General features: G+C 69.2%; 48 protein-coding genes and 4 pseudogenes. 18 read left to right on the top strand and 34 right to left on the bottom strand.

Annotation, left to right across the window (positions count from 1 at the left end; all coding sequences use genetic code 11):
* Nucleotides 1-391 precede the first annotated feature (391 nt).
* Nucleotides 392-1,045 carry a Crp/Fnr family transcriptional regulator gene (locus E6G06_12440; GenBank protein TML90587.1) on the top strand — a complete coding sequence of 218 codons (654 nt, stop codon included), beginning with the start codon at nt 392-394 and terminating at the stop codon, nt 1,043-1,045.
* 3 nt (nt 1,046-1,048) lie between these two features.
* On the opposite strand, the gene E6G06_12435 is transcribed toward E6G06_12440, so the two are convergent.
* From E6G06_12435 to E6G06_12410, 6 genes and pseudogenes are all read right to left on the bottom strand, one after another.
* The gene (locus E6G06_12435) at nt 1,049-1,522 is read right to left on the bottom strand and encodes a cyclic nucleotide-binding domain-containing protein (GenBank protein ID TML90586.1); all 474 of its coding nucleotides are present in this window, start codon (nt 1,520-1,522) and stop codon (nt 1,049-1,051) included.
* A 127-nt stretch (nt 1,523-1,649) separates the two neighbouring features.
* Nucleotides 1,650-2,252: a hypothetical protein gene (locus tag E6G06_12430; protein TML90585.1), complete on the bottom strand. Its 603-nt coding sequence runs from the start codon at nt 2,250-2,252 to the stop codon at nt 1,650-1,652.
* Nucleotides 2,249-3,244 (bottom strand): ATP-binding cassette domain-containing protein, encoded by a 996-nt coding sequence (locus tag E6G06_12425; GenBank protein TML90605.1) that lies wholly within the window; start codon nt 3,242-3,244, stop codon nt 2,249-2,251. Before E6G06_12425 ends, E6G06_12430 begins: the two co-directional genes overlap by 4 nt.
* Nucleotides 3,244-4,290, bottom strand: a complete 1,047-nt coding sequence (locus tag E6G06_12420) for an FtsX-like permease family protein (protein TML90584.1) — start codon at nt 4,288-4,290, stop codon at nt 3,244-3,246. The genes E6G06_12425 and E6G06_12420 overlap by 1 nt, the downstream gene beginning before the upstream one ends.
* A gap of 30 nt (nt 4,291-4,320) precedes the next feature.
* Nucleotides 4,321-4,602, bottom strand: coding sequence for a helix-turn-helix transcriptional regulator (locus tag E6G06_12415; GenBank protein ID TML90583.1), 282 nt, complete (start codon nt 4,600-4,602; stop codon nt 4,321-4,323).
* Nucleotides 4,603-7,174: 2,572 nt separating this feature from the next.
* Nucleotides 7,175-8,875, bottom strand: a pseudogene (locus E6G06_12410) (hypothetical protein).
* A 1,332-nt stretch (nt 8,876-10,207) separates the two neighbouring features.
* Here E6G06_12410 and E6G06_12405 point away from each other — a divergent pair.
* Complete coding sequence (locus tag E6G06_12405; protein TML90582.1) at nt 10,208-12,190, top strand: cyclic nucleotide-binding domain-containing protein; 1,983 nt, start codon at nt 10,208-10,210, stop codon at nt 12,188-12,190.
* On the opposite strand, the gene E6G06_12400 is transcribed toward E6G06_12405, so the two are convergent.
* From E6G06_12400 to E6G06_12385, 4 genes are all read right to left on the bottom strand, one after another.
* Nucleotides 12,157-12,924, bottom strand: coding sequence for an ABC transporter permease (locus tag E6G06_12400; protein TML90581.1), 768 nt, complete (start codon nt 12,922-12,924; stop codon nt 12,157-12,159). The genes E6G06_12405 and E6G06_12400 overlap by 34 nt on opposite strands.
* On the bottom strand, nt 12,911-13,876 hold the full coding sequence (locus E6G06_12395; GenBank protein TML90580.1) for an ABC transporter ATP-binding protein: 966 nt from the start codon (nt 13,874-13,876) through the stop codon (nt 12,911-12,913). The genes E6G06_12400 and E6G06_12395 overlap by 14 nt, the downstream gene beginning before the upstream one ends.
* A gap of 77 nt (nt 13,877-13,953) precedes the next feature.
* Nucleotides 13,954-15,234 carry a CDP-alcohol phosphatidyltransferase family protein gene (locus tag E6G06_12390; protein ID TML90579.1) on the bottom strand — a complete coding sequence of 427 codons (1,281 nt, stop codon included), beginning with the start codon at nt 15,232-15,234 and terminating at the stop codon, nt 13,954-13,956.
* Nucleotides 15,231-15,938 carry a phosphocholine cytidylyltransferase family protein gene (locus E6G06_12385; protein ID TML90578.1) on the bottom strand — a complete coding sequence of 236 codons (708 nt, stop codon included), beginning with the start codon at nt 15,936-15,938 and terminating at the stop codon, nt 15,231-15,233. Before E6G06_12385 ends, E6G06_12390 begins: the two co-directional genes overlap by 4 nt.
* A gap of 155 nt (nt 15,939-16,093) precedes the next feature.
* Between E6G06_12385 and E6G06_12380 the strand changes: the two genes are divergently transcribed.
* Both E6G06_12380 and E6G06_12375 read left to right on the top strand, forming a co-directional pair.
* Nucleotides 16,094-16,285 (top strand): hypothetical protein, encoded by a 192-nt coding sequence (locus E6G06_12380; protein ID TML90577.1) that lies wholly within the window; start codon nt 16,094-16,096, stop codon nt 16,283-16,285.
* Between the two features lie 10 nt (nt 16,286-16,295).
* Nucleotides 16,296-16,745: pseudogene (locus E6G06_12375) on the top strand (FAD:protein FMN transferase).
* Between the two features lie 72 nt (nt 16,746-16,817).
* Here E6G06_12375 and E6G06_12370 read toward each other — a convergent pair.
* Nucleotides 16,818-18,695, bottom strand: a complete 1,878-nt coding sequence (locus E6G06_12370; protein ID TML90576.1) for a hypothetical protein — start codon at nt 18,693-18,695, stop codon at nt 16,818-16,820.
* A 156-nt stretch (nt 18,696-18,851) separates the two neighbouring features.
* Entirely contained in the window at nt 18,852-19,217 is a 366-nt protein-coding gene (locus tag E6G06_12365; protein ID TML90604.1) for a VOC family protein, read from the bottom strand.
* A gap of 94 nt (nt 19,218-19,311) precedes the next feature.
* On the opposite strand from E6G06_12365, the gene E6G06_12360 reads away from it, so the two are divergent.
* Nucleotides 19,312-19,929 carry a class I SAM-dependent methyltransferase gene (locus E6G06_12360; protein TML90575.1) on the top strand — a complete coding sequence of 206 codons (618 nt, stop codon included), beginning with the start codon at nt 19,312-19,314 and terminating at the stop codon, nt 19,927-19,929.
* A gap of 4 nt (nt 19,930-19,933) precedes the next feature.
* Here E6G06_12360 and E6G06_12355 read toward each other — a convergent pair whose 3' ends face one another.
* The 5 genes and pseudogenes from E6G06_12355 to E6G06_12335 form a co-directional block, all read right to left on the bottom strand.
* The gene (locus tag E6G06_12355) at nt 19,934-20,776 is read right to left on the bottom strand and encodes a carboxymuconolactone decarboxylase family protein (protein ID TML90574.1); all 843 of its coding nucleotides are present in this window, start codon (nt 20,774-20,776) and stop codon (nt 19,934-19,936) included.
* Nucleotides 20,446-21,558: a Gfo/Idh/MocA family oxidoreductase gene (locus E6G06_12350; protein ID TML90573.1), complete on the bottom strand. Its 1,113-nt coding sequence runs from the start codon at nt 21,556-21,558 to the stop codon at nt 20,446-20,448. Before E6G06_12350 ends, E6G06_12355 begins: the two co-directional genes overlap by 331 nt.
* A 51-nt stretch (nt 21,559-21,609) precedes the next feature.
* Nucleotides 21,610-22,692, bottom strand: a complete 1,083-nt coding sequence (locus tag E6G06_12345) for a Gfo/Idh/MocA family oxidoreductase (protein TML90572.1) — start codon at nt 22,690-22,692, stop codon at nt 21,610-21,612.
* A gap of 115 nt (nt 22,693-22,807) precedes the next feature.
* Nucleotides 22,808-23,912, bottom strand: a pseudogene (locus E6G06_12340) (nitronate monooxygenase).
* A gap of 100 nt (nt 23,913-24,012) precedes the next feature.
* Nucleotides 24,013-24,720 carry a hemolysin III family protein gene (locus E6G06_12335; GenBank protein ID TML90571.1) on the bottom strand — a complete coding sequence of 236 codons (708 nt, stop codon included), beginning with the start codon at nt 24,718-24,720 and terminating at the stop codon, nt 24,013-24,015.
* Between E6G06_12335 and E6G06_12330 the strand changes: the two genes are divergently transcribed.
* From E6G06_12330 to E6G06_12315, 4 genes and pseudogenes are all read left to right on the top strand, one after another.
* Nucleotides 24,652-25,671: a TIGR03621 family F420-dependent LLM class oxidoreductase gene (locus tag E6G06_12330; protein ID TML90570.1), complete on the top strand. Its 1,020-nt coding sequence runs from the start codon at nt 24,652-24,654 to the stop codon at nt 25,669-25,671. The genes E6G06_12335 and E6G06_12330 overlap by 69 nt on opposite strands.
* Nucleotides 25,672-25,762: 91 nt before the next feature.
* Nucleotides 25,763-27,243, top strand: a pseudogene (locus tag E6G06_12325) (DNA-3-methyladenine glycosylase 2 family protein).
* Between the two features lie 134 nt (nt 27,244-27,377).
* Complete coding sequence (locus E6G06_12320; GenBank protein ID TML90603.1) at nt 27,378-27,566, top strand: hypothetical protein; 189 nt, start codon at nt 27,378-27,380, stop codon at nt 27,564-27,566.
* Between the two features lie 21 nt (nt 27,567-27,587).
* Nucleotides 27,588-28,871, top strand: coding sequence for a flotillin (locus E6G06_12315; protein TML90569.1), 1,284 nt, complete (start codon nt 27,588-27,590; stop codon nt 28,869-28,871).
* A gap of 349 nt (nt 28,872-29,220) precedes the next feature.
* Here E6G06_12315 and E6G06_12310 read toward each other — a convergent pair whose 3' ends face one another.
* Nucleotides 29,221-30,054 (bottom strand): class I SAM-dependent methyltransferase, encoded by an 834-nt coding sequence (locus E6G06_12310; protein TML90602.1) that lies wholly within the window; start codon nt 30,052-30,054, stop codon nt 29,221-29,223.
* 80 nt (nt 30,055-30,134) lie between these two features.
* Here E6G06_12310 and E6G06_12305 point away from each other — a divergent pair, with 80 nt between their 5' ends.
* Both E6G06_12305 and E6G06_12300 read left to right on the top strand, forming a co-directional pair.
* Entirely contained in the window at nt 30,135-31,538 is a 1,404-nt protein-coding gene (locus tag E6G06_12305; protein TML90568.1) for an alkaline phosphatase family protein, read from the top strand.
* A 383-nt stretch (nt 31,539-31,921) separates the two neighbouring features.
* Nucleotides 31,922-32,236 (top strand): hypothetical protein, encoded by a 315-nt coding sequence (locus tag E6G06_12300; protein ID TML90567.1) that lies wholly within the window; start codon nt 31,922-31,924, stop codon nt 32,234-32,236.
* A 36-nt stretch (nt 32,237-32,272) separates the two neighbouring features.
* Here E6G06_12300 and E6G06_12295 read toward each other — a convergent pair whose 3' ends face one another.
* The 3 genes from E6G06_12295 to E6G06_12285 all read right to left on the bottom strand — a co-directional run bounded on the left by E6G06_12295 (nt 32,273) and on the right by E6G06_12285 (nt 34,741).
* Nucleotides 32,273-33,451: a sigma-70 family RNA polymerase sigma factor gene (locus E6G06_12295; protein ID TML90566.1), complete on the bottom strand. Its 1,179-nt coding sequence runs from the start codon at nt 33,449-33,451 to the stop codon at nt 32,273-32,275.
* A complete protein-coding gene (locus E6G06_12290; protein TML90565.1) occupies nt 33,445-33,801 on the bottom strand; it encodes a hypothetical protein in 357 nt (118 codons plus the stop codon). Before E6G06_12290 ends, E6G06_12295 begins: the two co-directional genes overlap by 7 nt.
* Before the next feature lie 61 nt (nt 33,802-33,862).
* Nucleotides 33,863-34,741 carry a class I SAM-dependent methyltransferase gene (locus tag E6G06_12285; GenBank protein ID TML90564.1) on the bottom strand — a complete coding sequence of 293 codons (879 nt, stop codon included), beginning with the start codon at nt 34,739-34,741 and terminating at the stop codon, nt 33,863-33,865.
* Nucleotides 34,742-34,869: 128 nt separating this feature from the next.
* Between E6G06_12285 and E6G06_12280 the strand changes: the two genes are divergently transcribed.
* Complete coding sequence (locus E6G06_12280; protein TML90563.1) at nt 34,870-36,150, top strand: acyl-CoA dehydrogenase; 1,281 nt, start codon at nt 34,870-34,872, stop codon at nt 36,148-36,150.
* A gap of 57 nt (nt 36,151-36,207) precedes the next feature.
* Nucleotides 36,208-36,942 carry a hypothetical protein gene (locus E6G06_12275; protein TML90562.1) on the top strand — a complete coding sequence of 245 codons (735 nt, stop codon included), beginning with the start codon at nt 36,208-36,210 and terminating at the stop codon, nt 36,940-36,942.
* Here E6G06_12275 and E6G06_12270 read toward each other — a convergent pair.
* The 3 genes from E6G06_12270 to E6G06_12260 all read right to left on the bottom strand — a co-directional run bounded on the left by E6G06_12270 (nt 36,939) and on the right by E6G06_12260 (nt 38,344).
* On the bottom strand, nt 36,939-37,349 hold the full coding sequence (locus E6G06_12270) for a VOC family protein (protein ID TML90561.1): 411 nt from the start codon (nt 37,347-37,349) through the stop codon (nt 36,939-36,941). The two genes, E6G06_12275 and E6G06_12270, sit on opposite strands and share 4 nt — an antisense overlap.
* A 67-nt stretch (nt 37,350-37,416) precedes the next feature.
* A complete protein-coding gene (locus tag E6G06_12265; GenBank protein TML90560.1) occupies nt 37,417-37,836 on the bottom strand; it encodes a hypothetical protein in 420 nt (139 codons plus the stop codon).
* Nucleotides 37,837-37,921: 85 nt separating this feature from the next.
* On the bottom strand, nt 37,922-38,344 hold the full coding sequence (locus E6G06_12260; GenBank protein TML90601.1) for a VOC family protein: 423 nt from the start codon (nt 38,342-38,344) through the stop codon (nt 37,922-37,924).
* Between the two features lie 93 nt (nt 38,345-38,437).
* On the opposite strand from E6G06_12260, the gene E6G06_12255 reads away from it, so the two are divergent.
* Nucleotides 38,438-39,430 carry a Gfo/Idh/MocA family oxidoreductase gene (locus E6G06_12255; GenBank protein TML90559.1) on the top strand — a complete coding sequence of 331 codons (993 nt, stop codon included), beginning with the start codon at nt 38,438-38,440 and terminating at the stop codon, nt 39,428-39,430.
* Nucleotides 39,431-39,467: 37 nt separating this feature from the next.
* Here E6G06_12255 and E6G06_12250 read toward each other — a convergent pair whose 3' ends face one another.
* From E6G06_12250 to E6G06_12230, 5 genes are all read right to left on the bottom strand, one after another.
* The gene (locus E6G06_12250; GenBank protein TML90558.1) at nt 39,468-40,343 is read right to left on the bottom strand and encodes an LLM class F420-dependent oxidoreductase; all 876 of its coding nucleotides are present in this window, start codon (nt 40,341-40,343) and stop codon (nt 39,468-39,470) included.
* Nucleotides 40,344-40,441: 98 nt separating this feature from the next.
* Nucleotides 40,442-40,909: an ATPase gene (locus E6G06_12245; protein ID TML90557.1), complete on the bottom strand. Its 468-nt coding sequence runs from the start codon at nt 40,907-40,909 to the stop codon at nt 40,442-40,444.
* The gene (locus E6G06_12240) at nt 40,906-41,253 is read right to left on the bottom strand and encodes a winged helix-turn-helix transcriptional regulator (GenBank protein TML90556.1); all 348 of its coding nucleotides are present in this window, start codon (nt 41,251-41,253) and stop codon (nt 40,906-40,908) included. Before E6G06_12240 ends, E6G06_12245 begins: the two co-directional genes overlap by 4 nt.
* A gap of 76 nt (nt 41,254-41,329) precedes the next feature.
* Nucleotides 41,330-42,352 (bottom strand): phosphotransferase, encoded by a 1,023-nt coding sequence (locus E6G06_12235; GenBank protein TML90555.1) that lies wholly within the window; start codon nt 42,350-42,352, stop codon nt 41,330-41,332.
* On the bottom strand, nt 42,352-42,738 hold the full coding sequence (locus E6G06_12230; GenBank protein ID TML90554.1) for a hypothetical protein: 387 nt from the start codon (nt 42,736-42,738) through the stop codon (nt 42,352-42,354). The genes E6G06_12235 and E6G06_12230 overlap by 1 nt, the downstream gene beginning before the upstream one ends.
* Before the next feature lie 132 nt (nt 42,739-42,870).
* On the opposite strand from E6G06_12230, the gene E6G06_12225 reads away from it, so the two are divergent.
* Entirely contained in the window at nt 42,871-43,812 is a 942-nt protein-coding gene (locus E6G06_12225) for a nitronate monooxygenase (GenBank protein ID TML90600.1), read from the top strand.
* 34 nt (nt 43,813-43,846) lie between these two features.
* Nucleotides 43,847-44,854, top strand: coding sequence for a dehydrogenase (locus E6G06_12220; GenBank protein ID TML90599.1), 1,008 nt, complete (start codon nt 43,847-43,849; stop codon nt 44,852-44,854).
* An 18-nt stretch (nt 44,855-44,872) separates the two neighbouring features.
* Here E6G06_12220 and E6G06_12215 read toward each other — a convergent pair whose 3' ends face one another.
* On the bottom strand, nt 44,873-45,985 hold the full coding sequence (locus E6G06_12215) for a glycoside hydrolase (protein TML90553.1): 1,113 nt from the start codon (nt 45,983-45,985) through the stop codon (nt 44,873-44,875).
* Between the two features lie 99 nt (nt 45,986-46,084).
* Here E6G06_12215 and E6G06_12210 point away from each other — a divergent pair, with 99 nt between their 5' ends.
* Entirely contained in the window at nt 46,085-47,347 is a 1,263-nt protein-coding gene (locus E6G06_12210; GenBank protein ID TML90552.1) for a hypothetical protein, read from the top strand.
* A 20-nt stretch (nt 47,348-47,367) separates the two neighbouring features.
* Nucleotides 47,368-49,467: a hypothetical protein gene (locus E6G06_12205; protein TML90551.1), complete on the top strand. Its 2,100-nt coding sequence runs from the start codon at nt 47,368-47,370 to the stop codon at nt 49,465-49,467.
* Between the two features lie 25 nt (nt 49,468-49,492).
* Here E6G06_12205 and E6G06_12200 read toward each other — a convergent pair whose 3' ends face one another.
* From E6G06_12200 to E6G06_12185, 4 genes are all read right to left on the bottom strand, one after another.
* On the bottom strand, nt 49,493-49,744 hold the full coding sequence (locus E6G06_12200; GenBank protein ID TML90550.1) for a hypothetical protein: 252 nt from the start codon (nt 49,742-49,744) through the stop codon (nt 49,493-49,495).
* Nucleotides 49,745-49,775: 31 nt separating this feature from the next.
* A complete protein-coding gene (locus E6G06_12195; GenBank protein ID TML90549.1) occupies nt 49,776-50,723 on the bottom strand; it encodes a YHYH protein in 948 nt (315 codons plus the stop codon).
* A gap of 42 nt (nt 50,724-50,765) precedes the next feature.
* Entirely contained in the window at nt 50,766-53,435 is a 2,670-nt protein-coding gene (locus E6G06_12190) for an alpha-L-rhamnosidase (GenBank protein TML90548.1), read from the bottom strand.
* A 1,064-nt stretch (nt 53,436-54,499) separates the two neighbouring features.
* Nucleotides 54,500-54,889 carry a glyoxalase/bleomycin resistance/extradiol dioxygenase family protein gene (locus E6G06_12185; GenBank protein TML90547.1) on the bottom strand — a complete coding sequence of 130 codons (390 nt, stop codon included), beginning with the start codon at nt 54,887-54,889 and terminating at the stop codon, nt 54,500-54,502.
* Between the last annotated feature and the right edge of the window lie 374 nt (nt 54,890-55,263).

The raw sequence follows: 55,263 nt of genomic DNA, 5'->3' as shown, positions 1-55,263 counted from the left end.
CGCCGCGGCGCGCTGTGCGCTCGAGCTGCAGGAAGCAGTGCAGACGATCGATCTCGTGACGTGTGGGCTCCCGCCCGACTTGTCGCTGCGCATCGGCGTGCATGCGGGGCCCATCTTGCGTTTGGCAGACCCGTTCTGTGGCGCCGACGGTTGGTGGGGCCGGGAGATGACACGCGCCGCCCGCATCGAGCCGCGGACCCCCGAGGGCGAGGTCTACGGCACCGACGCGCTCGCGGCGCTCATCGCGATCGAACCGAGCTCGGGCATCGCGTGCGACTACGTCGGCCGGGTGACGACCGCCAAGGAGTTCGAGACCATTCCGATGTACCGGCTTCGGCGAGAGTGAGCTCGGGACTGGCTCCGTCCACCGCACGCGTCTAGACCTCGCCGGGTGGAATCACCGCTGCTCGCCGTTCTGTCCGAGCCGGACCGTCGAGACTTCCTGGCCCTGGCTCGACGACGAAGGTTCACCGCCGGCCAGATCATCTTCCACGACGGCGACCCGGGCGACACGATGCACCTGATGACGAAGGGACACGTGGCGGTGCGGATCACGACACCGCTCGGCGACGTGGCCACACTTCGCGTCATCCGTGCCGGCGAGTTCTTCGGCGAGCTCGCTGTCATCGCGCCCGGCCCGCGCAACGCGACGGTCGTCGCACTCGACAGTGTCGAGACCCTCGCCATCCACAAGGAGCAACTCGACGAGCTCCGCGCCCGCCGTCCGGCGGTCGAAGGCGTGATCACGAACGCCCTCGTTGCCGAAGTACGGCGTCTCGCGTCGGCGCTCACGGAAGCTCTCTACCTTCCCTCCGAGCCGCGTTTGATCCGGCGGCTGCTCGAGGTGGCGAGCCTCTTCGGTACCCGCGACGAGCCGGCCGCGGTGGTACCGCTCAGCCAGGAGGCGCTCGCTCAGCTCGCCGGCCTCACCCGCCCGACCGCAAATCGCATCCTGCGCCGCGCCGAAGAGCAGGGACTGGTGCGCATCGGCCGTAACAAGGTCGAGATCCTCGACCATCAGACGCTTTCCCGCCGCGCCAAGTAGCGGTCAGATGCTCGTCATCCGGAAACGGCGAAGGAGAGATCTCTCGGCGGCGCGCGAGGCGATGCGGACGCGCCGCGGCCGGAGCGGCTCTGACGGGTACAACGTGCGCCGCACGCTGGAAGCCAGTTCGACGATTCGCCGAAGCTCGGACGGTGTCGCCGCCAACACCGTCATGCGGGTGGAGGCCACCGTGGTGACATCGGCTCGCGCCTGCCGGTCGAGGGCCTGCTCGCCGATGACCGAACCTCTGCCCACGAATCCCGAATCGCCCGCGGCGTTCGTGGATCGGGCCGTGCCCGCAACGACGACCAGGAACTGACTCGCGAAATCATCCTCTCGGGTCAGCACCGATCCAGGCTGCACGTCGACAGGGCAGAGGAGAGGGGCAACAGCTCGCAGCTCGCGTTGCGTGCACCCCCTGAACAGCTCGATGCCGTCGAGCAGCTGGACCTCCGGATGCGCGTTGCGAGCGAACATGACTCTGTCCTTGTCGCGGTCTCGACGAACAGCGTGCGCCCCCGGCCCCCGATCGGTCCGTCACGGCCACGACAGAGCGACCGTGTCGGTGGCGACACGGGAGCTCAGACGTGGGTTCCGCCTCCGACTAGCGGACTATTGGTGGACGCCGTCGAGAGCCGGGCCTGAATGCCGGCGAGAGCTCGGCGAGGAGCCGCTGCGTCTCGCGGGGGCCACGCAGCCGCACGAGGCGTGCGCCGCCTCCGTAGCGCTTCACCGCCTCGAGCGCGCGCGGTCGTCCCTTGGTGGGATAGGTCCAAACCCAGGCGAGGAACGCACGGTCGAGCCGCTCGTCGCAGCCGGCGGCGCGGTCGTAGCGAGGTTTGCCTCGGTAGTGCTGCCAGCGCCGGACCACCCGCCACAGGCATCGGATCCGGCCGTAGTCGAGCATCACGATCGTGTCGGCGCGGCTCAGGCGTACGTCGAGGGTGGGTTCGTGGTTGCCGTCGATGATCCAGGAGTCGGCTTGGACGAGCTTCTCCTGTGCGGCGCGCCAGTCGGGCTGGGGCGTCTCCACCCATCCGGGCCGCCAGAACAACTTGTCGAGATGGAACACCGGGATGCCGAGCTCGTTGCCCAAGTGACGCGCGAAGGTCGACTTGCCCGACCCGCCGGAGCCGATGATCGCGATCCGCTTACCGAAGACGGGTGCTCCGCCGTCGGATCCGATCCTTGGGGTGACGTCGCTCAACGACCGTCGTCCACCGGTGACGACGTGAGGGGCTGAGTCGCCTCGGGTCGGGAGATCCGCTTGAACTCGCGCGACGTGTGACCGGTGACGATCGCCGCTGTGCGAGCGCGCGCGGACGCCGATCGCGGAAGGCCGAGGAGCGGACCCAGCTCGCCGAAGTAGCCGCCGGGGCCCACCACGCGCACGGTCTCCTTGGTCCCGTCCGCGCGGTCGCGCAGGAGCTCGACCTCGCCTTCGTCGACGAGATAGACGAAGTCGCTCGCAACGCCCTGCGTGAAGAGGAACTGTCCGGCCGCGAGGGGCAGGCGCTGGGGCGGCTGCTCCTCGACCGGTGCCCCCTTCGGCAAGAGCTCGATCGTGCGGTCGGCCAGCGGGATGAGGCGCTCGTCGTGGGTCGCGATCACCACCATCCGTCCGGGCGCGGCCAGGCGCCGGACGATGCGGAGCACTTCCTCGACCTGGACGTAGTCGAGGTGTGCCGTGGGCTCATCGGCGACGACCAGCGAAGGCTCGTGCACCAGCGCCCTGGCGATCGCGACGCGCTGTTGCTGGCCACCGGAGAGTGCCTTGGGACGATGGTCCATGCGCTGCTCGAGCCCGACCATCGTCAACAGCTCTTCGGCGCGGGGCCGGGCCTGCCGAAGCCCGAGGCCCGCCAGACGCATGGGCGCCATCACGTTCTCACGCGCGCTCAGGCTCGGGATCAGGTTGAACGCCTGGAACACGATGCCGACGGTGTGCCGGCGGTAGGCCGCCAGCGCCGAACCGTGCAGCGACGTGATCACTTCGCCGCCGAGCCGGATGGTGCCCGACGTGGGGGTGAGGATGCCGGCCAGGCAGGAGAGGAGCGTCGTCTTCCCACACCCGCTCGGACCGAGGAGGATGACGAGCTCGCCGTCGTCCGCGTCCACGTTCAGCGAGTCGATGGGACGCACCAGGTACTCGCCCTGCGTGTACTCGATGGTGAGGTCGCGGATCTCGAGGTGTGACATCACGCCCCCGCGAACGCTGCGGCGGGATCCGTGTTTACCGCTCGGCGCACGCCTGAGAGGCTGGAGAGCACGCCCACGATCACCGCGACGACGGGTAGGACTGCGTACGCGCTCCCGCTGTAGCTGACCGGTAGCGGGATGATCGGTCGGAGCAGTCGAGCCACGCCGATGGCCAATGCCGCGGAGACCAAGCAGGCAATGACCGCCTCGATCGCAAGGCTTGTCACGAGTACGCGCGAAGAGGCGCCCACCGCCTTGAGAACCGCGAAGTCGCGCACCCGCTCCAACGCCGACATGTACATCACCGCGCCGACGATGATGGCGGCCACCAGCCACAGCAGCAGCCGCACCTTGTTGATCGACTGTTCGGCCTGGCGCACCGGTTTGAGCAGATCCGCCTTGACCGCGGACAACGGCAGCACCTTGAGGCCGGGAACGGTCACGGTCGGACTTCCCTCCATGATGATCGAGGTCGCGAGTGGGCCGCCCCCCAACAGTGCCTGGGCGTCCTCGAGACGCAAGAAGGCAGTCGGTGTCCCCGCGAAGTACGTCCGGCCCTCGACGAGCCCGACGACCCTGAACTTGCGGCCCGACATGGCGAATCGCTCGCCGATTCGCAGGTGGAGCTTCTTGTCGACGACCGCGTCACCCTCGGCGGTTGCGGGTCGCCCGGCAACGAGCGAGGGGTCGCCGAAGCCCCCCTTGCGATGGCCGACCACGTTGACGGTCCTGGCGTGCACACCTTCGCCGACGGTCTGGGGAAAGAGGATGACCGGGTCCGCCTCACGGACTCCCGGGGCCCTGGCGAGGTCGTCTGCAAGACGCGCCACCACCGGTGCGAACCCCGTGAACGGTCCCGAGGCGCCGGCCCGGATGACCCAGTGGTCGCCACCCATGGCGCCGAGCATCCGGTCGGCTTCGGTCTCGAAGCCCTGTCGAATGCCGGTCACGAGAAGGGCCATGCCGAAGACCAGTGCAGTACCCACCACCGCGATCAGGAACTGACGGCGTCGGAACTGGATGTTCCGCAGAGTGATGTTCCACATGGGCGCCTCCCCAGAGGACCGTGATGTTACTCAGACGACTGCTCGGGCCTCGGATGGGTCCCGTGCCGCGATGGCAACGAGGCGAGCAAGCTGGGAGCGGGATCTGATGCCCAGCTTGCGGTAGACGCAAAGGAGATGGGACTCCACCGTCCTGCGACTGAGGAACAGCGATGCTGCGACCTCGTTGTTGGTGGCTCCCTCCGCCACGAGCAATGCGACGCGCAGCTCCCCGGGCGTCAGCACCTCTCCGAGGGCGGGCATGGCCTCGAGGGAGACGTGGCGGCGAGAGCCGTCGATGCTTCGAATGTCCATGGGCCCATCATGGGTACTGCGACGAGCCCGGTCTGTGTCCTCGGCGACACAGCGGATGGAAACGCCGACTACCGGAAACTCGTGATTTCACTGATGCGCGACGTTCAAGCAGTAGGAAGACCGAGATGGCCGAACTGCGTGATAGTCGATGACTCAAGCCGCTGTCACCGAAGCGGAAGGACGACCGCGGCAACGCACGCCAAGACCATGCAGAGCAGCATGACCGCGAAGATCGTCTTGATGGCGCTCTCCTCACTCGGACCGGCGCTCTGTCGAGGAGGCGGATGGCGATGTTCGACCATTCCGACCGGGCTCAGAAGCCGACTAGCAGGACGCCCAAGGCGATCCAGGCGAACGTGATCAGCGTGGCCAGCGCGAACGAGATGCTCGCCAATCTGATCAGCGAGTCCGTCGGACCGTCGTGCGGGAAGGTGTCGATCTCTTCGGTTGTGAACATGGGCTCATCATGCGGACCGGGGCGGGCGGGGTCTGTGTCCACGGCGACAGAACGGATGTAAAGGGCGAGATCTCAATGATGGGCGTGGAGGCTCGCTCCCCTAGAGTCACGAGACCGGCGAGGCGCGTCGCTGCCGGCGCGCTGAGGGGTAGACGATCGCACCGCGAAGAACGCGAGCGCGTCGGACGGTCGGTTTGGTCCTCGTCGTCAATCTGATGATCCTCGCCCCGGTGGCGTCTCCACCGGGCTGATCGAGGGGCCTGCGATCGTGCCCGACTCTCAAACCGCCGGCGTCGACGGCACCTACACCATCACCTTCCCCATGCCGTCGGCCGCCGCGCCGGGCGAGACGTACAAGGTCGTGCCCCACGCCCCCGCGTGCGCGCTGCGCTGCACCAGTGGCACCGCCAACGCGGCGGGCAAGTCTTCCGCCACGCCTGAGGTTCTACGCGGCGAGGTTGTTGCCGCGCGCGGCAGGTGCAACATGCCGAGCTGCGGATTCGGGCGGCACCGTTACGCGTGCCGGAAGAACTTGCCCGCCGCGTTGAACTGGCCGCTCTCGCACGGGAACGTGCACGTCGGCGAGTGGGGCACGATCTTGTAGGTCTCGCCCGGTCCCGCCACCGCGGGCATGGTGAAGGTGATGGTGTAGCCCCCGTTGGGCGAGGCGCTCTGGGAGGTGGGGACGATGGCCGCCCCCTCGATCAACCCGCTCGACACCCGCTTCAACAAGATGGTCTTGTTGGTCCAGGCCCCCGTGCAGGATCCGTCGTAGGCGACGGTGGTGGGGTCGTCGGGGATGATCGTGCGACAGGGGAACTGCACCCCGTTGAGCGTGACCGACGTGCCCGTCGCGATGGAGGCCGGGCACGCCCCGCCGCCACAGGTCATGGTCGGGATGGGCGACTTCAGGAACACCTGTCGGTAGGAGGCCTCCAGCGGTGGTGCCTCGAGGTGGGCGGGGTCGTACTCCGCCGCGTGCACGATGCAGGTCCAGCCCGCGGCGATCTGGGCGGTGGTGGGCGGGCAGACCGCGGCCGGGTTGGTGGCCGCCCCACCCCCGAGCGGCGTGAGCGTGGCGTTGGCCGGCATCTCCAGGTTCACGCTTCCGGGGAGGTTCCCACCCGCATCGAGAGTCAGGGTGCCGCTGTTGGGCACGCCCACGGGTCCCAGGCCCACGCCGTTGCCGTAGTCGCAGCCTCCGAGCACGTCTCCCCCGCCGCCGGAGCCGTCCGCGTTGGGCTCGGCCAGGGCCTGGGCGTTGCACAGCATCACCTCGAACGAGGCGCCGGGGTCACCCGCGAACGCCGGGGCCGACACCGTGGTGGCCGAGCCCGCGGGGTCGGTGCAGGTGGGCCCGTAGTTGGACGAGCAGGGGTCGGGCTTGTTCACCCGCAGGCTCACCGTCTTCGACAGCGTCACCGGGTGCACGACGCCGGGAGCGGCCGGGTTGCCGTTGGAGCACACCCGCCGGCGACAGTCGACGCGCACGCGGAACGACGTGGCCTCGGTGTTGGTGGCGCCCGCGGGGTCGGTGGCCTTCAGCCGCACCGTGTAGGTGCCGGGCGCCCAACCGCTCAGCGGCGGGGCGAGGTCCACGCTGGTGCCGGTGCCGACGACCGCGGGCGAGCCCCCGGGTGCGGTGAGCGACCACTCGAGCGCGCTCCCCGTGAGCTCACCCGTCTCGGGGTCCTTGCCCGAGCCCTTGAGCGCCACCGAGTCGAATTGGGAGACGACATCGGCCGGCCCCGCCGGGGTCTCGGTGGCCGCGGTGGGGGCCTTGGGCCCCGACACCACGGGCGTGTCGTCGATGGGATCGGGTGGGACCCGCGTGAAGCCGTCGGTGATCGCCGCGTTCAGCTTTCCCCCCTCGCACGCCAGCGCGGCGTCGAAGTTGCGCTCGAAGGACGCGGTCGCGCCCGCCAGCGCTTCCGGTCGCACGCCCACGGCCACCGGGTAGACGGTGCCGTCGGGACACGTGTAGAGCAGGTCACCGCGCACGTCGTCGGGGAAGTCGTCGGTGCTCTTCCACGTGATCGGCTGCTGGCCCGCCGCCGGCGGGGCCTGGTCGTGTGCGAAGACGTCGTTGGAGCCGTTGGTATCACTCCCGACGAGGTTGTTGGCCGTGGAGAAGAAGGCCACGAGTCGACCGTCGGCTGTCATGTACGCATTCCCCTGCGTGTCGCTGACGCCCGACGCCTGGTTGCCCGAGCTGTCGACGCTGATGCGGTCGGTCGTACCCACCTGGCGGTCGCGTCGGAAGACGTCGAGCTGGCCGTTGGTGTCGTTCGCGACCATGTTCGTCGCAGTCGAGATGAACGCGACGTAGCGTCCGTCGGCACTGATGGCCGGGAAGTCCGCGTTACCGTCGCCTTGGGTGCCGGCGCCGGCGACGCTGACTCGCTCGGTCGTACCCCCGTTCGCGCCGCCGCGGTCGCGCACGAAGATGTCGTCGCGGGCGTTCGTGTCGCCAGTCACCAGGTTCGACGCGCTCGATCGGAAGGCCACGAAGCGGCCGTCCGCACTGATCGCGGCCTGTTGGCTGACGAGGTTCCCCTGGGCCTCGGTGTCGGAGAGGCTTGCCAGCTCGGTCGCGCCGGTGGTGAGGTCGTGCACGAACACGTCGGGCTGTCCGTTCGTGTCGCCCGGCACCAACGTCGTCGAGTGCGACTGAAACGCGACGAAGCGCCCGTCCGCGCTGATCGCCGGGAAACCCCCCTGTCCCGGCACGCCCGTGCTGCTTACGCTGGCCCGCACCGTGGTGCCGGCCTGGCGGTCGCGAACGAACACGTCGTTCTCGCTGTTCGTGTCGCCGCTCACCAGGTCGGACGCGAGGGAGTGGAAGGCCACGACGTTGCCGTCCGCGCTGATGGACGGGTTCGTCGAGGTGTTGTTCCCGCCCACACCGCCCGTGGAGACGCTCACCCGCTCGGTGGTGCCTGACTGGCGGTCGCGCACATAGACGTCGTCCCAGGTGTTGGTGTCGGCGGCGACCAGGTTTCCCGCACTGGTGAAGGCCACGTAACGGCCGTCGCCACTGATGGCGGGGAAGGCGCTGGCCCGGTTGGACTGCGCGCCCGTGCTGCTCACGCTGACCCGCTCGGTGGTGCCCGACTGGCGGTCGCGTACGAAGATGTCCTGCTGCCCGTTGGTGTCGCCTGTCACCAGGTTGGTGGCCGCGGATCGGAAGGCGACGAAGCGGCCGTCGGCGCTGAACGACGGCTCGTCGCTCCCGGCCGTCGCCTGCGCTCCTGAGCTGTCCACGCTCACCCGCTGGGTGCCGACGGCGCCCGCGATCGGGGCCTGAGCGTCGATCGTCGTCACCTGCGGGGGAACGGTGCGGTTACGGCTGTAGAGCAGCACCGAGGTGGGCGCGTCGGGCTGGCCGTTCCACAGCTCGATGGTGTTGGCCCCGGTGTCGAAGGGAAAGGCGACGGAGAACAAGCCGAAGGTTGAGGCCTGGCCCGCGGGACCGCCGTCGTGGGTGGAGTCGTCGAACGCCACCCCTACCCCGTCGTCCCGCAGGATGTTGGCCCCGTCGCGTTGCACGAGACGGTACGTGCTGAAGGGGTCGATGTCGGTGCGGGCCGTGCCTCGTGCCCAACCGGACTCGACCACGTCGGTACCCGCGGGGGTGCCGTCGGTGCTGCCCGAGATCACGAACGTTGGGTCGGCTCCCACCCCGACCGCGGTGCCAACTGTGCCCGGCACGGTGCACTGGGAGTTGGTGGCGCCCAGCTGGCACTGGATCCAGGCCCAGTCGGCCGGCTCGAACAGCACGTTGGTGTTGTTCCAGGCGCCGGAGGAGAGCTTCATGGCCGAACGATCGTCAGCGAGGAAGGCGCGCTTGGCGACGTTGTAACCGCGGTTGGGCGCGGTGACATCGGCGGCGATGTTCGGCGAATGGTGCTTGTTGAAGTCGTCGTCGCGGTTCTCCGGGACTGCGCCGAGCGTGTGGGCGATCTCCATGGCCATGAGCGCACCGGTCATCGACGGGACAGTCGAGGTGTCGGCGATGACCCGCACCCACGCCTGGTTGGCCGGCACCGTCGAGGGGACGGTCGGAACCGCCGCGTACCCCTCCGCGCAGCTGTCGCTGGAGCCCAGGCTGACTCTCTCAGACACGACGCCTAGCACGCGGTCGGCGGTGGCGGCGGGGTTGGCCGCGTTGGCCGCGTTCCAGGACTGGAGGAACTGGCTCAACAGGGGCTGGAGCGACGACCAGTTGGTCGACTTGCCACAGAACTTGCCCGCCGCGTTCAGGAGGCCCTGCGGAAACGCGGCGGTCGGCTTCGACAGGTCGAGCAGCGTGGGGGTGATGGTGTAGCGCACTCCGCCCGCGAGCGACTTGAGGTCGCCTGTGGTGTCGGACACCGGCAACAGGCGCGCCAGAGTGGTGATGCCCTTCTGGGTGGTGGTCTTGTCCGTGTCGTTGAACTGGCTCGCGTAGGTCTGGCGGGCGTCACCCATGGGCACCACGAGGATGCGCAGGGCGTTGGTCCTCTTCTCCACCGTCACCTTCAGGGGCGCGCCCGAGCTGAGGGTGGTGAAGGTGGCGGTGCCCGCGACGGGGGTGGCCGACGAGGACGTCTTCGCCTGGTAGTTGACCGTGGCCCTGAAGGTCACGTCGAAGCTCGCGGTGGTGTAGCTGGGCGTGAGGTAGCTGCCCGGGAGCACGAACTTGGGATCGGCGGGGGCGTCGAGGGCGGGCGCCTGGGTGTAGCCCACGATGGCCGGCGGTGTGATGGAGGCGGTCGGCGAGAACGGGCTCAGGTTCAGGGTCAGGCCGCTGCCGTTGTCGGCGGTGAGGGTCGCGCCGGTGACGGCGATCGACTCTCCATTCGTCGCGCACGACGGCAGGCTGAGGTAGAGCCGTACCAAGGTCTGCTTGCCCCGGGCCACGGTGGCGTAGGAGCCGACCCCCTGATTGGCGGTGATGTCACGCAGCTGCGGCCTGACGTCACACGCCGCCGCCGCGGGCGGCAGGTCGGGACCGACCAGGCCCGCCACCATCAGCACTACGACCGATACCGCGGCGCGCCGCCGCCGAGACTGGCGCTTCGCCATGATCACCCCTCTTGCACGACGTGAACGCGCCGCTTCCACTCGCACGACGCACGACCCTCAGCATGTGCCCGTCGCCGCCCGATGTCTGTCGGCGAGGACACACTTCAGCGTGTTTCTGGCGGAATGCTTTCGCCAGAGTCTGTCATTCCCGCCGCCCGCGATCGAGGGACGAAATGCCCGGCCCGGGAGGTTCAGCCGATCTGCATCGTCCCTGGCCGGACCACCCGAGCGCGTCGTCGGTGCCGGTCGTATGATCCACGCCGCTGGGGGAGGCATCCGTCCCGCCACGGCAACGGCGCTCCCCGCAACGGAAAGGGTCGCGATGGCTGCGGAGATGCGCTTCGAGCGTCACAGGACGCGCGCGGTGGCCCGGTGAGCAGCGGCGGGCTGGTCCAGCCCGGTCAGCAGCTCGGCCTGCTCGAAGGACTCGCGGATGACGAGCTGAAGGCGCTCGAGCAGGCGGTGCGTGAGGTCCGGCTGCCTGCGGGTGCGACGGTGTTCGAGGAGGGCGATCCCGGTGACGCGCTCTACCTCGTGCGCTCGGGCTTGGTCGACGTGGTGGGCCGGGGCCCGGCGGGCGCCGCCGCCCGGGTCGTCACGATCGGACCGGGCGAAACGATCGGCGAGCAGTCCTTGCTGAGCGGGCGACCGCGCTCCGCCTCGGCGGTGGCGCAGACGGGCGTGACGCTGTGGCGGCTCGATCACGCCGACTTCGTCGAGCTACTGGCGTCCTCGCCGCGCTTGGGATCCAACGTGGGCCGCATCGTCAGCGAGCGCCTCTCGGCCGCCAGCCGGGCGCGCGTCGGCCTCCCGAAGGGTCAGACCGTCGTGCTCTGTGCCGCGACGTCGCGCCCGATCGCCTTGGTCGCCGCCGCGCTCACCCGCGAATGCCGGCAGTTGCTGGGCGAGGCACCGATGGTGATCGCGTGCGGCCCGGCCACGGTGTGGGGGCGCGCGTCGTTGCCACGTTCGACGACGATCCACGAGCCCGACGACATTGCCGGCGTCGCCGTCCAAGCGGTGCGTGACCACGCGCTCGTCCTGCTGCTCTTCTGCACCGCTGTTCCCGACGCGCTGCTCGAAGGCGCCGATCGCGTGATCGCGCTCGGAGAGGTCGCCGGGATCGCGTCCCAGAACGGTCATCGCGCCGACGTCGTCGCCGAGTCGCTCGACGGTGCCCACATCGCTGCTCTGGCGCGCACCATCTGTGGTCGTCGCGTGGGCGTGGCGCTGGGGTCGGGCGGTATCCGCGGTTTCGTACACGGGGGCGTGCTCGAGGTCCTCACCGAAGCGGGCGTGCCGATCGATCTCGTGTCGGGTGCGAGCGCGGGAGCGATTGCCGGCGCCCTCTTCCTGACCGGGATGCCGCCCCGCGAGCTCCCTGACGCGATACGCACCGCGGTGTTGACGTCGATCCCGTCGGTCGCCTTGACCGGCGGCTCGCTCCTGACCGGGCGGCGCATGCTCACCTTCCTCCGCAAGCACGTCGGCCGCGAGACGAAGATCGAGGATCTGCCCGTCCCCTTCGTGATCGCCACCACCGATGTCGTCACGCGAGAGGCCGTGCACATCGACTCGGGGCCGTTGGCCGAGGCCGTGGTGGCCTCGGCGACCGTGCCGGGAGTGTTTCCCCCGGTGCCTCTCGTCGGTCGGCGTCTGGTCGACGGGGGCACCGCTGATCCGGTGCCGGTGAGTGCGCTCCGGGCGCGCGGCGCGGACATCGTCATCGCCGTCAACATCATGATGATGGGTCACGGTGCGCTCGGGGCGTTCATCCAGCTGCCACGGCTGCGCTTTCCGACGCCCGGACTGCTGGAGAACCTCTTCATCGGCCTCGACACGGTCATGGCCCAGCTCTCTGCTCACTCGTGTCGTCAGGCGGACGTCATCGTCGCGCCCACGTGCGACGAGGAGCGCTGGTACGACGTGATGCCACGCCGTTCCTGGTCACAGGCGGGCGAGCGCGCCATGCGTGCCGCGCTGCCCGAGGTCCAGCGGTTGCTCAGCCCGAGCGCGCCCCGAGCTCGTGATCAGCGGACGGACGACTTGCTCTCGCCGAACTGAAACCGCCACAGCGCAACGGCCGCGAAGAGCGCGGTGAAGAGGAGGAGCATCAGCGTCGGCAATACCACCGACCCCGCTCCGTCACCCTTCAGGAAGAGCGATCGGAACCCTCGCATCGCCCAGTAGGGCGGTGTGATCACCGCCGCGGTCCGCACCCATGGCGGCAGTGTCTGAATGGGCACCAGCGCACCGCCGAGACCGGCGAGGCCGAGCCCGAACACGTTGGCGAGCGCGCTCAGTTGCAGATACGACCGGCTTACGGCGACGAGCGCGGCAGCCAGCGCCACCAGGCACAGCGGCAACGTGAGCAGAAGTGGCACCAGACCGAGGGGTGCGCGCGGCCAGACCAGACCGAGCACCAGGAACCCCGTTGCGAAGAGCAGAACGAGCGCGCCGAGCACGAAGGCATACATCGGCGCGAGCTTCCCCAGCACGATCTCCCATGGCTTCAGGGCGCTGGCTCGTAGTCGGTCCCAGGTCGACCAGCGGTGCTCGCGGAAGAACGCCTCGCCGACGAACACCACCATCATGAAGCACAGCAGGATGCTGAGGCCCGGCACGACCTGCTCGGCGCCGTTCGCGCGTCGGTAGCCCGCGTCGCGGAGTGCCCCGCCGAACGACGGCTTCGCGAACGCCATTGCGAGCGGGATCATGACGACCAGGGCGAGCGGCCCGGCGTCGTGGCGTATGACCCGAAGCTCGTTGCCCATCACCGCGGCGCTACGCCGGAGCATTCGCCACCTCCACGAGAGCCACGCGCGCCGCCGCCGGCTTCCCCTCGACCTCCGTTTCGAACCGACGGCCGGTCAAGGTCACGAACACCGTCTCGAGGCTCGGGCGGAGGATCTCGATGGAGCGCAGCCGCGAGGTCTCAGGTCCCAGCGCCCCCAGGACGGCGACAACGGCCGCGGCCACATCCTCGGTCGTGACCCGCAACACATGGCCGAGTTGGGCGGTGGGCCACGGCAGGTCGAGCGCCGGCGGAGGACCATCGAAGTCGAGCTCCACCGCGATCGATCCGTACTGCGTGAGCAGGTCGCGGACCCCACCGCGGGCAATCACGCGGCCGTGATCGAGGATCACCGCCTCGGCTCCGAGGTCCTCCACCTCTTGGAGATAGTGGGTCGAGTAGAGGACGGCGGACCCGCCGGCCGCGAGGATGCGAACGAAGTCGACGAGGTGCTGACGGGCACCGACGTCGATACCCGCGGTTGCCTCGTCGAGCAGGACGAGCGGTGGACGGGTGAGCACCGCGCTCGCCACGTGCACGCGGCGCCGCTCGCCGCCTGAGAGGAGCTCGGTCCGCCGGCCCAGCAGGTCGGCGGCGCCGAGCGCCGCAGCCGCCTCCTCGACCCGCGACGCGAGCAGGCGGCCGCGCAAGCCCCCGAGCCGGCCGAAGAAGCGAAGGTTCTCGGCCACGGTCAGGCTCGGGTAGAGGCCGGTCTCCTGCGAGGCAAAACCGATGCGCTCGCGTATCTCCGGTCGCTCGGCCGGGTCGACGCCGTCGACGCGCACCGTTCCCACATCGGGCCGGCGCAGCCCGACGATCGTCGAGACCAGAGTCGTCTTGCCCGCGCCGTTGGGTCCGAGGAGGCAGACAACCTCACCTCGTTCGACGCGCAGGTGCACGTCGACGAGCGCGTGCACGTCGCCGTAGCGCTTCGAGACACCCTTGATCTCGAGCATGCCCGCTTCCCCGCTGTCGCGCCGACGACATCGGAGGGTACTCGCGTCGCGGCGTGCATGTGCCCATCCGAACACGGCTACGAGAGTTTCGCGCTTGCGGATCGGAGCATGGAGAGTTGGACGGCGCCGAAGCTCACCCAGAAGACGTGCGAGCCGATCCCCGCCAGCCAGGCGAACCACTCCAGATGATTGATGATCGCCAATGCGACGATGAGGACGGTGAAGTCCCTCGACGTCACCTCGTTGATGACCGTGTCCACCATCGTCGCCGTGGTGGCGGGCGCCACCGGGTCATTGAACGAGAGGCGGTTCGTCACCGCGAGTGAGGACGCCTCGCCGGGGCGGAGACGGCCCTGCACCCTCACCATCAGCAGGACGACGAGCACGCACATGGCCACACCGATGACCGAGAGCGCTCCCAGCGTCAGCGCGAGACGCGAGCCGAGGCGGCCGGCCGCGGCTTTGGCGATGGCCGCGAAGACGGCCACATTGATGATGTTGTCGGCCGCCACGTCGAGCTGACTCCCGAACCTGCTCGTCTGGAACTTGAGCCGAGCCACCTCCCCGTCCGAGCAGTCGAGGGCCACCGACAGCTGCAGCAGAACGGCACCGAACAGGCCGCTCACGTACCCGCCCCGCCAGAAGAGACCCGCCGCGCCCAGCCCGAGCGCGAGATGGAACCACGTGATCTGGTTCGGTGTGATGGGCAGGTTGACGATCCGGCGGGTGAACCACCGGGAGACGTGCCGGCTGAACACCCGGTCGACGAACCCGTCCGAGGCGGACGTCATGCCTCTGTACATGTCGCGATCGGCTGCCGCGACCGCCTCCTGGTCGATCAAGTGGCGGTATGAACGCGGATCCACGACCGTCGGGCCGGCGACGCGCACGAGCTGCTCCACCGCGTGAGTCGGAGACTCGCCGGCGGCCGACCGTTCGCGGAGATCATCGGCGTGCACGACTGCTGGTCCGCCCGACGCCGCTCCGCTCGCGACGGCCGCGACCGAGCGCCCCGCCCGGAATTCATCGACGAGGCGGTCCAGGAGCGAAGCCTGCGGCAAAACCTGCGCCGACAGGACGAGCACTCCGTCGCATTCGTCCGGGAGGAGGAGAAGCTCGTTCGGCTCGACGACGGTCACCGGGATCGGTAGCGCCACCTCCGAGGAGCGCCAGCGGCGCGCCGACTCTGGGTCGTGCGCGACGACGGTCGCACTTGCGGCGCCCGCTTCTCGGGCCATGAGGATCATCCGCCGCAGCAAGGTCAGTCCGGCGAGGCGGTCCTCTGCGGAAACATCGGATGCGGGCGCATCCCCAGCGCGGAACGGAGCGTCCGTATCGAAGACGACGGCATGGATCATCGCGCGCTCAGCATTCGCCGCGCCCGTTCCACGTCTTCGGGAAAGTCGATCTCGGTCCACGGCACGCCGTCGGTTGTCACGTAGCCGATCCGGCACTCGCGCATGAGGTCGGGGTAGAGCTCCTCGTGCTCGATGGTGTCTCGGCCCGCTCGCATTGCTCCTTCCATGAGCCGGAGGAGCACCTGAGCGGTCTCCTGGTTGAGCTTCAGGAAGCCGATCGATTCGCCGCACGCGTCATACTCGCCGCGGAGACCACGCGTGATGTCCACGGTGCGTCCTTCACGCGCCATCAGCATCTGCGCCTCACCATCGTTTGCGCCGGACGCGTCCATCAGAAAGCAGTTCTCGTCGCGCGAGTCGACGAGACGCCGGAGCAGTTCCGTCGGGAAGAGGACGTCGGCGTCCATGATGAGCAGGTCGTCGTCGAAGTAGTCCCGCGCGCGCCAGAGCGACACGACCGCGCCCTTTCGGTACTCCGGGTTGAAGATCGTGCGGACACCCTGTCGGCCGGCCACCGCTTCACGGATCTGCTCCCCCAGGTAGCCGATGACGACAACGATGTCGCGTACGCCCACGGCCCCCAGCGCATCGAGCATCCGATCGAGGAGTGTCCGGCCCTCGAGCTCGAGGAGGCACTTCGGGCGCTCCGTGACGCTGTCCCCGAGACGCCGTCCGACCCCCGCAGCCAGGATGATCGCTCTCATCGGCTCGGACCTCTTTCCCCGGCGTGGAGACACGAACGACGAGCACTCACACTAGAAGTGGCTCGTCCTGAGCGAAGGGGTGCGGCGAGACGTTGCCTTGTCGTTGGGGTCCGCTACCATCGAACGCATGTTCGCTTCCCCGTGAGCTGTAGTCCTTGGCGTTGGAGTACGTCATGCGTCTGTGCGACGTGGAAGCGGAATTGCGCGAGGTCGTGGCCGGGCTCGAGCCCGAGACGCTGCCTGCCGAGGCGGCGGCGGGTCTGGTCGACACCTTTGCCACCATCGAGAGGCTGGCCGATGCGGGCCGGGCGCTGGCCGCCCGGCAGGTAGCGGCCTCGGACCCGTAGCGGGGCTCGGGTGAGCGCTCCGCCGCCCACTGGCTGGCGCGCCGGGCGGGCTCGTCGGTGGGTGCGGCGATGGCGGCGCTCGAGACCGCGGCGCGGCTCGGCGAGCTGCCGGCGGTGGACACAGCGATGCGGGCGGGTGAGCTGTCCGCGGTGCAGGCCAACGAGATCGGCGGGCGGTGCCGCGGATCACTGCGTCAACGCGGGAGGCGACGTACGCATGCGAGGCGAGCCGGAACCCGGCCGCATCTGGCAGGTCGGGATCGCCCACCCGCTCGTGCGCGACGCCCGCTGCGCGGTGCTGTCGCTCGGCGATGGCGCGGTCGCCACGTCGGGCACTGCGGAACGCGGCGCCCACGTCTTCGATCCCCACACCGGCAGGGCCGCGCTCGACCTGGCGTCGGTCACGGTCCTGGGCCCGGATCTCGCCACCGCCGACGCATTCGCCACGGGCGCCCTCGCCCGCAGGCACGTCTGGAGCACGCCGGGGCTCGCCGCGGCGTCAGGAGCGATTGAGGGCTGCCGACACTCGGCTTCAGGGCCGGGTCAGGTCGAACGATTCGTGACCGGAAGGTTCGTTGACAGCGGTGTCCGTCGCGCGTCGGCCGTCGATGCGAAAGGTGAGCGTTGCTCCGCGTCCGCATCGGGCGATGGAGTCGGGACCGACGACGGAGAGGGTGTACCCGGAGAAGTTCCCCGTGCGCCGCACGGACGCGACGCCGCATCGCGTCCCGCCCACATATGCCTCGATCCGCGTGCCGGGGGGCAACTGCCGGCCGTTGCGAGCGAAGACCTCGCCTGCGAAGTCCGAGGTCGGTGGAGCCGCGCCTTGCGGGCTCGAGGTCGAGAAGGTGGCGTCGAAGCTCGTCGTGGCGCCGTTTCCCGGCCAACGCACCGCCTCGCGGCTGTAGAGCTGCTTCTTCCGAGCGAACGTCCAGAGCACGACCTCCGCACCGGGCGCGCCGCATCCGCTCCCCTCGCCGTCGGCGAGCACGGTGATCTCGTACCGACCGTTCGTGACCGGCGAGAGCGTGTACTGGCAGGGAGTGACCAACCCGGCCCTGCGCACGACCGCGCCGAGCCACTTGGCGTCGAACGGGGCGCCGTCGAGGGTGAGCTGGCCGCGCACCACGACACGGTCGCCGGCACCCTTGACCGAGCTCGCCTCCGGCGTACCGGGCCGCGGGCTGAGCTCGAAGGTCCGGTCCAACCGTCGCAGGTCCTTGACCAGGACGTTGGTGCCCTTGGGCTTCACGCCGTGCTCCACCCAGGCGACGAGAGCCTCGAGGCCGGCCTCCGCCTCGGTGCTCGTGAACCCGCAGTGGCTCGCGTCGCGCATGACCCGCTGCACGAGCAGGTCGCGTGCGCCGGCCGCGTCGACGCGCCGCTGAAGGATGCGCGCCTGCTCGATCGGCACCTGGCCGTCGCCCGTGGTGTGCAGCGTCAAGAGAGGCATCCGGAGGTGGCCCGTGGTCTCATTGCCCTCCACGAACGAGCGCAGGAGCGGGTCGTTCGTCTGAAGGCGTACGACGGCCCGGTTGAACTCGTCGCTCGAGACGGTGCTGAGCGGTCCGAGCTCGTAGTGGGTGTCGCGGTTCGGTGCCAGGTGGGCGGCAACGAGCAGCTCACCTCGTCTCCAGTTCGTGTCCTCCTCCAGGCTGAAGCCTTCGCGGTCCGACGAGCGCGGCCCGCCCGTCAGGTCGAGCACGATCCGTTCGAATCGCTCGTGCGCGGTCGGGTCTCGAAGCGCGGGAAGGATGCGATCGCGCACGAGGCCGGCGATGTCGGTGCCGGCGTCGAGCTCCGGCTGGGTGACACCCGCGATGAAGGCGCCGGCGACGAAGAAGTCGACGTTGGCCATCACGGCAGGGGTCTGCCCCGCGCTGCCGCACAGGGCGAGCGCGCCGTCGAAGCGGCTGGCGTAGCGCTCGGCCGCGATGTGCGTCGCCATGCCGCCCATCGAGAGGCCGGTCACATAGGTCCGCGTCGGCCTCCCGTACTTCCGGGCGAAGTGGTCCCAGAGCGCGGCCGTCTCGTCGGCCGCCCGGCCCGGGATGAGCGACGTGCTGCTGAAGCTCGAAGCGCCCCACGCGTAGCCGTTGGCGATCAGGTATCTCCGAATGTCGGGCGCGGTGACGTGGGCTTCCGGTCCGAGCTCCTCGTAGCCGTGCATGAACAGCACGAGGCGGCGGTTCCAGTGCTCGGGCAACTCGATCCGGTACACCGCCCCGCCGAGCCGTCCGAAGTCGGCGCGCGCACCGGGCAACGGCACGAACGCAGGATCGCCAAGCGTGACCCCCTCCGGCTCGGGTCGGACCTGGACGGGAGGCGGCAGCGGACGCACCCTCGCGCCGGCGGTCGCCGAAGGCGCCGTCGCCTTCTCGTTGTCACCCGTGCACGCGGGTGCCGTCATCAGCGTCACGATGGTCGCCGCGCACGCCAATCGCCTCACCATGCACATCGCGCGTCACGTCCCTTCCGGCGCCAGGACCAACAGTCATCCCTACACCGGCCGCCTCGCGAAGGGTTCCATCTCCGACGTGGAGGCGATGGGTCGCAGCGGCCCGGTCTACACGGCCGGATTTGCGATCAGGCAGAACTCGTTCCCCTCCGGGTCGGACATGACGGCGATCCGGCCACGCTCGAGCACCTGCACGGCGCCGCGGCGCGCTCCCCCCAGACGCTCCACCAGCTCGATCGATTCCTCTAGATCGTCGACCCAGAGATCGAGGTGGACGCGCGCCTTGCCCGCCTTCTCCTCGGGCACGGGCTGGAAGTTCAGGACGGGACCGCCTCGAACGGCCGGGCCGATGCGGTACCAGCCCGCCCGGTCCGCTCCCGCCGGTCTCGCGGGCACATCGAGCAGCGTCGACCAGAACCCGGCGAGGAGCCGCGCATCGTGACAGTCGATGGTCACACCGGCCCACGCCGTCACGGGTGTGGGGCCATCGGCGTGCGTCTCGCCGACTCGATCCGGGTCGACCGTCATCGTCGCCCATCGTGGCACCACCGCTTGACAGGATGACGGCGTGACGTGGGATCGCGTGGGCTCGTCGTACGACCGCGTCGCGGGGAAGTACGAGACCCGCTTCCTCCACGAGCTACGAGGCAAGCCCCGCGACAGGGAGCTGCTCGCCACGTTCGCGGCGTCAGTCGGCGATCCGGTCGTCGAGGTCGGGTGCGGGCCGGGCCAGATCGGCGACTTCGTGCGGCGGCGCGGGCGGCGCGTCGTCGGGATCGATCTCAGCCTCGAGATGGCGAGGCTCGCCGGCGGTCGGCTCGACGGCGCACTGGCGGGTGACATGCGTGCGCTGCCGCTCGCGACCGAGGGGTGCGGCGGGGTGCTCGCCTTCTACTCGTTGATCCACGTCCGACGTTCGGAGGTGGTTGCTGTTCTGCGGGAGTTCCACCGGGTGCTCCGGCCCGGGGGTCGCGTGCTCTTCTCCGCGCACGAGGGTGAAGGCGAGGTCGAGCTCGAGACACTGCTCGACGAGCCGGTGCCGATGGCCGCGACCTTCTTCGCGCTCGACGAGCTGACCGCATGGAGCCGGGCCGCCGGGCTCGAGGTTGCGCTCGCCGAACGGCGGGCGCCGTATCCATCGGAGTCCGAGACCGGGCGGCTGTACGTCGACGCGCAGCGACCGTGAGCGATCACCCCTTGATCGCGTTCGCCACCATCGAGAGCATCGTGTACTGCCCGACCACGTAGAGCAGCTCGACCAGGGCAGCCCGATCGTGCTGTGCGACAAGGGCGGACCACGTGGCATCGGTGATCGATTGGTCGCGGTGCAGCTCGTCGGCCGCCTGTAACAGCGACCGTTCGCGCTCGCCCCACCCGGCATCGGGGCCGGCTCGCACCCGCTCGATCTCTTCTGCGCTGAGCCCGGCGGCCTCCGCGTAGCGGACGTGCTCTTCCCACTCGAAGTCCGAGTCGCAGAGCCGGGCGGTGCGCAGCGCGAGCAGCTCGTGATCGCGCGTCGACAGCGCGCCCTGCAACGCGAGCGCGGCCGCCCACCCCAGGAACGGGCCGACGAGCGGAGGGTGATGCGCGAGCACTGCGATCGTGAGCAACGGCTCGCCGTCGGAGCCCGAGGCGAGGCGGAGCAGCTCTGCGGTGGCCTGGTCGAGCGCGTCGACCGGCGGCGGGGGGATGCGCTCGCCGCTCACCGCCCAATCGCCTCCACGGTAGACGCGGCCTCGACGTCGACCCAGCGACCTTCGGATGCCGACAGGCGGACGGCGTCCAGCACGGCCATGCCCTCGACGCCGTCGACGAAGGTGGCCGGACGGGGGTCGTCCACGACAGGCCGCCCGAGGATCCGGTCGCGGAACGCTTCGGCCAGCCGCGTGTACGGAGGCAGATCGAGGCCGTGGGCGATCATGTGGTCGTACGCGGTATGCAACACGCCGGCCGGCAGCGGCTCGGGACGCTGCAGCTGCGGAAGGTCGTCGCCGATCGGCAGCCGTCGGGTGCCGGTCGCGTCGCTCACCCACACCGCGGCGCTGATGCCGTCGATCCAAGCCGTGCCCGCGCTCCCGGCGATGCGGGTCTCGATCATGTAGGGACCCCAGTCGGCGGCGCTGCTCTGCAGCACTCCGACGACACCCGATCTCAGCCGGAAGTGCACGACGAACGAGTCTTCAGCCGTCATCGCCGCGCCGCGGACACGGACGAGCGATGCGCTGACGCCGGCGAACTCGCCCAGGGCCACGCGGACCTGGTCGATCACCTGCGAACCGTGCGCCCCGAGCCACCCTCCCCCGCTCGAGACATCGGCCCACCACGGCGGGACCTGCGCGACCGGGTCGGCGAGGGCGGGCACGTGCAGGATGGCCGTCACCAACCGCGGCTCGCCGACGAGCCCCGAGGCGACGGCCCGGGCCAAGGTCGCCTGTCCGGGGTCCCAACGGAACTCGGTCCCGAGCAGGTGGACGATGCCGGCGGCCTCGGCCGCCCCGAGGACCTCGACGGCCTCGGCCCGGTCGCGGGCGAGCGGCTTCTCGCACAGCACGTGCCGACCCGCGGCGACAGCCGTGAGCGTGAGCTCGGCGTGTGTGTGCGGCGGTGTCGCGATCGTGACGGCGTCGACACCGGGCAGCTCGAGCGCGGCCGCGAGCGACGTGCATGCGTTCTCCACACCGAAGCGCGCGGCTCTCTCCGCCGTGCGCGCCGGATCACGTCCGACGACCGCGACGACATCGAAACCGGCCGCCCGAAGCGCCCGCACATGGGTGATGCAGCCGAATCCCGTGCCGACCACGACGGCACCGATCATCCGCGCGTCCCGTCCCGCGCCCGCCGGTCGTCGAGGTCCGTCCGACGCTGCTCACCCATCGACGGGAACCCAGCTCCGTTCGGCAGCCGCCCGGCGGATGGCATCGAGCACCTCCATGACCGCCACGCCGTCGACGAACGTCGCCGGGGCGGGGTCCTCGGCCGGCGCGCGGCCGAGGATGAGGTCGCGGAACGTCTCCGCCAGCCGCGTGTACGGGCCGATGTCGATCCCCGTGGCGTGGAGGAGGTCGTACGCAGTGACGAGGAGGTCGGCGGGCGGTGGTTCGGGCGGTCCGGTCACCAGGTCGTCAGGAACCGGCACGTCCCGGGGGCCGGAGGCGTCGGCGATCTGAACCCGATCGCCTTCCGTCCACACCGTGCCTTTCGTGCCCGCGATGCGTGAGGTGATGAGGAACGGTCCGCGGTCGGCCGCCGACGATTGCATGATCCCGGCACAGCCACCGTGTGTCCGGAAGTGCACGACGTAGGTGTCTTCGGCCGTCCACGCCCGGTCCGACAACGAGGGAAGCGACGCGCTCACGCCGGCGATCTCACCCAGCGTGGATCGCACCTGATCCACGACGTGCGCGGCGTGCGCGCCGAGCCAGCCCCCGCCCTGGCTCTTGTCGGACCACCATTCGGGAACCTCGCTCGCCGGATCGGCGAGGAGCGGGATGTGCAGCAGGAAGGTCGCCAGACGGGGCTCGCCGATGTCGCCGCCGCGTACCACCCGGGCCATCAGCGCGGGCCCGGTACCCCAGCGGAATTCCGTACCGAGGAGGTGGACGACTCCCGCGTCCTGGGCCACTTTGAGCAGTGCGCGCGCTTCCGCCGCGTCCCGCGTGAACGGCTTCTCACACAGGACGTGCTTTCCCGCGCGCATCGCCTCCGACGCGATCGGCGCATGGGTGTGCGGCGGTGTCGCGATCGTGACCGCGTCGACACCAGGGAGCGCGAGCGCCTCGTCCAACGATGTCGTGCCCACCGGCACGTCGAACCGCTTGGCCCGCTCGAGGGTCCGCCCGGGATCGCGTCCCACGAGCGCGCTGACGGTGAAGCCCGCGGCGCGCAAGGCCCGAACGTGCGTGAGACAGCCGAAGCTGGTGCCGACGACGACTGCATTCAGATCACTCATGGCGTGCCTCGCGCCTCGCTTCGCGTCGTAGTTAGCCGTCCTGAAAACGGCTAACTACGACAAGAACGAACATGTGCGGTTACGAGCCGATGGTCACCGGGCAGGGTCCGCACCTTCATCCGTCTTCCTCGCTCACGAGGTTGTCGAGCCGCTCCACCGTGTCGATGAACTCCTCCACCATCTCGAGGACGACTCGGCGGGTAGGCCGGACCGTGTTCATGCTGCCGACGACCTGGCCGACGAAGTACGTGGCGAGATCGTTCGCGCCCGTGCCCTCCTTCGAGGCGACGCGATGGATGCGACGCATCGCGTCGCTGATGAGCATCGGCTGGAGCGGCATGGGGAGGGGACCGGGGCCGTCGGCTCTCTCCCACTCGTCGGTCCACGCCGTCCGCAGCATCCGGGCCGGCTTGCCCGTCATCGAGCGCGACCGCACGGTGTCGCCCAGGCCCGCCTTGAGGAACTTGTCCTTCACCGAGGGCGGCGTCTCGGCCTCGTCGGTCGTGAGCCACACGGAGCCGCACCACACGCCGTCGGCCCCCAGAGCCATGCCCGCCGCGAGCTGGCGACCGCGGGCGATCCCTCCCGCGGCAAGGACGGGCACTGGCGCGACCGCGTCGACGACCTCGGGCACCAGCACCATGGTGGCGATCATCCCGGTGTGACCGCCCGCCTCGGTTCCCTGGGCGACGATGAGGTCGGCGCCGGCACGCACGTGGCGCTCCGCGTGCACCACCGCTCCTGCGAGCGCGGCGACGGGGATGCCGGCGGCGTGGGCCCGCTCGATGAAGTGTGCGGGCGGCGGCCCGAGCGCCGATGCGACGAGGTGTGTGTCGTGTGCGAACAGCACGTCGAGGAGCGGCGCCATGCTCTTCGGGTCGATCCGCGGGCGCAGGTGGCACGTCGTAGCGAGCGAGCAGCTCGTCGACCCAGTGCCGGTGCTCCTCGGGAAGCAGCTTGACGAGCTCGCTGCGATCGAGACCGCCCTCGTCGGCGCCCGCGAACTTCTCGGGCACCAGCAGGTCGACGCCGAACGGCTTTCCCTTCACCTCCTGCTCGATCCAGCGGAGGTCGATGTCGAGCTGCTCGGGGGTGTGCGCGACGGCACCGAGGACGCCGCACCCGCCTGCGTTGGTCACCGCCGCGACGACGTCGCGGCAGTGGCTGAAGCCGAAGATGGGGACGTCGATGCCGATGAGGTCAGTGGCCGCTGTGCGCATCGCACGATCCTCCTTGTGACGGTCCTTCCTCGTGACAGACGGTGGGGCTCATGGGGCACCGTATCGGTCCGCCGGCTCCTCTGGAGTCGACCGCACCGCGTCAGGCGCGGACGAGGAGCAGAACGAGCGCGAAATGACAGACGCCTGCACCGACGACGAACGAGTGCCAGACCTCGTGGTAGCCGAACACCGCCGGGCGTGGGTCCGGACGCCTGCACGCGAGCACGACCGCGCCGACGGTGTACAGCAGGCCGCCGGTGATCAGCAGCGCCAGCTCCACCGGCGAGAGCGTGCGGAGCAGTTGGTGGGTCGCGACGACCGCGAGCCAGCCGAGCGCCAGGTACATCACGAACCCGACGACGTGCCAGCGTTCGAGCCGCAAGACCGTGATGAGGACTCCCACGGCCGCGCCGGTCCAGGCGATCGCGAGGAGCGTGATCCCCCACGCGGGCCGGAGCGCCAGCAGGGTGATCGGTGTGTAGGAGCCGGCGATGAGCACGAAGATCATGGAGTGGTCGAGCTGCCTCAGAACTCGTTGCGTACCGACCGACCAGCGGCCGCGGTGATAGGTGGCGCTCACGCCGTAGAGCCCGGTCAGGCTTGCGGCGAAGATCGCCGCGGCCACCCGGCCCTCAGCGCCCCGGGCGAGCGCCACGAGCGCGACCCCGGCCGGGATCGACACGAAGAACGCGACCTCGTGGAGCCAGCCGCGCAGACGCGGCTTGGGCGAGGACGAAAGATGCACCGGAGCACCATACGCGGCCCGGGAGGTCGATGTCCGCGCCGACGCCGCAACGTGATTCGAAATAGGTTGGGACCGATGTCACATCCGCGTCGGTTTCGCTTCGGCGTCGACCTGCACCAGCCCTTCGAGGGGAGCTCGTGGCTCGACACGGTTCGCGAGGTCGAGGGGCTCGGCTACTCGACCCTCTTCGTTCCCGACCACTTCGACGAGGGCTTCGGGCCGATCACGGCGCTCGCCATGGCAGCGGCAGTGACGACCACGATCAACCTCGGAACGCTGGTGCTCGACTGCGACTTCCGCCATCCGGCGGTGCTCGCCCGCGAGCTGGCGAGCATCGACGTGCTGTCGGAAGGACGACTCGAGGTGGGCATCGGTGCCGGTTGGAAGCGCCTCGACTACGAGCGCTCGGGGATCGCGATGGACCCCCCGAAGGTCCGCGTCGATCGCATGATCGAACACGCCCAGGTGCTCAAGGGCCTCTTCGCGGACGGCCCCTTCACGTTCGCCGGCACCCACTACTCGATCACCGATCTCGACGGCACACCGAAGCCGCACCGCCCGGGCGGTCCCCCGTTCCTGATCGGCGGCGGCGCGCCGCGGGTGCTGCGATTCGCCGGCGCCGTCGCCGACATCGTGGGCGTGAACGCGTCGATCCACTCCGGCGAGGTCGACACCGCGGCCGCGCAGGACTCGCTCCCCGAGCGGATCGACGAGAAGGTGAGATGGCTGCAGGAGGGTGCGGGAGAGCGCTTCGACGATCTCGAGATCAACGCGTGGCTCGCGGTGGCCGAGGTCACCGAGACCAGCGGCGAGCTCGCGGAGGTGCTCGCCACCGTCTTCGCGACCGACCCGGCATCGGTGCTCGCATCGCCGCTCAGCCTGGTCGGAGCGCCGACCGAGATCGGCGAACGGCTCCTCGAACGACGGGAGCGGTGGGGCTACTCCTACACGGTGGTGCCCGGCGACAAGGCCAGTGACTTCGCACCCATCGTCGCGAAGCTCACCGGCGCCTGATCGTCACCAAGCCGGACGCAGCGGACCACCCGTCGACTCGATGTCGCATTTCCGCTAGAGAAGCTCGCCCCCGCGCAGGCACACTGGGGCCGTGTTCCGGGACACCGAGCGGTGCTTGCGAGCCGTGCTCTCGAACGACGGCCGCTTCGACGGACAGTTCGTCAGCGCGGTGGTCACGACGGGCATCTACTGCCGGCCGAGCTGCCCGGTCGCTCCGCCCAAGCCCGAGAACATGCGGTTCCTGCCCACCGCGGCCGCCGCACAGGCAGCCGGGTTCCGTGCGTGCAAGCGCTGCCGTCCCGACGCCGCCCCGGGCTCGCCCGAATGGGACACACGATCTGACCTCGTCGCGCGCGCGCTCCGTCTCATCGCGGACGGAATCGTGGATCGCGAGGGAGTCGACGGCCTCGCCCACCGCCTCGGATACAGCCGCCGGCAGCTTCAGCGTCAGATGACCGCGGTTCTCGGGGCGGGACCGGTCGCGGTCGCGCGCGCGCAACGAGCGCAGGCCGCTCGGGTGCTGCTGGAGACGACGGTCCTCTCGATGAGCGATGTGGCCTTCGCGGCGGGATTCGGCAGCATCCGGCAGTTCAACGACACCGTCCGCGAGGTGTTCGCGACGTCGCCCTCCGCGCTGCGGGCAGCGGCCGAGGTCAGGGCGCCGTCGACGCCCGGGTCCGTGACGGTGCGGCTCGCGTTCTGATCGCCCCTCTGGCCCGACAGCCTCTTCGGCCACCTCGCGGCGACGGCTGTGCCCGGGGTCGAAGAGTGGCGCGACGGTGCCTACCGGCGCACGATGCGCCTGCCGTTCGGGTCGGGGATCGTCGCCCTCTCACCACAGCGCGACCACGTCAGTTGCCGGCTCACCCTCACCGACATGCGGGACTTCTCCACTGCGATCGCGCGCTGCCGACGCTTGTTGGACCTCGATGCCGACCCGGTCGCAGTCGATGCCGCGCTGGCCAAGGATCCTGCTCTGCGACCGCTGATCAAGGCGTCACCCGGTCCACGGGTCCCGCGGACGGTCGACGAGCACGAGCTCGCGCTCCGCGTCGTGCTGGGACAGCAGATCAGCACCGCCGCGGCACGCACACTCGCGGGCGGGCTCGTCGTCGCGTCCGGTGAGCCGATCGACGACCCCAGCGGCGGTCTCACGCATCTCTTCCCCGCGACCACGACCATCGCCGAGGTCGACCCCACCACGCTGGCGATGCCCGGCAGCCGGCGTCGCACGTTCATCGCGCTCGCCCAGGCACTCGCCGACGCAAGGTCGATCTCAGCGTGGGTGGTGAGTGGGGCACCGCGCTCGAACGACTCGCCGACGTTCCGGGAGTCGGACCGTGGACGCGCTCGACCATTGCGATGCGCGCGCTCGGCGATCCCGATGCGTTTCTTCCGACCGATCTGGGTGTCCGGCTCGGGGCGAAGACGCGGCGACTACCGAGCTCGCCTGCTGCCCTGACCGAACGAGCCCGAAGGTGGCGCCCGTGGCGCGCCTACGCGGTCCAGCACCTCTGGGGCGCCGGCCATCACGCGATCAACCAGCTTCCGGCGAGGCCTCGGCGCTCCTGACCCGACGGATCGACCCCGGAATGGGGCTCAGATCATTTCCGTCACCACTCGGTAGAGTGGCCACTGCTAAGGAGTCGAGATGCGGCAGAGGGCAATGACGGCGGTCGGGCGTGCCGGCTGACGCAGAACAGAGCGTGCTCGGCATGGTCGGGTGGGTGACCGTCCCCATCCCGGCCGATGGTCCGGGTGAGGTGCTCCTTCCGGTACGTGGCGGGACGGAGGCATTCGCGGCCTGGTCGGACGAGGAGATCGAGAAGCACACCCGCGTCCTGGTCATCGACTGCACGTCCGCACGTTCGGTCATCGTCACGCCCTTCCCGTAGCCCGTCACCAAAGGAGTCCCCATGTTCTTCTGGCATGTTCCGGCGCCGAACGAGGCCCTGCTGATCTCTGGCTCGAAGCGCCAAGCGCAGGACACGCAGTTCCGCATCGTCACCGGGCACGGAAGCTTCGTCCTCCCGGTCAAGCAGAAGGCTCGAATCCTCGCCTTGGCGTTGCGCGAGGCCGAGATCGTCGAGGACTGCGTCACGAACCAGGGCATCCGCCTCAAGGTTCGGGCCGTCGCCGTGTTCAAGGTCGGCGACGACGCGGTGTCGATCGCCAACGCCGCCCGCCGCTTCCTGTCCGAGCAGAATCGCATGGAGGAGCTCGTCGGTCGGGTCTTCGCGGGCCACCTCCGGTCCATCATCGGCGGCCTCACCGTCGAGCAGATCATCCGGGAGCGCGATCGCGTCGCCCAGGAGATCAAGGACGGCAGTCACGCCGAGATGGAAAAGCTGGGCATCGTCGTCGACGCGCTGCAGATCCAAGAGATCGAAGACGCCTCCGGCTACATCAACAACCTCGCCGCCCCGCATGCCGCCGCAGTGGCCAGCCAGGCGCGCATCGCCCAGGCGAAGGCCGACCAGGAGGCAGCAGAGCGGGAACAGCAGGCCGCGGCCCTGAAGGCCCAGTACGAGCGGGACACCGCCATCAAACGTGCAGGGTTCCAAGCTGAGACCGAGCAAGCCAACGCCCAGGCCGCCCAGGCGGGACTGCTCGCCGAGGCGAAGGCGTCGCAGGACGTCATCGAGCAGCAGACGGCCCTGGCGCAACGCCAAGCCGACCTCGCCGCCCAACGCCTCGAGGCCGACGTCCGCCGGCCCGCCGACGCAGAGGCGTACAAGCAGCGCACCCTGGCCGAGGCTCAGCGCGACCAGGCGAAGTTCGGTGCGGAGGGAGACGCCTACCGCAGGACGACGCTCGCGGAGGCCGAAGCCCAAGCGGTGAAGATCCAAGCGGACGGAACCGCGTACGCCGAGCGGACGACCGCGGACGCGCAAGCCGACGCCAACAAGGCCCGGGCCGGCTCGCTGAGGGACGGCAACCAGGAGCTCATTGCAGCCAACCGCATCATCGAGGCGCTTCCGTCGATCGTGCAGGCCGCGGCCCAGGGGATCGCCGGGTCGAACCTGACCATCCTCAACGGCACCGAGGGGATCAACGAGGTCGTCGCCGGGCTCGTCGGGCAGGGCTTGTCGATTCTCGACACGCTCAAGAAGTCGACGGCTGCCGCGGGGAACAACGCCGCCGGGAACAACGGCATGCTCCCGACTCCACTGGAACGCAGCGGACAAGCCGGCGCTTGATCGTCGTCGCCGAGAGGCGTGGCTGGCGCGCCGTCCCTCGTGTCCGGCAGACTTCCGTGCGCTCGGGGGGACGGGCACTCGGGGGAAGGAATGACGAACCTAGCGAAGGACGGGGCAGGTTGGCCCTCGTCCCGTCCCGCCGCGTGGGCCGCCGCCGTTCGTGCTGCACGGGAGGACCGCCGACGCTCGACCGCGGCGACGCCCCCAGCTCGCGAAGGAGCGATGAGCCCAGAGGAACGACGCGCGTACTGGCGACGGCTGGACGCAGAGATAGAAGAGCGGCAAAGAGAAGCCCGCGCCAAGCGAGCCAGGCGAAGGCCAGGCTTCTGACGGGCGCCCGGCGAGACCCTCACGCAGGCTTGGCGCCCACGACGATCTCCGTGTCACCTGGCCAATCCCAGAACAGCCCGTCGGCCGAATGCTCTTGGAGCAGATCTCGGAGGTCGGCTTCGAACTGATCGCGGCTGCTTCCGAACAGGTGCGGCGCGGATGACGACATCGAGAAGTAACCATCCACGATGCTGTCGGTGTCGCGAATGATGTCGGGTCGACCGGGCGCGAAGACCTGACGCGGTCGACCGAACCGAGTGCGCGCCAACGCATCCTCGTAACGATCCGTCGAGTCCGGCGCGCATCCCTGCCCCGCCCGTCGGTTCGATCCGAGATAGCGCGCCACGAGTTGCTTGATCTCGTCGTGCGGGATCAGTGGGTGATCGAGTCTCGGGGGGAAGGTCCGACCCTCCACGGTGTGCGCGATCAACGCCACCGCGCCGCCAGGCTCGAGGATGTCGAAGACCGCCTCCGCGACCCGCTCACGTTCCGTCCAGTGGAAGGACTGGCCAAAGGTGACGAGGCGAAACGGGCCGAGATCCAGCCCGACGATCTCCTCCGCCCGCGCGCGGATCCATCGCGCGTTGCCAACGCCGAGCTCGCGGGCTCGCCGGGCGCCCTCCGCGAGCATGTCCGGGTCGGGGTCGAGGCCGATGGCTTCTGAGAAGTGCGCGGCCAGCTCGAGCGTCAACACCCCCGGGCCGCACCCCACGTCGAGCAGTCTCCCGCCCAGGCCGAGTGCAAGCTCGCGGCCGAGCACGCCGGCGAGGTCGGCCGAGTAGGGCGGTCGGCCGTTGCAGTAGTGCCGCGCTGCTCCTCGATAGATGGTCGGGTCGTACGCCATCTCGCCCATCTTGTCGCGCCGGCAGATGTGCAAGGCTGCGCTCCGACCCAGCCGCCTGGCGACACCACCGGTCGCTTCTCGTGAGCAGGATGGCGATGGCTTCGATCAGCCGTGTCCTGCAGGGCATGGAAGCACGCCTTGCTCGACGCTTCGAGCGCTCCGGCGACCAGCACCGCTTCCCGCCGCCGAACCCGGACGTGCCCGTTGGCTCGGACACGCTGCCCCAGATTCGTCACATCGTGGTCCTGATGATGGAGAACCATTCCTTCGACAACTACCTGGGTGTGCTCGGTCGCGGTGACGGCTTGCCGGTCGACGCGGACGGCAATCCCGACGCCGTCAATGCGACCGCAGGCGGTCGGCTCCTCGGCTCCAAGCGGTTCGCGACGACGGAGCAGCATGCCCGAGTGCCGTCACAGTCATGGGAGGCGAGCCACGAGCAATGGGCGAACGGGAACAACGATGGCTTCGTTCGCAGCGCCGAACGTCAACGCTCCGACGTCGACCCGAGCGTGGCGATGGGCTGCTGGAACGACGTCGATCTGCCGTTCTACTACGGACTCGCCCGGGCGTTCCCGGTCGCCGACCGATGGTTCTCGTCATGTCTGGGCCCGACGTTCCCGAATCGGCGGTTCCTGGTGGCCGGGACGGCCAACGGTCTGACAACCGACAGCATCGCCCACACCTTCGACCACCCCGCCAACGGGACGGTGTTCGACTTGCTCACGACCCATCGAATCAGTTGGGCGAACTATCACTCGGTCCCCCATCGCGGGCCCGCGCTGAAACGCGGCCTCGGTGTGCACGGCCTCCGCCTCTCGCGCCGCGTCAGAAGCATCCTGAAGGGTCTGAACCGTCGGTTTGGGAACGTCGGAACCGAGGCCAAGTCGTTCCTCCAGTTCACCGCCGACGCCTATCCCGTCGGCATCCTGCGTTACCTCTCTCATGTGCATTCCATCGATCGCTTCATCAGCGATGCCGCGGCCGGGCGACTTCCCTCCGTCAGCATCGTCGACCCCGACTTCCGCAAGAACTCCGAAGAGAACCCGCAGGACATCCAACACGGCGAAGCGTTCGCGGCTCGCATCATCAATGCGGTCATGGCCGGCAAGGGATGGATGGGAACCTTGCTGATCTGGGTGTACGACGAGCACGGTGGCTACTACGACCACGTGCCGCCACCCTCGGCCGTCGAGCCCGACGACCACCCGATCGAGACCGGCGGACCTTGGCGGTTCGACCGCTACGGCTTCCGGGTGCCTGCGGTCCTCGTCTCGCCGTATGCCCGGCCGGACTATGTCTCACACGTCGTTCACGACCACACCTCGATACTCAAGCTCATCGAGACGAAGTGGAACCTGCCTCCGCTGACACGGCGTGACGCCGAAGCCGACGACCTGCTCGACTCGCTCGACCTGTCGGGCCCGCCCGCGTTCGAGAGGCCACCCAACCTGCCGAACCCCGCTCTGAGATCGGACCCCGGCGTGGCGTAAGCGCCGCGATATCGTCTCACTGCTGATCGCGTTCTGGACTGGGGTGGTCGTCGTGTTGTACGCCCTGATGGCGGCGTTGCTGATCTGCATTTGGCTACTGGCACGCAAGACCGTCGTCCCCTCGATCCGTCTTCGACTGAGGGAGCCTCGTGGACCGATCGAGGCTCGCTCGATCCTGCGCCGTTGGTGGCCGATCGCCGCCTTCATCGTGGTCGGCGTGGTCGGGGGACTGGTGATGGATCAGATCTTCCCGGGGCGCAAGGGCCACGGCGCCGGGCATCTGGAATCCGCCGAAGTGGTGCCCCCGGTCGTCGCCCTCGTCGCCGTCATCCTGTGGGCCGTCCCCGGTGGCCGACGGGCCGTAGGTCGGCAACGTGCGAGTGGTGAACGCGATCGGGAAAGACAACTGGAGCGATACGCAGGCCGACGCGCTCGGCACGGCGCGTACGGGATACACGTCGGGCCACAATCTGACCGACAAGGGGATCCTGCTCGTGCTCATCGCGGCGACGTTGGTGGCGATCGTGCTCTTGGCGCTCAAGCGCGTCACGAGGGGAGTCGGAATCGGAGCGCTCGTCGCCAACCTCTTCCCGCCGTGGATCATCCCGGGGGCAGGCATCATCGTGCTTGCCGTCGGCCTCACCCACGCCCGCGACCGACTGCGAACGTCGGCGATTGCACCAACAGATGATCCGTAAGGCGGCGTCGTGTCACGGCGCCGGCGGTTCGGTCGCTCACCCCGACCGCGGGACCTCCGACAGCCGTCGTTGGAGCAGACGCCGCTCGGCGTCGTCGTGGACGAGCGCCAGCGCACGGCTGTAGGCAACGCGGGCCTCTGCGATGCGGCCGATGCGCCGCAACAGCTCGCCTCGCGTCGCGTGTAGGTAGTGGTAGTCCTCGAGGGGGAGGCGATCGATGATCTCGAGCCCCGCCTCGGGACCCTCCTCTTCGGCGACCGCGACGGCTCGGTTCAGCTCGACGATCGGCGAGTCGGTGAGCCGGGTGAGCTCGCCGTAGAGCGCGGCGATCTGGGGCCAGTCGCGCGGCTCCTCGGCGTGCAGGGACGCGATCGCTGCTTGCACGACGTAGGGGCCTCGGCCGTCCAACGCCAGGGCGCGGTCGAGCGCTTCACGGCCCTTTGTGATCTGTGCCGTGTCCCAGAGCGATCGGTCCTGGTCGGCGAGGAGCACGAGGTCGCCGTCCCGGACCCGCGCCTCTCGGCGGGCGTCGAGCAACAGCATCATCGCGAGCAGGCCGTGCACCTCCGGCTCGTCGGCCATCAACTCGGCGAGCGCGCGCCCGAGCCAGAGCGCCTCGCTCGCCAGCTCGTCGCGGCCGCCGTAGCCCGCGTTGAAGATCAGGTAGACGACTGCGAGCACGGCGGCGAGCCGCTCGGGCAACACGTCGTCGGCAGGAACCCGGAACGGGATCGCCGCGGCCTTGATCTTGCGCTTCGCCCGCACGAGCCGCTGGGCCATCGTCGCCTCTCGCACCAGGAAGGCACGGGCGATCTCGTCGGTGGTGAGACCGCCGAGCGTCCGCAGGGTGAGCGCGACCTGCGCCTCGGTGGCGAGTGCCGGGTGACAGCAGGTGAAGATGAGCTCGAGTCGCTCGTCTGGAAATGAGGTGGCGTCCATCGTGTCCTCCGCTTCCTCAGGCACCTGGAGCAGGCGGGTCTTCGTGACCAGGGTGCGGTCGCGGCGAATGCGATTGAGTGCCCGGTTGCGCGCCGTCGTCAGCAACCAGGCACCGGGGTTCCGCGGGACTCCGTCGAGCGGCCAGCGCTCCGCGGCGATCGCAAACGCCTCCTGCGCGACTTCCTCGGCGAGGTCGAAGTCGCCGAGGAAGCCGATGAGCGCAGCGAGGACACGGCCCCACTGCTCGCGGAAGGCCTGCTCGATCGTCGCTACCACGCGACGATCGGGCGGACCTCGATCGCGCCGCCCATGCGAGCCGCAGGGACCCGCGAGGCGACCTCGATCGCTGCGTCGAGGTCGTCGGCCTCGAAGAAGAAGTACCCCCCGATCGCCTCCTTGATCTCGACGAACGGCCCGTCGGTGGTCAGCGTCTTGCCGTCCTGTACCCGGACCGTGGTCGCGGTTTCGGCGGGCTGCATCTGGAGGCCGGCGGTGACGCCGGGCGTCTCGTTGAGCGCCTTGTACGCGGCGTACACCGCCTTCTTCTCGTCCTCCGGGAGCCTGTCCCACTCTTCCGACGGAGGCGTCGGAGTCGTGCCCTGATAGATCAGCATCATGTACTTCATCGCTTCCTCCTGCTCGGCATGGTCACCTCTAAGACAAACGAGGAGCGACGAAATCGACAGCTCAGGCGGGCTCTTTTCGGCGGGACCGCCAGGCATCCGCGCGGAACGCCACATCGACGGTCACCTCGCCCTCGACACCCAGCAGGTCCCGGAGGAGTCGTCGGGCCTCAGCGATCACGCGGTGGCGCGTCTCCTCGGGCATGGTGATGATCCAGCTGAACGTGCCCAGCAGACCGATCAGCTCGTCGGCGTCGAGCGCGACATCCCATGTGAACACCTCGTGCTCGGGCTGGTCGAACGGGACTCCGGGAGGGATCTCGAGACTCGGTAGAGGGCGACGCGCGTCACCCATGATGAGGCCCGCGACCCCGCTTTCGCGCGGGTCGCGCTCGTCACCCGCTGCCACGCTGGCGCCGGCCCGCGACTGTTCGGCGAGAAGCGCCTGCGCCTGGACGACGAACGGGCCCTCGGGGTCGGGCCCCGACCACAGGGCGCCGAGGATGCCGCCCGGCACCAGGATGCGGCCCACTTCGTGGAGGGTCGGGACCGGATCCATCCAGTGCCATGACGAGGAGGCCAGCACGGCGTCTGCGCTCCTGTCGGGGATGGGCATCGACTCGCCGCGACCCATCAGCGCCCGGACGCCGGGGACCTGTGCGGTGAGTACCGACCGCATCCGGTCGTCCGGTTCGATCGCGATCACTTCTTCGGCCCTCCCGATCAAGAGCCTGGTCAATGCTCCGGTGCCGGCCCCGAGGTCGACGACCGTGCCGACCTTCGTCGGGAGGATCCAGTCCACGGCGGCAGCGGGCGGTCCGGGACGGTAGCGCTCGTAGTGCGAGGCCGCCTCGCCGAAGCTTCCCGCGCGCGCTGCCTTCTCCTGCGGTCGTAGGTGCGACAGTGGTACGTCGAAGTCGAGCGGGTCCGCGTCGGTCACGATCCGACCCTAATGGAGAGGCCGCAGTCGTTCAGAGGGACTGAGCTCGAACCCGTGACTCTCACCTCGGCCGTGAGATCCTAAGATCACCTGGCACACACGCAGCACCGCACCGACACGGGGGTCATCCGATGGGGTGGGACTTCTCCACTGATCCGCAGTTCCAGAAGAAGCTCGACTGGGTCGAGGAGTTCTGCCGCGAGGAGGTGGAGCCGCTCGAGTTCGTCTTCCCTTACGCGGTGCGATCGAAGGATCAGAGGATCAAGGCCCTCGTGAAGCGGTTGCAGGACGAGATCAAGGCGCAGGGCCTGTGGGCGATCTTCCTCGACGAAGAGCTCGGGGGGCCGGGCTACGGGCAGCTGAAGCTGGGGCTGCTCAACGAGATCCTTGGTCGCTACCCGTCGGCGCCGCAGATGTTCGGCGCCGCGGCACCCGACACGGGGAACATGGAGATGCTCGCGGCGTACGGCACCGAGGAGCAGAAGGAGCGCTGGCTCAAGCCCATGCTCAACCAGGAGCTGTGGTCGGCCTACTCGATGACCGAACCGCAGGGCGGTTCCGATCCCAACCTGTTCCGGACGCACGCGACACGTGACGGCGACGAGTGGGTCATCAACGGCGAGAAGTGGTTCACGAGCGCGGGCCGGGTGGCCGACATCCTGTTCGTGATGTGCACAAACGGCATGTTCGTGGTGCCGCGGGAGACGCCGGGCGTCGAAATCCAGCCCGAGCCGCGCAACCACAACCACATCATCTACCGCGACGTCCGCATTCCTGCCGACCACCTGCTCGGACCCGAGGACGGCGCCAAGGTGCTGGCCCAGCGGCGCCTCGGGGGTGGCCGCATCCACCACGCGATGCGCACGATCGCGCAGTGCAAGCTGGCCTTCGACATGATGTGCGAGCGGGCGCTCAGCCGCGAGTCACACGGCAAGATCATCGCCGATCACCAGATGGTGCAGGAGAAGATCGCCGATTCCTACGCGTCGATCCGGATGCTGCGGCTGTTCGTGCTCGAGACTGCGTGGAAGATCGACAACACGAGCACGCAGGAGACACGCACCGACATCGCCGCGGTGAAGTACACCATGGCGAAGGTGCTGCGCGAGGTGTCGTTCAACGCGCTGCACATCCTGGGCTCGCTCGGCACCACCAACCTCACGCCGCTCCAGGCGATGTACGCGGGCGCGCCGACGATGGGCATCGCCGACGGCGTCGACGAAGTGCACAAGGCCACCGTCGCCCGCAACGTGCTCAAGAGCTACCGGCCCCATGAGGGCTACTGGCCGACCGAGTACTTCCCGGCGAAGCGGGCGAAGGCCCGCGAGAAGTTCGAGCCGCTGTTCGCGAAGGACCCGGAGCTACGTGCCCTCGCCGACGGCTATGCCAAGTACTTCGCCGGTCGCAGCTGACTGAAGCGCTCCACCTGCGGACGCGAACCGGTGGTCGCGCCCTAGCCTCAGCCGCCAGTGCAGAGCCTCGTTCTCGCTTCGTTCAACATCCACTGGGGCCGTCATCCGCGCTCGTACGAGCCGTTCGACGTCCTCGAGGCGTGTCGCCGGCTCGACGCCGACGTGCTGGCGCTGCAGGAGGTGTGGCGGCCCGACCACGAGACGAGCGTCCCCGAGGAGGTGGCCGACAAGCTCGGCTACGAGATCCACGAGATGTGGACCGGCCGCGCGGTCGTGGAGCCGACGTGCCGCACCGTCGGGCACACCGGCGATCCGGTCGGTACCGGCGACTGGGGCCAAGCGCTGCTGACGCGTGTGCCTCGGGGGCCGGTGATCGAGCACCGGCTGGACGGGTTCCTCTTCGATCCCAACGACCGCGCGGTCATGACGACCGACATCGAGCTCGACGGCGCGAGCCTCACGGTGTGCGCGTCCCACTTCCCGCACCTCGAGCACATCTCGCCGCTGCTCCGCTGGCGCCTGCGGGGCGTGCTGCCGGAGACCCACCACCCCGCCGTGCTCATGGGCGACTTCAACATGTGGCGGTGGGTGGCACGCTTCATCGTGCCAGGCTGGCGCGACACCGTGCGCGGCCCGACGTGGCCGTCCCGACAGCCGGTGTTCCAGCTCGATCATCTGCTCGCGACGCCGCCGATCGTCGCAACCGATGCCGAGGTCGTTCGCGTGGGCGAGTCGGACCACCTGCCGATCCGAGCCCGCGTGTCGCTCAGACAACGGCCTCCTGAGCGCTAGGACCGCTCCATCGACTGGACGTCGAAGTAGATCGGTAGCAGGTACTTCACGTAGAACGCATGCACGGTGAGTTGCGGGTACACCAGGTCCTCGTACTCCTGGATCTGAACGCGGTCGTCCTTGTCCCGGTAGCGCTTGCATGCCTCGAGGAGATCGTCGACCTCGGCTCGGGTGTCCTGGAGCAACCCGAGGTGATCGAAACCCGGTGAGCTCATCGGCTTGCCACTTTCGGCCAGCAGGATGAACTGGTCGGCGTCGGGGAGCAGGATGTGGCAGAGCTGGCCCACGACCTCGGTGTCGGTTGCCTTCCAGCCGAACACGGAGCCGTAGAAGGCGTCGACCTCCTCCCGGAACTCGTCGGTCAGCGTTCCCCGCTCGAAGGTGAGCTCCATGTGGTTGAACCGCATGAGCACACCGTAGATCCCGTTCCGGTCACGTGGCGAGGGCAGCGCCGGGATCGGGTCGGGGCGATCTTTACGGTCGGCGCTGGGCGATCCGGCGGTAGCGAATGTTGAGCCTGCGGAGCTTGGCGTTGTGGTCGTTCACCAGCTTCCGTCGCCGCGCGGGATCGTGCTCACCGGCGAGCTGCGTCTCGAGCTCTCTCTCGAGCTCGGCGATGGCGTCCGAGGTGCTCCTGGGCCGCCGCGGTGTCGTCGGCTTCCTGAAGCGAAGGCCGAGCGAGCCCGGCCCCGCGTCGATCGAGCTCTCCGTGATGTGCTTCGGCAGGCGGAGATGCTCGCGGAGGACGTACTGGTCGGCCGCCTTGTTGACCGACACCGCCACGACGTTCAGCGGCTCCAGGCACGCTTCGACGCATTCCGGCTTCGTGCAGTAGTCGTATCCCAGCTCGGCCCGTTCCGCGGAGAACTCGCCTCCGCAGTTCCTGCAGCTCAACAGCCCCTCCGTCGTCGTTCAGATCGCGGGCTTCCGTCGCGTTCTCGGCACAATTCTATCGACGCGGGCCGCCAACCTGAGACGGTCAGCCGACGGTTTCGCCGGGTGCTTCGGCGCTGACCATCCAGGGCGTCCCGAACCGGTCGACGCACATGCCGAACATCGGCGACCAGAACGTCGCGCCGATCGGCAGCGTGATCTCGCCGCCGTCCGCGAGCGCCTCGAAAGCCCGCTTCGCCTCGTCGACGTCGGCGACTGCATAGTTGACCTGCATCCCCTGCACCGGGCCGAAGCTGTCGGTGGTCGGGTCGTCGGAGGCCATGAGCAGGTTGTCGTCGAACTTCAACGCGGCGTGCATGATCAGATCCGCCTGAGCGGCGGGCACCGGCTCGTCCGATGGCGCGTCCTTCAGCGCCAGCAGCACGAGATCGCCACCGAAGATCTCCTGGTACCGGGTGAAGGCCTCGCGACAGTTGCCACCGAAGTACAGGTACGGGTGAAAGGGCATCGGTTCCTCCAGGGAGTGGATGAGGTGAGTCTCTCCCATCTGACGGCTCGAGCGACCAGGACTCATCGCCGGCGCTTGAGGCAGGATGGGCCGATGGCACCTGTGCGGATCGGCGTGCTCGGCGCCGCGAAGATCGCGCCGGCGGCGCTGATCAAGCCCGCCCGCAAGCTCGACGAGATCGACGTCCGTGCGATCGCGGCGCGCGATCGGGCGAAGGCCGAGAGCTTCGCCGCCAAGCACGGGATCCCCAACGTGCACGACGGCTATCAGGCCCTGATCGACGACCCGAGCATCGACGCGATCTACAACCCGCTGCCGAACGGGCTGCACGGCAGGTGGACGATCGCCGCGCTCGAGGCGGGCAAGCACGTGCTCTGCGAGAAGCCGTTCACCGCGAACGCCGACGAGGCCGAGGCGGTCGCGGCCGTGGCCGACCGCTCCCGACGCGTCGTGATGGAGGCGTTCCACTACCGATACCACCCGTTGATCGACCGCATCCTCGAGATCGTTCGCGCCGAGCTGGGCACGGTCCGCCACGTCGAGACGTGGATGATCATTCCGTTGCCGTCGCGCCGCGACATCCGCTGGCAGCTCGACCTCGCGGGCGGGTCGACCATGGACGTCGGGTGTTACACGATCCACCTGTTGCGCACCCTCGCCGGTGAGGAGCCAACGGTCGTCGGAGCCTCCGCCCGCGAGCGCTCGATCGGGATCGACAGATGGATGGAAGCCGACATGCGCTTCGCCGGCGGGGCGACGGGCAAGGTGACCGCGTCGATGCTGTCGCCGAGGCTGTTGTCGCTCGGCGCCCGCGTCGAGGGTGACAAGGGCGAGTTGCGAGTCTTGAATCCCTACGCGCCGCACTACTTCAGCCGCGTGACCGTCAGCACCAACGGCAAGAAGCGCACCGAGCCGCGCGCCTCGCGGGAGCCGACATACATGTTCCAGCTGCGCGCCTTTGCCGGCGCGGTGCTCCGCGGGGAGCCGATCCTCACCGGTCCCGCCGACTCGATCGCCAACATGCGGGTGATCGACGCCGCGTACCGCGCTGCCGGGCTCGAGCCTCGCCGCCCGAGTCTGCAGTGACGAGCGCCTCGACGACTCGGACGACCGGAACGACGGACTAGACGGAGCTCAGGAGCTCGAGGGCGCGCGCGGTGGTCGCCAGCGCCTCGAGATGGCCGTCGACCGAGCCGAGGCCGGCATTCATGGTGTTGATCGACACGTGCGTCGCGCCCGCGTCGCGCCACCTGCCGACTTGCTCGACGACCTTCTCCAGTCCCGCGTCGGTCCAGCTGACCCGTCCTTCCATCCCGAGCGTGGATGGATCCCGGCCCGCGTCGCGCGCGGCCTGGTCGACGATGGCTCGGGCCTCGTCGAGCTTCGGGCCGGGAGGCACCTGCGGGAACCAGCCGTCGGCGAGTCGACCGACGCGCTCGTAGGCGCGCTTCGACTGCGCGCCGAGCCAGGTCGGGATCGGTCGCTGGACCGGCAACGGAGCGATGCCGGCCGCGGTCACTCGCTCGAAGGCACCGTCATGCGTCACCGCCGGCTCGGTCCACAGGCGGCGGAGCAACGCGATCTGCTCCTCCATCCGTACGCCGCGGTTGGTGAACTCCTTGCCGAGCGCCTCGTATTCGACGGCGTTCCAGCCGAGGCCGACGCCGAGCCGGAACTTGCCGTTGGTCAGCAGATCCACCTCCGCCGCCTGCTTGGCCACGAGCGCGGTTTGGCGCTGGGGAAGGATGATGATGCCGGTCACCAACTCGAGCGACGTGATCGCGGCGTAGTAGCCGAACAGCACGAACGGTTCGTGGAACGTCGTGTGCACGTTGTACGGGCCGTTCCACGGCTTGTGCACCTCTGGATCGGCGCCGAGCACGTGATCGTACACGAGCACGTGCGCGAACCCGAGCTCCTCGACCCGCAACCCGTACGCGCGCACACCCTCGACCGCGGCTCCGATCTCGGTCTGAGGGAACACGACTCCGATCTGCATGTCGTCTTTCTAGCGCTGCACCGACAAGTAGAGAAGATCTGCCTCGACGGGCCGGCGAGGCAAGCGTCGAGCGCCGAGCGCCGAGTGCCGTCGACGGCCTACGCGGCCGTCGCTCGCGCAAAGCCGTCGAGCAGACCCTGCCAGCCGCCGGGTGAGTCGAACGCGGCGCGGACCGGCTCCTGCGCATCACCGAAGCGCTCCAGATCGCGGTGTTCGAGCTCGACCCGGGTGCGGCTCGGCGTCTCGGCCACGAAGCGCACCTCGACCTCCGTCACGAGGGTCGGGTCGAAGGTCCAGCTTCCGTCGATTTGCCAGGCGAGCACGAGCCGGCTCGGTGGCTCCCAGTGCAGGACGCGTCCCCACTCGCACTCAGTCCCGTCGACGCCGATCTCGTACCAGCGACCGCCCTCCCGAGGCTCGAGCACGGCCCGCTCGAGGTCGGCCTTCCCGATGTGGTGCTCGCGCGACCACCACCGATCGATGCCCTCGGTGAACACACGGAAGGCCTTGTCCATCGACGCCTCGACGGTCACGCGCTTGTGAACGGCCCGATCGGTCACGGTCATGTCCCTTCTCCTTGTTCGCTCTCTGCTTGTTCGGCCTCTGCTTCTTCGGCCTCTGCCGCCGCCTTGAAGGCGGCCAGCGCCTGATCCCAGAACCGGTCCAGGTAGGCGCGCAGCGCGCCCAACCCGTCCGGGTTGAGTTGATAGAGCCGGCGGGCACCGGCCTGCCGGTCGACCACGAGACCGGCCCCTTTCAGCACCCGCAGATGCTGGGAGACCGCGGGGCGACTCACCGGGAGCCCCCGGGCGAGCTCGACGACAGGCCGAGGGCCGGCGGCCAGGCGTTCGAAGATGCTCCGCCTGGTTGGGTCGGCAAGCGCCGTAAGCGCCTTCTGGTAAGTAGCCACTTACGGTAAGTTACGACTTACATCTACGTTCGTCAAGCGCGTCCGAGCGGGCGTCTCGGCCGCGGCAGCCAGGGTGTCATCTCCAGGCAGCGCGGGGGACGGCGTCGCCGGAGCGCCGGCGGGTGAGTACGTGGGAGATGCCGTCCCACGATCGGGCGTCGTCCGCGTTGTTCGCATGTGGAGCGCAGAGGCGTGCGAGGTCGACACCGAGATCGGCGAGGTCCCAGCGGAGCCGGAACAGCGCGAGTCGATCCGGCAGGACCTCGACCCCGGTTGCCGCGGCGTAGGCGGCGCTGGCCAGTCCGTCTCCTGGTTCGAGGAGCCACATGTCGCGTTCTGGTGCGGCGAGGAGGGCGGTGTCCCAGTCGACCAGCATCCAACCGCTCGGCGTGCGCACGCTGTTGCCGGCGTGCGGTTCTCCGTGCGTCAAGACGGTGCGATCGTTGTGTGCTCGCGCCGCGCCCGCCAGGTCGTCGTACTCCGCGAGCATGTCGACGATCAGCTGTCGATGCTCCGCCAGGAGGCCGGCCAGGGGCCGCGAGTACGGGCCGGCATCGGCGTGCCCGTCGGGGTCTGCGATCGCGGCTTCGAGATCGGCCCGGTTCTGCAGCTGATAGTCGTCGGATCGGGCGTGCAACGGAGTCGGCAGCGATGCGGTGTGGAGTCGAGCGATCACATCGACCACGGCCAGCCGGTCGGCAACCGGCAGGGCCTGGCCGCCGCGGAACGTCTCGCCATCGATCATCGGATAGACGGCAAGTGCCCACTCGTCGCCGAGACGATGGAGCACGCCGCCGGTCCGCTCCGCGATCGGTGCAACGACGTAGTCGGCGCCGTCGGCTTTGAGCGCGTGCGCGGTGGCGAGCGCCGCCACCAGACGATCGAACACGTCGGCCCGCGACTCTCGGGGGCCGGAGCGCCGCCCATCCAGGTCGTCGACGGTGACGAACCACGCCTGGTGGTGGCGATCTTCCACCCGCCAGTGATGACTGCCGGCACCCACGGCGAAATACGACACGGCGGTCGCCGGGATGTCCCAACCGCGCTCGAGGGCCGCGACGAGGTCGGCCTCGGCGAGTCGCGCAGGCTGTGAGCGCACTATCGCTCGAGGTACTTCATGGCGAGGTCGGGTGGCGCGCACGCCAGCCAGGCGTCGACGAGCGCCTCGCGCAGCGGCCGCTTGGTGACGGTCTTCAGCTGAACGAGCACTGCGGCGTAACCGTCGAAGTGAGGGATCGTGAAGAAGCCCCTGGGACTTGCCGCGAGCACGGCCTCCTTCTCGCCGAGGTCCTCGACCCGAACGGCGAGGATCGGCCCATCCGGCGGAGTCTGGTCGCCGAACCGCTTGATGTCGGCCTTGCTGAAAGGTCTCTCCCAAGCGAAGGCCTTGCCGGCGACGTTCCAGGTCCGCGTGCCGCGGCGCTCGCCCTCAGTGACCTCGGGCAACGCCAATGCGAGCCGAGCGACCTCCTCGAGAGTCACCACGCTCGGCACCCTATCGTCGACCACTACCCGGCCCGGGCCGACTAGGCGGCGCGTTGTCTCACTGCGTGTCTGTGCGACCGGAGTGGGTGCAACGCACGGGCGCTACGGTTCCCCGGCGTGACCGCGGCCGCGATCAGCACGAGGGTGTCGGACCTCCTCGGCGTCCGGTACCCGATCGTGCAGGCCCCGATGGGTTACATCGCCCGGTCGCCGCTGGCCTCGGCCGTGTCCAACGCCGGCGGTCTCGGGATCATCGAGACCTCGTCGGGTCAGCTCGAGGACGTGCGCGAGGAGATCCGCCGGATGCGAGATCTCACCGACAAGCCGTTCGGGGTGAACATCGCCCAGCTGTTCGTGCGCGACCCCGTCGAGATCGTGGCCTTCGTCGCGGAGCAGGGTGTCCGGTTCGTGACGACGTCTGCAGGCGACCCGAGCGTTCTCACCGCGCGCCTGCACGACGTCGGCATCACCGTGTTCCACGTCGTCCCCCACCTGCGTGGCGCAATGAAGGCGATCGCCGCCGGTGTCGACGGGTTGGTGGTCGAAGGCGGTGAGGGCGGTGGCTTCAAGCAGTCGCGCGACGTCGCCACGATGGTCTTGCTGCCCTTGATATGCGGTGCGGTCGACGTTCCGGTGATCGCCGCCGGCGGCATTGTCGACGGCCGGTCGATGGCGGCCGCGTTCGTGCTCGGCGCCGAGGGCGTGCAGATGGGAACCCGCATGGTGTCGGCCGCCGAGTCGCCGGTGCACTCGAACTGGAAGGAGCTGATCGTACGCTCGTCCGAGACCGACAGCGTGATGCTCAACCGATGGGGAAAGCCGGCGTTCCGCGTCCTTGCGACGCCGTACTCCGAGGCCCGCGAACGTGACGAACGGGTCGCGTTTCCCGCGCTCGATCAGCTCCTGAAGGTGTACTTCGAGGGCGACCTCGATGCCGGTTTCGTGTTCGGCGGACAGGTCGCCGGTCGGATCCGCTCGATCGAACCCGTCGCGACGATCATCGACCGCACGGTCACCGAGTTCCACGAGGTGATGATCGAGGTCGCCGGGCGATGGGCCGGCAGCTCGTCGTAGACGTGCTTCACAGGGAGACCTCGTGCGACAGCTGATGCTCGATGGGCCAGGCGCGGTGCGGTGGGACGAGGTGCCCGACGTGCAGCTGTCGGGCGCGGACGCCGCCGTGGTCCGGCCCGTCGCAGTGGCGACGTGCGACCTCGACGTCGCCGTCCTGCGGGGCCGGTTCCCGCTCGAAGGCCCCTACCCCTTCGGCCACGAGGGCGTGGCAGAGGTCGTCGAGGTTGGCGCCGGAGTTCGTTCGGTCGCGGTCGGCGACATCGTCGTCGTGCCGTTCCAGATCTCCTGCGGGCGATGCCCGCCGTGTGCGCGCGGCCGCACCGGTAACTGTGCGGCACACCCACCGCTGTCGACCTTCGGGCTCGGGCCGATGGGCGGGCTCGGGTGGGGCGGTCTGCTCGCCGACCTGACGCTCGTTCCCCACGCCGACGCCATGCTCGTGCGGCTACCTGAGGGCGTCGACCCCGCCGCGGCGGCAAGCGTCAGCGACAACATCTCGGATGCATGGCGTACCGTCGGCCCGCAGCTCGAACAAGAGCCACACGGAGACGTCCTCGTCATCGGCGGCGACGGCGGCCCGAACTCGATTGGTCTCTACGCCGTCGGGATCGCCGTCGCCCTCGACGCCTCACGAGTCGTCTACGCCGATCATAACGCCGAGCGCCTCGCGATCGCGGCCCGGCTGGGCGCCGAGACACGCGAAGGTTCCCTGCCGCGCAAGATCGGCGCCTTCCCCATCACCGTGGATGCCAGCGGTGACCACGACGGCGTGCGCTGTGCACTGAACAGCACCGCGTTCGACGGCACTTGCACCAGCCCATCCGTCTACCTGACAGACCCGCCGTTGCCCCTCTTGTCGATGTACTCGCGTTGTTGCACCTTCCACACCGGACGGGTCCACGCGCGGCCCGCCATCGACCGCGTCCTCGCGCTCATCGCCGGCGGGTTCGATCCGTCCATCGTGACCAGCGCCATTGTGATGTGGGAAGACGCGCCCGCCGCCCTCGCCGACCCGCCGATGAAGCTCGTCGTGACGAGGTGATGCGACGGCCGGCGCCCGTTACGCCACGGGGACACCATCCACGAAGGTCAACGGCAGCACGAACAGGTTGCGGGCCCCGCCGGGATAGCCGACGTGCCCGCGGATCCACGCGTGCAGCGCGAGCCACAGGCGCCCCGCGCTGTCACTGAACACCTCCTGGCCACCGGGGCCCTTGGCATCGGCACTCGAGCCCAGCCAGGGCCCGGGCGCCTTCCTGCACGGCCCGAAAGGTGTCTCGCAGGTGGCGTAGCCGATCGCATAGTTCGCAGTCGCAAAGTCGTTGCCGGAGTAGAAGAGGTAGTAGCGACCCGCGTGGGCCACCATGCTCGGGCCCTCGACGTTCCCGCCCTCCCAGGGTTGGTCTGCCCGCAACAGAAGCCGCCTCGGCCCCACCAGGCCGAGCCCGTCGGGGGTGAGCTGCTGGGCGACGATGCCGGTCATGCCGGGCGCGGCGTGCTTCCAGATGAGGACGGCACGGCCATCAGCGTCGACGAAAGGGCTGGCGTCGATGGCGCCATCCTTCGGACAGACCAGGGGCGCAGCAGAGTTGTCGACGAACGGTCCCTTGGGGTTCGATCCCACCGCCCGCGACAGGCACTGGCGGTCGGGGTCCGGCGCGCGAGTGCTGTAGTACATGACGAAGCCGCCCGGGCGGACGAGCACCGAGGGCGCCCACACCCTGCCGGGTGAGGACCACGGCGCGAGTCGGGCGAGCGCCTCCGAGCGTCGACCCGTCCCGAACAGCCCATCCGATGTCAGCACCGGCACCCGCCGATGCTCGGTGTTCGTCGAATAGGCGTAGTAGGTGTCGCCCACGCGCAGCACGTAGGGATCGGCGAAATCGTTGCAGTAGACCGCGGGGGTGTCGCCGCGCAGCGCGCTGCGGACCTCTCCGGCGAGACCGCTCGCCCCACCGATGCGGGGGCGGGAGGCGAGCGGGCTCGCCTTCACCGCGGTTCGAAACTCGACGCCCGCGCACTTGGACTCGCTGACGAGCGGCACGACGACCGCCACGATCAACCAGACGAGGGCGAGCGCGACCGCCCCCGCCGCGGAAACGATCGCGAGCAGTGTGAGTGGCGTCCTCCGGCGCGAGGGGAAGGGCCCGGTAGTGCTGATCTCGTGGCTCAACGGCTCAGCCTCTCACGACTGTCGCCCGCCGGTTACGCCATGTCCGCGGCGGTTCGCGCCCGATGGCAGGCATGAGCCGAGCAGTAGCGTTGACGGTTGATGGGCGAGCCCTCGCTGCCGTCGGGCATGGTGACGTTTCTCCTCACCGACGTCGAGGGGTCGACACGAATCTGGGAGGCCGACCCCAGCCGGGCGCGGGCCGGGTTCGAGCGCCACGACGCCCTCGTGGCCGAACACCTCGCGTCGTTCGGCGGTGGCCGCCCCAGAGACCAGGGTGAGGGGGACAGCGCGTTCGCCGTGTTCGCCCGGGCCACCGACGCGCTCGGGTGCGCCCTTGCGCTCCAGCGCGCGATGTTCGCCGAGGCGTGGCCCGACGACGCAGCGATCCGCGTTCGGATGGCGCTGCACACGGGGGAAGCCGAACTGTCGAAGGGAAACTACAAGGGTTCGGCCGTACATCGGTGTGCGCGCCTGCGTGGTCTCGCCCACGGTGGTCAGATCGTCCTGTCGGAGGCCACCGCGCAGGTCGTGCGCGACCAGTTGTCGGACGATGTGACGTTGCGCGACATGGGAGTGCACGAGCTCCGTGGGCTGCTGCACCCCGAGCACGTCTACCAGCTCTGCCACCCTGAGCTTCCCACCGAATTTCCGCCGCTGCAGTCGGGATCGGGACGCCCGCGCGACCTCCTCGTCGGCGGTGAGGTCCCGTTGCCCGCGCCGCTCGCGAGCAGCGACGGTGGTGTGTTCGTGGGTCGGGACGCGGAGTTGGCCGAGCTCGACGTCGAGTGGGAAACGCCGAACGCTATCGGAGCCCGTATGGTGTTGATCAGCGGTGAACCGGGGATCGGCAAGTCGCGCCTCGCTGCGCAGTTCGCCGCGGCGGTCCACGAGCGGGGCGCGACGGTGCTGTTCGGTCGATGCGACGAGGAGGTGCTGCGGCCCTATCAGCCATTCGCCGAGGCGTTGAGCAGCTACCTCCGCGTCTTTCCCGCCGACCAGCTTCAGTACCGGTTGGGTCGCTTCGTCACCGAGCTCGGCCGGTTGGTGCCCGAGCTGGGTGATCGGGTGCCGGGCCTCGCCCAGCCCCGTTGGAGCGATGCCGACGCGGAACGGTTCCGGCTGTTCGAGGCGGTCGCGGCATTCCTGATGGAGCTGAGGCGGGGTGCGCCGGTACTGCTCGTGCTCGACGACCTCCACTGGGCCGACAGGGCGACGTTGCTCCTGCTCCGCCATCTGGCACGCCACGCGGATCTGACGGGGCTCGTCGTGCTCGCGACGTGTCGCGACGAGAGTGTGTCTTTGTCGACGCCATTCGCGGAGACGCTGATCGTCGCGAGCAGTCCGTCAGCCGAATTCGGCTGACCGGGCTCGGTGATGCGGATGTGACGGCACTGCTCGACACGACGACGGGCGCGGGACAGCCGGATGGTCGGACATCGGCGCTCGCGCGAACGCTGTGCGAGGGAACGGAAGGCAACCCGTTCTTCATCGGTGAGATGCTGCGCCACCTCGCCGAGAGCGGCGCCATCCACGAACAGGGTGGTCGATGGGTGTCCGATGCGGGGCTCAGTCGCCTCGAGGTTCCCAGTGGGGTGCGGGGGGTGGTGGCCCAGCGCGTCGCTCGCCTCATCGAGCCCGCGGGCCGAGTGCTCGCCGCGGCTGCCGTGATCGGCCGCGAGTTCCGGTTCGACGTGCTCGCTGCAGTCATGGACCTCGACGAGGAGAGTCTGCTCGAGACGCTGGATGACGCGGTGCACGCCGGTCTCGTCGCGGAGATGCGGGGCACAGTTGGCGTGTACGTCTTCTCGCATGCGCTCGTGCGCCAGACGCTCTACGAAGGGCTGACGACCACACGTCGCGCCCGACTGCACCGCCGCGTCGGCGACGCGCTCGAGGCGCTCTTCACCGGTGCGTTCGAGCCGCCGCTGGCTGAGCTCGCGTACCACTACTGGCAGGCCGCCGGCTTCGGCGACGCCGCCAAGGCGATCGACTACGCGTGGCAGGCGGGCGATCGATCGACGGATCTCCTCGCGTACGAGGACGCCAGCCGTCAGTACCTGATGGCACTCGAAGTGCTCGAGGCATCCGCACCGGGTGACGTCACGCGGCGGTACGACCTGCTCCGTGCGGTTGGTGACGCAGCATGGCGCACGAGCGAGGTCCAGCGCGCCCGCGCGAGCTTTCTTGAGGCCGCGGAGCTCGCCCGCCGGATCGGCGACCCGATCCGACTCGCAAACGCGGCGCTCGGGCTCGGCGGAGCCGGCTTTCGCCCGTGGTGGACCGAGCAGGGGCTCGTCGACGACGTCCTCGTGAAGCTGCTCGAGGAGGCCCTCGACGTGCTCGACCGCGGCGACTCCGCGCTTCGGGTCAAGCTGCTCGGCTCGCTCGCGCAACAGCTCTTCGTGTTCGGCGACACCGATCGGCGACAACGGCTCGCCGACGAGTCACTCGCGATGGCTCGCCGCACCGACGATCCCGCCACGCTCGTACAGGCGCTTCTGTTCTGGCGCATGGCGCGGTGGCAGTTCGCGAACATGCGCGACCGGCTCGCCGTTTCCAACGAGGCATTGGAGCTCGCACAGGCGCTCGATCAGCGAGAGCTGGTGATGCAGGCGCTCTCGTTCCGGTTCGTCGATCTGATGGAGCTCGGCGATGTCAGGCGCGCCGACGCAGATGCAGAGGCGCTCGAGGCCGCGGCCCGCGAGCTCCACGCGCCCTATTACCAGTGGACCACCACCCTCTACGCCGCCATGCGAGCCATCCTGGAGGGACGCTTCGCCGACGCCGAGGTGACCGTGAACGAAGGCTTCGAGATCGGCCAGCGCGCGGGCCGAACGGTGGCTTTGCAGATGATGGGCGCCCAGCTCGCGATACTCCGCCGCGAGCAGGGTCGCATCGAGGAATTCCGGGCGATCGCTGTGGCCGCGACGGGGTCCATCGATCTCCCATTGCGAGCGGCACGAATCCTGGCGGACGTCGAGTCAGGCCGTGAACAGAGCGCTCGCCTCGAGTTCGACGCGATTGCTGCGGCAGATTTCGCCGACGTACCCGATGACCTGTTTCGGTCGGTCACGCTGGCGATGCTCGCGGAGATCTGTTCGCGACTCGGTGACAGCCGGCGCGCCGACGTGTTGTTCGCCTTGCTTCTCCCCCACCGCGAGCAGATCATCCTGCTCACGTTCGCCGTGGTGTTCATGGGATCGGTGTCGCACTACCTCGGGATACTCGCCCTCACACGAGGAGCCTGGGACGAAGCCGCCGACCACCTCGAAGATGCGATCGCTCGCCACGCCCGGCTGGGAGCGGCCCCGTTCCACACGCGATCGCGGCTCGAGTACGTGCGAATGCTCCTCGCGCGGAACGCAACCGGTGACCGCGACGCCGTTCGCCCGCTGATCGATTCGATCGTCGCGGAAGCCGAGCGGCTGGGAATGCAGGCCGTGCGCCGCGGCGCCGAGGCGCTCCGCGAGTCGTCGACCTAGCGCGCCCTTTCTCCGTCGCGAGGGGTCAATCAGGGCGACCCTCTTCATCATCGGCGACGGCTCGACGCTGCTCGGCCGCATCGGCGTCCGGCACCTCGGGATCGGGGCTCGTGCGAACGGCGTCGTCGGACGACGATGCGACCGCCCGTCGCTGATCCAGGAGGTCGGCCTCCGCCACCTCGGGGTCGTCGGCTCCGAACGAGACGTCGTCCTCCTCGTCGACGAGAGGCTGCGCCTGCTCGAGCGCATCGGCCTCGGGCTTTGGCTCGTCTGCCATGTTCTCTCCCTCACGCGGCGGGGGTTGGGTGTCAGGGGCGGCCGAGATGAAGGCCGGTGGCGCTCGTGATCGGCGTGCCGCGGTAGCAGCCGACCAGGTACGGGAAGTCCGGCGTGGCGACGTAGTGGTACATCACGGTTCGCTGACCGTGCCAGGTGATCGAGCTCGTGCGGCCATGGCACTCGTCGAGGTCCACGCTCGCGAGGAGGTTGCCCGACGAATCATGGTCGACGTAGATCCCGAAGCCGTCGAGCGCGTAGCCGAAGAGACCGGGGTCGAAACCCGCCGTGTCCTTCCAACACGCCGAAAGCGAGTGGAAGTGGTACTGCCCGGTCATCTCGGGATGCCCGTCGCAGCGGTCCTGCACCTCATGCGCGACCGCGTCGCGACCGCCCGCGTCGAAGGCGCTGTAGATGGGGACGCCGAGCACGCTGACGCCGATCGTCCCGCCGACGCACGAGGGCGATGCGGCGAGCTGCGGCTCGGGAAGTGTCACCGAGAGCGTGTACCCCCTGATCGAGTTGGGGTTGCGGTCGTAGGCGTAGGCGGGATCGCCGGAAGCAACCGGGAAGACGCCGGTCGGCACCGTCGGCAGGCCGTTGCCCGTCAGCGTCTCGCCGCCGGTCGACTCCTTTCCCGTGATCTGGCCGTGCTGGTCCAGCGAACCGCTGACCGCGATCTTCGCGGTGGCGTCCCAGGTGTTGGTGACGGCGTGGATCCACGGCCCGTCCCGGAATGCCCCGCCGCCGTTGAACTGGGTGATGCAGGAGTAGACCGAGCCCTTCACCGCGCTCGTCGCGTACCGCTGATCGCCGATGGGCAGCTTCGTGAGATCGACACCACCGGACGCGGCGCGGGTCGAGGTCGATGCGGCGGCGCTGCTGGTCGTCGTCGTGGCGACACTGTTGTCGCCCCCACCGCAACCGGGAGCGACCAGCGCGGCGCCAACCGCGAGACCGGCGAATGCGCGCCTGATCATCGACGCAGACGGTACAAGGTCGGCATCGCCATAGCTGTGCCGTCAACCCTGAGCTCGCCGCAGCGCGCGGCTCCGCCTCCGACGGACGGCCACGAGCGTCACCAGCGAAGCGAGAACAACACCGGCGATACCCGTGAACAGCGCGACAGCGCGATGACTGCCGCGCGTGCAGGCGCTGCATCGGCGAAACGTGTACGTGCCTGAGCCCACGCGGAAGACCGCGGTGCCGCTCTCGAGGCTCAGCAGATGGACGCCGGTCGCGTGGGCCGCGGCCCCACCCCCCTCTGTCACGTCGGACGCTCGCTTCGCGGGCACGTGCACTGTCGCCGTGGCATTCGGAGGGATCGTCACATGGGCGGTCAGCGCGCGTGGATCGGCTCGCGTCCGCACCCACGACACGGTCACCCGTCCCGCAGGGATGCGCACTACACCCTCGACGCGGTGGAGGGTTGCAGGCGCCACCATGTCGAGCGTTGCCCAACCCGGAGCAGTCGGGCGAACGCCGAGCAGCGCTTCCTGCATGGCCACGAGGACCGTCGAGCCCCACCCGTGCGACATGCTGTCGCCCTCGGCGTCGATCGGGTCCCACGCCTCCCAGGTGAACGTCCCCCCACGGTCGAGGATGTTCGCCCAGCCCGGCTGGTGGCGGTTCGTCAGCGTGGCCACGAGGTCTCCATCGCGACGGGCCGCGTGCAAGGCGCGGAGCAGCGCCTCCGCCGTCATCGGCCCCATCGCCATCCCGAGGCGCACGACGTGGTCCGCGACGGTCTTCTGCCGCAGAGCGGGCACCAAGCCGGCAGCCAGGGCCATGGCGTTCGCCTGTTGAGACGCGTGCCCGCTCTGGGTGCCGTCGGCTCGCAAGCCGTCGACGTAGACACCGTCGGGTCGGGTGAGGTGCGCGCCGACCGCCTCGGTCAGCGCTTCCGCCCGCCGTCGCTGGGTGTCCACCTCGGCGGACGGGCGCCGGAGTGCGGCGGCGACCTCCACGACACGCGAGAGGGCGTCGATCGCGAGGATGTTGACGGTCGTCCGCGCGACCGTGGACACGTCGTAGCCGTAACGCATCGCGGGCGGCCAGTCGACGATCCCGAACTTGTAGTCCTCGTCCCCTCCGCCCGCCAGGTCGGTCACCAGACCGGTCGTCGGGTCGACGTAGCGAGCGACGTAGTCGGCGATGTTCACCAGCACCGGATAGAGCTGGTCGAGTAGCCCGCGGTCACCCGTGTTCTCGTAGTACTGCCACACCCACTCGGGATAGATCTCGGTGTAGTCCGGGATGTCGCGCTTGCCCTGACCCGCGGGGTACACGGCGTTGAGCCGTCCATCGGGCCAGTACCGCGACTGCGATCGGGCGAACTCCAACAGGACCTGGCGGGTGAGGTTCTGTTCGCCGAAGGCGCGCATTGCGGTCTCCGACTCATTGAACGCGTCACGGAGGAAAGGCCCTTTCTCTCGCGTCGGTGTGTCGATGAACTGCTCCTGGGACGCGAAGAGCGCGGAGTGACGAGCCAGCTCCCAGACAGCGTCGAGTGTCGGGTCGGAGGACGAGAAGGACGCGGCGTGCTCGTCTGGAACGTCGGAGTGGCGCGCGTATGCCACGACGTCGCCCGCCGCGAGCACCTCGCCTGGGGCGTCGACCTGCAGGTAACGGAACCCGAGATACGAGAACGTGCGGAACGTCTGCTCTCCCGCCCGCTCGACGTAGCGGGTGCTCATGTCGGTCCCCTGCGTGCCTCGTGAGGTCGAAACGTCTCCCTGCTCGTCCAGCAGGTATCCCGCGCGCAAAGAGATCGCGCGCCCGGCTACCCCGCGATGGAACGTGATCGCCGTTACGGCGGCGATGACCCGTCCGAAATCGGCCACAAAGGCGCCCGACGCGGTACGAGTGAACGCCACCGGCCGCACGGGGGTCTCGACGATGCGGCCGCGTTGGGCCGTCAGGTGCGTGAAGGGTGGAGCCGGGTGCCTGCCGACGACGGTCGGGACCTGCCACGCCGCATCGTCGAAGCCGGGCTGGTCCCAACCCAAGGGCCAAGCGCGGCCGTCGAGTGCTTCGACGAAGTCACCACTGTCCTGATTCCGCGGCGGCGCGGGCAACCACGGCGCTCGCTGCACCCGCCACGAGCCGTCGGTCGTGACGAGCTGGCGCGTGCCGTCGCCGTACTCGACGGAGACCTGCACGATGACTCCCGGCTCCGATGCGGGACGGCCCTTGCCCGTCCCGGACCAGTGGTAGAGCGCACCGATGGCGTTCGCCACGCCGCTGCGAAGCGCCAGGGTGACGTCCGTGGCCAGGTAGTAGCCGTCGTCCGGATAGGCGAACGACGGCCCTTGGGCCACACGCGTGCCGTTGATCCACAACTCGGCCTGCTGCGATGCCGACATGTACGCGACGGCCCGATCGATGGCGGCGGCCTTCAGGGAGAAGTCGGTGCGCGCGAACGTGTACTCCTCGGGTTCGCCTGCAGACGCGCGGCGAATCCACGCCGCTCGCCAGTCCGGGTCCCGCAAACCCGTGTCGAACCGAACCGGAGTCGCGAAGGGACTCGCCCGTCCACCGGCATCCCAGATACGCACCGTCCACCAGTAGCGGGCGTCGCTCAGCAGAGCCGGGCCGCGATACGGAACGAATGCCTGCTGTCGTGAGGCGACCCGGCCGCTGTCCCACACGAGATCGCCTCGAGCGGGGGCGGTGGACGATCTCCGCGACACCACGACGCGGTACGCGGACTGAACCGAGCCGCGCGGGCCAGGTGCCAGTTGCCAGGCGAAGTCCGGTGCCACGTCGTCGACCCCGATGGGGGCGAGTCGCCCGTCGANNNACGAGGAGGCCTGGGCGCACGGGTAGAGGACGCGAGAGCCGGTGCCGGGCTGACGACCATCGCCGCGGACGCGACCGCGGCAACGATGCGGGCGGCGCGCGCCCGATGGGGCAGACCGTGAGGGCCGACGACCTCGATGGCGCTCATGATGCCCCGGTGCGGGTACGTCGCGTAGGCGTCGAGCGGCAGATGCGTCAGGTCGACGTCGTACGGCGCAGTCATACGATCACGGGTGCCGATTGGACCTGCCAACCCGAGCGCGTAACCAAGCCAATCTGGCGCCGGGGTCGTGAGAGCATGGACTCGGCGGGCGGGGCCACCCTTGTCGCCAAGCCGGATGCGAGAGCAGAATTGGCAGGTCGCTGTCGAGGGGGCGGGGGTGGGCGAGGTTAAGGGCGTCTCCAGGCGAGACCTCATAAGGAAGGCAACGGTCGCCGGGGGAATCGTATGGGCCACCCCCGTGATACAGACCATGACGACGGCAGCTTCGGCAGCGGGGACGCCAGAGCCCGGCTGTCCTGATTGCGCGCAGACTTCCTGCCTCTCTGGATGCGGCGCCTACACGTTCGATTCTGAGGGTTGTTTTTGCAGCACCGGTCCAACCGGAGTATGCGAGCACGTCTTCTTTCCCACAGGGCAAGCCTGTGAGGAGTACGCGGCCTGCGGGCCGGCGCCTGGGTACACGTGCTTGTCCGGATTCCGCTGCGTGACTACGTGTTGCTGTGACTTCGGTCTTCCGCCCTTCTGCGCACCGGTATGCCCTGGCACGCAGCAAGCGCGCAAGGCCCTGGGCGTATCCATGCCACCCGGGCTCTAGTGGAGCGTCGCGGATTCAGTGACGCGCCAGCACGTCAGCGCCGGCGTGCCCGCCTGGCAAGAGATCGCTGAGGACTGGCTCGCAGCCAAACGCGTTGGGCGAGATGCTGCGGGAAGCGCATCGATGTCAAGTTGCAGCTACAAGCCGGCGTAGAACTGCAGGCCGTTGCCGTCCGGATCGCGCACGTGGAACTCACGTGTGCCCCAGCTGGTGTCGGTGACCTCGGTGCGATCGACGACCCCCCCGAACTCCTCCGATAGGGCGTCAACGTCTTGCGTCGGAAACCGCAGGACAGGTCGATCGCCGGCAACGCCTTCATAGTCGTGCCACTGCATCGCCAGGCACGCCGCATCGCGCACCACCATCGCAAACTTCGGTGCGTGGTCGTCGTCGCGAAAGACCTCCTCGAACCCGAGCTGGGCGTAGAAAGCCAAGGCTCGGCTCACGTCCCGCACCATGAGCACGGGCTCGACTCGATCAAACTGTTCCACCCGATCTTCCGGCGAGACCTCCATGACCTGAACCATGCCAGGCCCTACGCGACTTGGCTATTTCAGCGACGGACCACTAGGGCGACTGATACCGGGGCATGTCTGCCTACGCGTCGATCATGCGGCGTGCCCCGTCTTCAACTCGACGTACATGATCCGGGTCCGCATCACCTTCCAGGCTGCCACCCGGCGACGACGCCGACCGCGATAGAAATGCCGATCCGCGCTCGACGACTCTTTGCGCATCCGGCACTCTGTTGCGGTGGCTCAGAGAACGGCTCGCAGCGCGCTCGGCTGGCGAGCACATTCGGGTTGGGCCGTGCTCGTCGTCGTTCGAGGGCCCGCGTCGTCCCCAGTGATACTCACCCGATCGCGGATCGACCTGGTTGACGCGTCCTTGCCGAATCAGC

Source organism: Actinomycetota bacterium, from assembly GCA_005888325.1.
Taxonomy (GTDB): domain Bacteria; phylum Actinomycetota; class Acidimicrobiia; order Acidimicrobiales; family AC-14; genus AC-14.
Note: the sequence above shows the minus strand (reverse complement) of the source record. Positions and strands in the feature narration are given on the sequence as shown.

Excerpts from the sequence above, each read along its gene's own strand:
- E6G06_12435 (TML90586.1), bottom strand. The coding sequence starts at position 1,522 with ATGTTCGCTCGCAACGCGCATCCGGAGGTCCAGCTGCTCGACGGCATC.
- E6G06_12425 (TML90605.1), bottom strand. The coding sequence starts at position 3,244 with ATGTCACACCTCGAGATCCGCGACCTCACCATCGAGTACACGCAGGGC.
- E6G06_12420 (TML90584.1), bottom strand. The coding sequence starts at position 4,290 with ATGTGGAACATCACTCTGCGGAACATCCAGTTCCGACGCCGTCAGTTC.
- E6G06_12415 (TML90583.1), bottom strand. The coding sequence starts at position 4,602 with ATGGACATTCGAAGCATCGACGGCTCTCGCCGCCACGTCTCCCTCGAG.
- E6G06_12405 (TML90582.1), top strand. The coding sequence starts at position 10,208 with ATGTCTGTCGGCGAGGACACACTTCAGCGTGTTTCTGGCGGAATGCTT.
- E6G06_12400 (TML90581.1), bottom strand. The coding sequence starts at position 12,924 with ATGCTCCGGCGTAGCGCCGCGGTGATGGGCAACGAGCTTCGGGTCATA.
- E6G06_12395 (TML90580.1), bottom strand. The coding sequence starts at position 13,876 with ATGCTCGAGATCAAGGGTGTCTCGAAGCGCTACGGCGACGTGCACGCG.
- E6G06_12390 (TML90579.1), bottom strand. The coding sequence starts at position 15,234 with ATGATCCATGCCGTCGTCTTCGATACGGACGCTCCGTTCCGCGCTGGG.
- E6G06_12385 (TML90578.1), bottom strand. The coding sequence starts at position 15,938 with ATGAGAGCGATCATCCTGGCTGCGGGGGTCGGACGGCGTCTCGGGGAC.
- E6G06_12370 (TML90576.1), bottom strand. The coding sequence starts at position 18,695 with ATGACGGCACCCGCGTGCACGGGTGACAACGAGAAGGCGACGGCGCCT.
- E6G06_12350 (TML90573.1), bottom strand. The coding sequence starts at position 21,558 with ATGATCGGTGCCGTCGTGGTCGGCACGGGATTCGGCTGCATCACCCAT.
- E6G06_12345 (TML90572.1), bottom strand. The coding sequence starts at position 22,692 with ATGAGTGATCTGAATGCAGTCGTCGTCGGCACCAGCTTCGGCTGTCTC.
- E6G06_12330 (TML90570.1), top strand. The coding sequence starts at position 24,652 with ATGCACCGGAGCACCATACGCGGCCCGGGAGGTCGATGTCCGCGCCGA.
- E6G06_12315 (TML90569.1), top strand. The coding sequence starts at position 27,588 with ATGTTCTTCTGGCATGTTCCGGCGCCGAACGAGGCCCTGCTGATCTCT.
- E6G06_12310 (TML90602.1), bottom strand. The coding sequence starts at position 30,054 with ATGGGCGAGATGGCGTACGACCCGACCATCTATCGAGGAGCAGCGCGG.
- E6G06_12305 (TML90568.1), top strand. The coding sequence starts at position 30,135 with ATGGCGATGGCTTCGATCAGCCGTGTCCTGCAGGGCATGGAAGCACGC.
- E6G06_12290 (TML90565.1), bottom strand. The coding sequence starts at position 33,801 with ATGAAGTACATGATGCTGATCTATCAGGGCACGACTCCGACGCCTCCG.
- E6G06_12280 (TML90563.1), top strand. The coding sequence starts at position 34,870 with ATGGGGTGGGACTTCTCCACTGATCCGCAGTTCCAGAAGAAGCTCGAC.
- E6G06_12270 (TML90561.1), bottom strand. The coding sequence starts at position 37,349 with ATGCGGTTCAACCACATGGAGCTCACCTTCGAGCGGGGAACGCTGACC.
- E6G06_12260 (TML90601.1), bottom strand. The coding sequence starts at position 38,344 with ATGCCCTTTCACCCGTACCTGTACTTCGGTGGCAACTGTCGCGAGGCC.
- E6G06_12255 (TML90559.1), top strand. The coding sequence starts at position 38,438 with ATGGCACCTGTGCGGATCGGCGTGCTCGGCGCCGCGAAGATCGCGCCG.
- E6G06_12250 (TML90558.1), bottom strand. The coding sequence starts at position 40,343 with ATGCAGATCGGAGTCGTGTTCCCTCAGACCGAGATCGGAGCCGCGGTC.
- E6G06_12245 (TML90557.1), bottom strand. The coding sequence starts at position 40,909 with ATGACCGTGACCGATCGGGCCGTTCACAAGCGCGTGACCGTCGAGGCG.
- E6G06_12220 (TML90599.1), top strand. The coding sequence starts at position 43,847 with ATGCTCGATGGGCCAGGCGCGGTGCGGTGGGACGAGGTGCCCGACGTG.
- E6G06_12210 (TML90552.1), top strand. The coding sequence starts at position 46,085 with ATGGGCGAGCCCTCGCTGCCGTCGGGCATGGTGACGTTTCTCCTCACC.
- E6G06_12200 (TML90550.1), bottom strand. The coding sequence starts at position 49,744 with ATGGCAGACGAGCCAAAGCCCGAGGCCGATGCGCTCGAGCAGGCGCAG.
- E6G06_12195 (TML90549.1), bottom strand. The coding sequence starts at position 50,723 with ATGATCAGGCGCGCATTCGCCGGTCTCGCGGTTGGCGCCGCGCTGGTC.
- E6G06_12185 (TML90547.1), bottom strand. The coding sequence starts at position 54,889 with ATGGTTCAGGTCATGGAGGTCTCGCCGGAAGATCGGGTGGAACAGTTT.